This is a genomic window from Streptomyces sp. NBC_01775, from assembly GCF_035917675.1.
Taxonomy (GTDB): domain Bacteria; phylum Actinomycetota; class Actinomycetes; order Streptomycetales; family Streptomycetaceae; genus Streptomyces.
On the sequence record NZ_CP109104.1, the window covers coordinates 3752107 to 3809777 of the forward strand.

General features: G+C 72.6%; 43 protein-coding genes and 2 pseudogenes (2 of these 45 only partly in view). 23 read left to right on the forward strand and 22 right to left on the reverse strand.

The genetic code is table 11. The features are described 5' to 3' along the window. Positions 1 to 1372 carry the 3' portion of an SWIM zinc finger family protein gene (locus tag OHB04_RS16650; RefSeq protein ID WP_326807722.1) on the forward strand. 248 nt of this gene lie to the left of the window's left edge, so 1372 of the gene's 1620 nt are visible here — the last part of the coding sequence; the start codon falls outside the window, past its left edge; its stop codon occupies positions 1370 to 1372. 104 nt (positions 1373 to 1476) lie between these two features. Next, the gene (locus tag OHB04_RS16655; protein ID WP_326807723.1) at positions 1477 to 3123 is read left to right on the forward strand and encodes a DUF5691 domain-containing protein; all 1647 of its coding nucleotides are present in this window, start codon (positions 1477 to 1479) and stop codon (positions 3121 to 3123) included. A 144-nt stretch (positions 3124 to 3267) separates the two neighbouring features. Here OHB04_RS16655 and OHB04_RS16660 read toward each other — a convergent pair whose 3' ends face one another. Further along, positions 3268 to 3678, reverse strand: coding sequence for a cobalamin B12-binding domain-containing protein (locus OHB04_RS16660; RefSeq protein WP_326688484.1), 411 nt, complete (start codon positions 3676 to 3678; stop codon positions 3268 to 3270). Between the two features lie 499 nt (positions 3679 to 4177). On the opposite strand from OHB04_RS16660, the gene OHB04_RS16665 reads away from it, so the two are divergent. Together OHB04_RS16665 and OHB04_RS16670 are read left to right on the forward strand one after the other, a co-directional pair. Beyond that, on the forward strand, positions 4178 to 4978 hold the full coding sequence (locus OHB04_RS16665) for an alpha/beta fold hydrolase (protein ID WP_326809463.1): 801 nt from the start codon (positions 4178 to 4180) through the stop codon (positions 4976 to 4978). Positions 4979 to 5161: 183 nt separating this feature from the next. Beyond that, positions 5162 to 6925: a M23 family metallopeptidase gene (locus tag OHB04_RS16670; protein WP_326688485.1), complete on the forward strand. Its 1764-nt coding sequence runs from the start codon at positions 5162 to 5164 to the stop codon at positions 6923 to 6925. A gap of 194 nt (positions 6926 to 7119) precedes the next feature. Here the strand turns inward: OHB04_RS16670 and pcrA are convergent, their stop codons facing one another. Then, positions 7120 to 9609 carry a DNA helicase PcrA gene (gene pcrA / locus OHB04_RS16675; RefSeq protein ID WP_326688486.1) on the reverse strand — a complete coding sequence of 830 codons (2490 nt, stop codon included), beginning with the start codon at positions 9607 to 9609 and terminating at the stop codon, positions 7120 to 7122. Between the two features lie 386 nt (positions 9610 to 9995). Between pcrA and OHB04_RS16680 the strand changes: the two genes are divergently transcribed. Next, positions 9996 to 11186: a C40 family peptidase gene (locus OHB04_RS16680; protein ID WP_326688487.1), complete on the forward strand. Its 1191-nt coding sequence runs from the start codon at positions 9996 to 9998 to the stop codon at positions 11184 to 11186. 78 nt (positions 11187 to 11264) lie between these two features. Here the strand turns inward: OHB04_RS16680 and OHB04_RS16685 are convergent, their stop codons facing one another. Further along, the gene (locus OHB04_RS16685) at positions 11265 to 11618 is read right to left on the reverse strand and encodes a hypothetical protein (protein ID WP_326807724.1); all 354 of its coding nucleotides are present in this window, start codon (positions 11616 to 11618) and stop codon (positions 11265 to 11267) included. A 157-nt stretch (positions 11619 to 11775) separates the two neighbouring features. Between OHB04_RS16685 and OHB04_RS16690 the strand changes: the two genes are divergently transcribed. Both OHB04_RS16690 and OHB04_RS16695 read left to right on the forward strand, forming a co-directional pair. Beyond that, complete coding sequence (locus OHB04_RS16690; protein WP_326807725.1) at positions 11776 to 12567, forward strand: class II aldolase/adducin family protein; 792 nt, start codon at positions 11776 to 11778, stop codon at positions 12565 to 12567. A 399-nt stretch (positions 12568 to 12966) separates the two neighbouring features. Beyond that, positions 12967 to 14196: a hypothetical protein gene (locus tag OHB04_RS16695; RefSeq protein WP_326807726.1), complete on the forward strand. Its 1230-nt coding sequence runs from the start codon at positions 12967 to 12969 to the stop codon at positions 14194 to 14196. A gap of 274 nt (positions 14197 to 14470) precedes the next feature. Here the strand turns inward: OHB04_RS16695 and OHB04_RS16700 are convergent, their stop codons facing one another. After that, complete coding sequence (locus tag OHB04_RS16700) at positions 14471 to 14767, reverse strand: antibiotic biosynthesis monooxygenase (RefSeq protein ID WP_326807727.1); 297 nt, start codon at positions 14765 to 14767, stop codon at positions 14471 to 14473. A 242-nt stretch (positions 14768 to 15009) separates the two neighbouring features. On the opposite strand from OHB04_RS16700, the gene OHB04_RS16705 reads away from it, so the two are divergent. Both OHB04_RS16705 and OHB04_RS16710 read left to right on the forward strand, forming a co-directional pair. Then, complete coding sequence (locus tag OHB04_RS16705; protein WP_326688492.1) at positions 15010 to 15375, forward strand: hypothetical protein; 366 nt, start codon at positions 15010 to 15012, stop codon at positions 15373 to 15375. A 180-nt stretch (positions 15376 to 15555) separates the two neighbouring features. After that, positions 15556 to 16104, forward strand: a complete 549-nt coding sequence (locus OHB04_RS16710; RefSeq protein ID WP_405807480.1) for a DoxX family protein — start codon at positions 15556 to 15558, stop codon at positions 16102 to 16104. Between the two features lie 196 nt (positions 16105 to 16300). On the opposite strand, the gene OHB04_RS16715 is transcribed toward OHB04_RS16710, so the two are convergent. Together OHB04_RS16715 and OHB04_RS16720 are read right to left on the reverse strand one after the other, a co-directional pair. Further along, positions 16301 to 16516, reverse strand: a complete 216-nt coding sequence (locus tag OHB04_RS16715) for a hypothetical protein (RefSeq protein ID WP_326688494.1) — start codon at positions 16514 to 16516, stop codon at positions 16301 to 16303. After that, entirely contained in the window at positions 16513 to 18144 is a 1632-nt protein-coding gene (locus OHB04_RS16720; protein ID WP_326807728.1) for a PspC domain-containing protein, read from the reverse strand. The genes OHB04_RS16715 and OHB04_RS16720 overlap by 4 nt, the downstream gene beginning before the upstream one ends. A 150-nt stretch (positions 18145 to 18294) precedes the next feature. Between OHB04_RS16720 and OHB04_RS16725 the strand changes: the two genes are divergently transcribed. Together OHB04_RS16725 and OHB04_RS16730 are read left to right on the forward strand one after the other, a co-directional pair. Beyond that, the gene (locus OHB04_RS16725; protein WP_326688496.1) at positions 18295 to 19647 is read left to right on the forward strand and encodes a PspC domain-containing protein; all 1353 of its coding nucleotides are present in this window, start codon (positions 18295 to 18297) and stop codon (positions 19645 to 19647) included. Continuing rightward, the gene (locus OHB04_RS16730) at positions 19644 to 20432 is read left to right on the forward strand and encodes a response regulator transcription factor (RefSeq protein ID WP_326688497.1); all 789 of its coding nucleotides are present in this window, start codon (positions 19644 to 19646) and stop codon (positions 20430 to 20432) included. The genes OHB04_RS16725 and OHB04_RS16730 overlap by 4 nt, the downstream gene beginning before the upstream one ends. Positions 20433 to 20568: 136 nt before the next feature. Here OHB04_RS16730 and OHB04_RS16735 read toward each other — a convergent pair. Next, positions 20569 to 20805 (reverse strand): annotated as a pseudogene (locus OHB04_RS16735) (aldo/keto reductase); the annotation flags it as partial. Between the two features lie 160 nt (positions 20806 to 20965). Here OHB04_RS16735 and OHB04_RS16740 point away from each other — a divergent pair. The 3 genes from OHB04_RS16740 (at position 20966) to OHB04_RS16750 (ending at position 23599) form a co-directional block, all read left to right on the forward strand. Further along, positions 20966 to 21184, forward strand: a complete 219-nt coding sequence (locus OHB04_RS16740; protein ID WP_326688498.1) for a hypothetical protein — start codon at positions 20966 to 20968, stop codon at positions 21182 to 21184. Positions 21185 to 21405: 221 nt separating this feature from the next. Beyond that, positions 21406 to 23205 (forward strand): hydroxysqualene dehydroxylase, encoded by a 1800-nt coding sequence (locus OHB04_RS16745; protein ID WP_326807729.1) that lies wholly within the window; start codon positions 21406 to 21408, stop codon positions 23203 to 23205. A gap of 73 nt (positions 23206 to 23278) precedes the next feature. Further along, the gene (locus tag OHB04_RS16750) at positions 23279 to 23599 is read left to right on the forward strand and encodes a hypothetical protein (protein ID WP_326688500.1); all 321 of its coding nucleotides are present in this window, start codon (positions 23279 to 23281) and stop codon (positions 23597 to 23599) included. A 67-nt stretch (positions 23600 to 23666) separates the two neighbouring features. Here OHB04_RS16750 and OHB04_RS16755 read toward each other — a convergent pair whose 3' ends face one another. The 4 genes from OHB04_RS16755 to OHB04_RS16770 form a co-directional block, all read right to left on the reverse strand. Then, the gene (locus OHB04_RS16755) at positions 23667 to 25202 is read right to left on the reverse strand and encodes an MFS transporter (protein ID WP_326807730.1); all 1536 of its coding nucleotides are present in this window, start codon (positions 25200 to 25202) and stop codon (positions 23667 to 23669) included. A 202-nt stretch (positions 25203 to 25404) separates the two neighbouring features. Beyond that, positions 25405 to 25974 (reverse strand): hypothetical protein, encoded by a 570-nt coding sequence (locus tag OHB04_RS16760; protein WP_326807731.1) that lies wholly within the window; start codon positions 25972 to 25974, stop codon positions 25405 to 25407. Next, positions 25971 to 26231 (reverse strand): helix-turn-helix transcriptional regulator, encoded by a 261-nt coding sequence (locus OHB04_RS16765; RefSeq protein ID WP_326688503.1) that lies wholly within the window; start codon positions 26229 to 26231, stop codon positions 25971 to 25973. Before OHB04_RS16765 ends, OHB04_RS16760 begins: the two co-directional genes overlap by 4 nt. A 130-nt stretch (positions 26232 to 26361) precedes the next feature. After that, a complete protein-coding gene (locus OHB04_RS16770) occupies positions 26362 to 27315 on the reverse strand; it encodes an NADP-dependent oxidoreductase (protein ID WP_326807732.1) in 954 nt (317 codons plus the stop codon). A gap of 166 nt (positions 27316 to 27481) precedes the next feature. Between OHB04_RS16770 and OHB04_RS16775 the strand changes: the two genes are divergently transcribed. Beyond that, complete coding sequence (locus OHB04_RS16775) at positions 27482 to 28810, forward strand: helix-turn-helix transcriptional regulator (protein ID WP_326807733.1); 1329 nt, start codon at positions 27482 to 27484, stop codon at positions 28808 to 28810. 111 nt (positions 28811 to 28921) lie between these two features. Further along, on the forward strand, positions 28922 to 30091 hold the full coding sequence (locus OHB04_RS16780; RefSeq protein ID WP_326807734.1) for a hypothetical protein: 1170 nt from the start codon (positions 28922 to 28924) through the stop codon (positions 30089 to 30091). Between the two features lie 53 nt (positions 30092 to 30144). On the opposite strand, the gene OHB04_RS16785 is transcribed toward OHB04_RS16780, so the two are convergent. Next, positions 30145 to 30954 carry an SAM-dependent methyltransferase gene (locus OHB04_RS16785; RefSeq protein WP_326688507.1) on the reverse strand — a complete coding sequence of 270 codons (810 nt, stop codon included), beginning with the start codon at positions 30952 to 30954 and terminating at the stop codon, positions 30145 to 30147. 227 nt (positions 30955 to 31181) lie between these two features. Between OHB04_RS16785 and OHB04_RS16790 the strand changes: the two genes are divergently transcribed. Beyond that, the gene (locus OHB04_RS16790; RefSeq protein WP_326688508.1) at positions 31182 to 32024 is read left to right on the forward strand and encodes an SAM-dependent methyltransferase; all 843 of its coding nucleotides are present in this window, start codon (positions 31182 to 31184) and stop codon (positions 32022 to 32024) included. 218 nt (positions 32025 to 32242) lie between these two features. On the opposite strand, the gene OHB04_RS16795 is transcribed toward OHB04_RS16790, so the two are convergent. Both OHB04_RS16795 and guaA read right to left on the reverse strand, forming a co-directional pair. Then, on the reverse strand, positions 32243 to 33478 hold the full coding sequence (locus OHB04_RS16795) for a hypothetical protein (RefSeq protein ID WP_326688509.1): 1236 nt from the start codon (positions 33476 to 33478) through the stop codon (positions 32243 to 32245). 96 nt (positions 33479 to 33574) lie between these two features. After that, positions 33575 to 35158 (reverse strand): glutamine-hydrolyzing GMP synthase, encoded by a 1584-nt coding sequence (gene guaA, locus OHB04_RS16800; protein ID WP_326688510.1) that lies wholly within the window; start codon positions 35156 to 35158, stop codon positions 33575 to 33577. 491 nt (positions 35159 to 35649) lie between these two features. On the opposite strand from guaA, the gene OHB04_RS16805 reads away from it, so the two are divergent. Further along, positions 35650 to 35937, forward strand: a complete 288-nt coding sequence (locus OHB04_RS16805; protein WP_326688511.1) for a chorismate mutase — start codon at positions 35650 to 35652, stop codon at positions 35935 to 35937. 602 nt (positions 35938 to 36539) lie between these two features. On the opposite strand, the gene OHB04_RS16810 is transcribed toward OHB04_RS16805, so the two are convergent. The 6 genes and pseudogenes from OHB04_RS16810 to OHB04_RS16835 form a co-directional block, all read right to left on the reverse strand. Then, positions 36540 to 37253, reverse strand: coding sequence for an SMI1/KNR4 family protein (locus tag OHB04_RS16810; protein ID WP_326688512.1), 714 nt, complete (start codon positions 37251 to 37253; stop codon positions 36540 to 36542). 52 nt (positions 37254 to 37305) lie between these two features. Further along, on the reverse strand, positions 37306 to 39279 hold the full coding sequence (locus tag OHB04_RS16815) for a GMC family oxidoreductase (RefSeq protein ID WP_326688513.1): 1974 nt from the start codon (positions 39277 to 39279) through the stop codon (positions 37306 to 37308). 88 nt (positions 39280 to 39367) lie between these two features. Next, positions 39368 to 41065 carry a succinic semialdehyde dehydrogenase gene (locus OHB04_RS16820; protein WP_326807735.1) on the reverse strand — a complete coding sequence of 566 codons (1698 nt, stop codon included), beginning with the start codon at positions 41063 to 41065 and terminating at the stop codon, positions 39368 to 39370. Positions 41066 to 41232: 167 nt separating this feature from the next. Beyond that, positions 41233 to 41661: pseudogene (locus OHB04_RS16825) on the reverse strand (serine/threonine protein kinase); the annotation flags it as partial. Positions 41662 to 41815: 154 nt separating this feature from the next. After that, positions 41816 to 43660, reverse strand: a complete 1845-nt coding sequence (locus OHB04_RS16830) for a serine/threonine-protein kinase (RefSeq protein WP_326807736.1) — start codon at positions 43658 to 43660, stop codon at positions 41816 to 41818. 235 nt (positions 43661 to 43895) lie between these two features. Beyond that, entirely contained in the window at positions 43896 to 47243 is a 3348-nt protein-coding gene (locus OHB04_RS16835) for a serine/threonine protein kinase (protein WP_326807737.1), read from the reverse strand. 686 nt (positions 47244 to 47929) lie between these two features. Between OHB04_RS16835 and OHB04_RS16840 the strand changes: the two genes are divergently transcribed. The 5 genes from OHB04_RS16840 to OHB04_RS16860 all read left to right on the forward strand — a co-directional run bounded on the left by OHB04_RS16840 (position 47930) and on the right by OHB04_RS16860 (position 53525). Continuing rightward, entirely contained in the window at positions 47930 to 49243 is a 1314-nt protein-coding gene (locus OHB04_RS16840; protein WP_326688517.1) for an ABC transporter substrate-binding protein, read from the forward strand. An 11-nt stretch (positions 49244 to 49254) separates the two neighbouring features. After that, entirely contained in the window at positions 49255 to 50202 is a 948-nt protein-coding gene (locus OHB04_RS16845) for a carbohydrate ABC transporter permease (protein WP_326688518.1), read from the forward strand. Further along, complete coding sequence (locus OHB04_RS16850) at positions 50199 to 51101, forward strand: carbohydrate ABC transporter permease (RefSeq protein ID WP_326807738.1); 903 nt, start codon at positions 50199 to 50201, stop codon at positions 51099 to 51101. Before OHB04_RS16845 ends, OHB04_RS16850 begins: the two co-directional genes overlap by 4 nt. Positions 51102 to 51234: 133 nt before the next feature. Continuing rightward, positions 51235 to 52221 (forward strand): carbohydrate kinase family protein, encoded by a 987-nt coding sequence (locus OHB04_RS16855; protein WP_326688520.1) that lies wholly within the window; start codon positions 51235 to 51237, stop codon positions 52219 to 52221. Continuing rightward, on the forward strand, positions 52218 to 53525 hold the full coding sequence (locus OHB04_RS16860; RefSeq protein ID WP_326807739.1) for an alpha-glucosidase/alpha-galactosidase: 1308 nt from the start codon (positions 52218 to 52220) through the stop codon (positions 53523 to 53525). Before OHB04_RS16855 ends, OHB04_RS16860 begins: the two co-directional genes overlap by 4 nt. A 152-nt stretch (positions 53526 to 53677) precedes the next feature. Here OHB04_RS16860 and OHB04_RS16865 read toward each other — a convergent pair whose 3' ends face one another. Continuing rightward, positions 53678 to 55981, reverse strand: coding sequence for a serine/threonine-protein kinase (locus OHB04_RS16865; RefSeq protein WP_326807740.1), 2304 nt, complete (start codon positions 55979 to 55981; stop codon positions 53678 to 53680). Positions 55982 to 56166: 185 nt separating this feature from the next. Next, on the reverse strand, positions 56167 to 57671 hold the 3' portion of the coding sequence (locus OHB04_RS16870) for a glycerol-3-phosphate dehydrogenase/oxidase (RefSeq protein WP_326688523.1). The gene runs 202 nt beyond the window's last position; the window shows 1505 of its 1707 coding nt (coding positions 203-1707); its start codon lies off the right edge, out of view — the gene reads right to left on this strand; it ends in the stop codon at positions 56167 to 56169.

A 57671-nucleotide genomic window follows, 5' to 3' on the forward strand; every position in this document is an offset into this window, starting at 1 on the left:
GCACGCGGTGGGCCTGCTGCTCTTGTGGGCCGAGGACGAGACGGCGGTGACCGAGGCCCCACAGCCTCCGGAGTGGGCCGGCGCGTGGCTGGAGGGCCGCAGGAACCGCGCCGCGGGGAAGACACCGGGCAGACCGGCGGACGGAGCGACAAGGACGACGGGGGGTCCGGCGGGGACGGAGGACGGAGCCGGCGCGGCGAGGGACACGGAGGAAGCGAGAGACGACACGGCCGGGAACGGCCCAAGCGGAGCCGGCCCGGCGACGGACAACCCCACGGCGGGCAGCACGGCGACGGGCAGCACAGCAGCTGACGGCCCGGCAGCGGACAGCCCGGCGGAAGGCGGCTCTTCGGGGTCCGGCGCGCGGGCCGAGGGGACGCGCCGTCGTGCGGGGCAGCGCGCCGCACGGATAGCGGCGGGCGCCGAGGAGCTGGAGCAGCGGCTCGCCGACCTGCTGCGCGGCGGTCTCGCGGGCACCGACCAGGCGGGGTACGCGCCCTGGGAGGAAATGGCGGCCCGCATGGTCGACGCCCAGGCGCCCGGCCTCGCCGCCCGAATAAGGGAGTTGGGAACACTCCCCGGCTCCGGGGAGGGCTGGCCCGAGCGGCTGCTGTCGGAGTGCGCCCTGCTGCACCTGCTGGCCCGCGCATACCTGCGCCTCGACGCGCTGCCCGCGCCGCTCGCCGAGACGGTCAGGGCACGGGTGGGCCTGACGGTGGAGGCGGCGGAGCTGCTGGCGGACGAGGGGAGCCTGATACGCGACGAATGGCTGGTCCTGGCCCAGCGCGACACGGAGGAGGGGCGGTTGACGGCACGGCGCGTCTGGCTGCACGGCCGCGCCACGGGGCGCCGCGCGCTGCTCCTGTCCTACGGCGCCGGGGGCCGGGCACCCGAGCTGGCGCTGCCGGTGGGCACGGTGCTGGAAGCCGACCTGGCGTACTACCCGGGCGCCGGTCCGCTGCGGGCCGCGCTCGGCGAGCGGCACGGCGCACCGCTGCCCGGTTTCCCACCGCCGGGCGGCAGCGTGCCGGACGCGCTGAGCGCCTACGGGCAGGCGCTGTGTGCCGACCCGTGGCTGGACGGCTGGCCGTTCGTCCTGCGCGAGGTGGTGCCGGTGCCGCCTCCGGAGGCGGGGACGGGGGCAGAGGCGGGCCCAGGAGCGGGGGCGGCGAAGGCAGGCGAGCGCGGCTGGCAACTGGCCGACGCCGAGGCTGAGTTCGCACTGCCCATAGCGCCGGGCACAGCCGAGGGCGCGCTGTGGAAACTGCTGGCTCTCTCGGCGGAGGGGCCGGTCACGGTCTTCGGCGAGGTCGGCCACCGCGGCTTCGCGCCGCACACGGCCTGGAGCGAGGACAGAGCCGTCCCGCTGTGAGAGCCGATAAGGCCGCGAGAGCCGCGGAGCCGCGGGAGCAGTGGAGCCGGGCGAACAGAGCCGTGACGGAGGGGACCGCAGGAGTGGGAGGGGAGATGAGGGGCATGGCGGGGACAGCGCCGGATGAACAGCGCGCGTACGGAAGCGCGCTGGCAGCGGGCGACGCTGCGGGGACGGCGCGCCCGGATGGCGGGGCGCCCTGGGGCGAGCTGGTGGCCGCCGCGCTGCTGGGCGCCGAGCGGCGGCGGCCACCGGGAGGCAGTGTGACGGCACTGCTGGACGCCGCCGCCGCCGAGACCGTACGACGGCGCGCGGGAGCGCTGCCCGCCACGCCGCTCCGCCATGTGGAGCCCGCGCCCGAGGACCGCAGAGGCCCCCTGCCCACAGCGGCGGAGCGGCGCCTGGCCGCCCTGCTCGCGAACCGCGCGGCGCCGGGCGCCGGCCAGCCGGGCGGGGCCTCGGGGCGGCGCGGCCCCGGCCCCGACCTGGGCGAGCTGCTTCCGCAGTGGCTGGCCGAGGCCAACGCCCAGGGCTACCGCGCCCCGGCGGCGCTGCTGCCCGCGCTGCTGGACGCGGCACGGGCGCGTACCGATCTGCGGGGCGAGACGCTGGCGTTCGCCGGGCCGCGCGCGCTGTGGCTGGCACGCCAGAACCCCGACTGGAAGTTCGCGCTGCGTGACGGAGTACGTCGTCAGGCGCCGGACTCCACCGGTCCGGAGGAAGCGGAAAAGCTGTGGGAGGAGGGGCTGTTCGCGGAGCGGGTGGCACTGCTGGGCGCACTGCGGCGACGCGCCCCCGAGGCGGGGCTGGCGTTGCTGGCCGCCACCTGGCAGACCGAACGGGCAGAGGACAGACTGATGTTCCTCGACTCCCTGCGGCAGGGGCTGAACGGGACGGACGAGCCGTTCCTGGAACGGGCGCTGTCCGATCGCAGCCGCACCGTGCGGGCGACGGCGGCCGAACTGCTGGCCGCACTGCCCGATTCGGCGCTGGCGGCCCGGATGGCGACGCGGGCCCGCAGCTGTGTGACGCTCGATCGGCTGGACGGGCGCGGCATCGTGGTGGAAGCGCCGCACGAGTGCGACGCGGACATGCAGCGCGACGGCGTCATACCCAAGCCGCCCAGCGGACGGGGCGAACGGGCCTGGTGGCTGTGCCAGTTGGTGGAGGCCACGCCGCTGAGCGTCTGGACCGAGCGGCTGGGCGGGCTGCCGCCCTCCCGGATCGTGGCCCTGCCGGTGGCCGACGGCTGGCTCGACGACCTCCACGCGGCGTGGTGCGGGGCTGCCGTCCGGCAGCGGGACGCCGCGTGGGCGCGTGCGCTCATCGGGCAGCCCACCGCGCCCTTCACCGAGGGTCCCGGGGACCCCGCCAAGCTGCTGTCGGTGCTGCCCGCGCGGGAGCGCGGCGAGTGGGCCGCGCGCTTCATCTCCGCGCACGGGCTGTCGGAGGCTTTCCGCATTCTGGGGGTGTGCGGGGTGCCGTGGCCGCTGCCGTTGGGGCGCGCGGTGGTCGACGCGCTGGAGATCGCGCGCGACGCGGGCAGCTACCCGTGGAGCTTCAGCGGGGTGATGGGGCTCGCCGAGCGCTGTCTCGACCCGGCCGACGCGGAGCGGCTCGCGCCGCTTGCCGCTGTCCCCGACGAGACGGAGGGGGAGGCCCCTGGCGCCGGGGCCTACTGGGCGGAGTCCTTCCAGCGCCTGGTCGCCACGTTGCGCTTGCGCGCCGCCATGCTCGCCGAACTGCGTTGAGGGCCTCGTCGCCCGCCGACGCCCTGGCGGTATCCGATCCACCCCACCTGGCGCAGTTCGGCACCGCCGGACACCTCGACTCCCGCTGAGCGCCGTCGCGGCGGGAAGAGGGGGCCGAAAAGCGGGCGCCCAGCCGGGAGGCGGCTACGCGGGGACGGGGCGGATGTGGGTGTGGATCCAGGTGACCACCTCGTTCGTGGTGGCGCCCGGGGTGAAGATCTCCGCGACACCCTGCTCCTTGAGCGGGGCGATGTCGTCCTCGGGGATGATTCCGCCGCCGAACACCTTGATGTCGGCGGCGTCCCGCTCCCGCAGCAGTTCCAGCACGCGCGCGAACAGCGTGTTGTGCGCGCCGGAGAGGATCGAGAGGCCGATCGCGTCCGCGTCCTCCTGGATCGCGGTGTCCACGATCTGCTCGGGTGTCTGGTGCAGGCCGGTGTAGATGACCTCCATGCCCGCGTCCCGCAGAGCGCGGGCGATGACCTTGGCGCCGCGGTCGTGACCGTCCAGGCCAGGCTTGGCGACGACCACACGGATCGGACCCGACACACCCATCACTGCCTCCAACTGCGACGTTCCCGGCCGGTCTCGGCCTGCGCCGGCCGACGCCGGTGCCGGGGAGTGAACGAACGTTACCCCCAGCATCCCGCACCCGGCCGTTTCGCGCTCGGAAGGGAGGGGGAAATCACACGTGGGACAACACGTACGACTCGCGCCGTACCTCCGCGCCCGCCGGCACCGCCCCAGCCCCGCACGGCACCCGCACCGGCACCGGCACCGGCACGCACCCGCACCGCCTTCGGCGCGACAGGGGAGAGCCGCACGGTCAGCATCGAGGTCCGGACCCGTGTCCGTCCGTACCGCGCCATCCTCCCTCTCGTGTTCCTTCGGGTTCCTTCGGGAGGTGGCCGCAGTGCAACCAGCGCATCCCTTCACACATCCGCCGGACACGGCCGCCTCGCCACCGGCCCGCCCGTCCCCCGCGCGCCCCCTCCCCCAACTCCCGCAACCCGCTCAACTTCCGCAACTACCGCAATGCCTCTCACTCCTCCCAATCCCCTCAGTCCCGCCGCTCCTCCGCGCCGCCGCCGTCGAAGCGGCGGTCCTGAGCGGGCACCTGCTGCTCTACCCCACCGGCCTGCGCGCCGAGCGCCTGCCCGGGGCGGGAGAGCCGTCCCTCCGGCTGCCGACCGAGGGGCGTACCGCTCCCCCGGCCCTGCTCCTCCACGGGCTTTTCGACAACCGGTCGGTCTTCGTCCTGCTGCGGCGCGCACTGCGCAAGCACGGCTGGCGCCACGTCCACGCGCTCAACCACTCGCCGCTCACCGGTGACATCCGCGCCGCGGCCGAGCGGTTGGGCGAGCACGTCGAAAGGGTGCTGGAGCACACGGGGCACCGTCGGCTCGACCTGGTCGGACACAGCCTGGGCGGGCTGATCGGCCGCTATTACGTTCAACGCCTGGGGGGCGACGCGCGCGTCCGCACCGTGATCACCCTGGGGACTCCGCACTCCGGCACGCGCCTGGCGCCCGCGCTCCTCGTTCACCCCGTCGCGCGCCAGCTGTGCCCCGGATCTTCCGTGCTCAGGGAGTTGGCGGCGCCGGTTCCCGAGGGGTGCCGGTCGCGTTTCGTGTGTTTCTGGAGTTCTCTCGACGCTCTGATGATTCCGTCGGAAACCGCGCGGCTCGACCATTCCGACCTGCGCGTATCCAATGTCCATGTACACGGTGTCGGACATTTGACGCTGCCGGTGGACTCTGGCGTTTCGGCCCGCATACGGGAGGAGTTGGGCGGCGAAATCCACGATCGGCCGGCCGCCCCGGAGGTGGCGGACGTGGCGGGCGGCGTCGCCTGACCACGTTTCCTCTTCGAACTTATTTCGAACTCCGGCCCCGCCACCAGTCCGTAGTCCGCCGAAAGACGGCTGATTGCCCTTTTCCTCAGGGGCTAAAACCCCCCGAAGATTGTCGCCGTCGCATACCGCCGGGTACAGTCGCCGCACTGCTCCGCCCCTGTCGCCGAGGCGAAAGAGAAGTTGGTGGTGAACGACCGTCATCCGTCGGGAGTCCCGAGTCCCGACGACCCCGGTTCCGGCTTCTCGTACAGCGCGTATGACGCGGAGTACGGACAGGCGGCGTACGGCACATACGGCGCGGAGGTCTACGCGTCGGGTTCGTACGAGGGGTATCCCGCGGGCTCCACCGCCTCCTACGGCGACGAGGACCCGCTGTTCGGCACCCTCCCCGGAGCGGACACCGGCAGCTATGCCACCACCACCTGGGACGGTTCCCAGGACTTCTACGCACCGTACGAGTCCTATGACTCCTACGACGCGTACGCCACCGGAAGTTACGGCTACCAGCCCGCCACCCCGTACATCCCGGCACAGCAGGGGCCCGAGCAGGCGGACTACGCCTATCCCTCGGCCGACGACGGCACGGGCCAGTGGACGTTCGGCGTCCAGGACACCGGAACGGGAACCTGGAACACCGAGGGCTGGGGCGCCGCCTACGAGTACGACGAGCAGGCCGCCCACAACGCGGCGTACGGCGCCTACGACCAGACCGGCCTGGCCGGACAGACCGGGCAGCCGGACCCCTACGAACAAGCCGGGCAGTACGAACAGGCAAGCCACTACGAGCAGGCCGGCGCGTACGAGGCGCACGAGCAGTCCAGACCGTACGAGGCGTACGAGACGTACGAGCAGCCTGGGCAACCCGGGCACCCCGAGCAGCCGGGACAGTTCGAACAGCAGGGCCAGTACGAGCAGTTCGGTCCGGACGGCGCCGCCTACCACTACGGCCAGGACGCGACCGGCCAGTGGAGCTTCACCCAGCAGCACGAGTACGACACGGCCGATACCTGGGGCTTCCCGGATACCGGCGCGCACGACAGCCCCGGTACCCCGGAGCCCCACGACGCCACAACGGCCATGGAGGCCCTCCACGAGGACCCCGCCGCCCACCACGAGGGCTCCGGCTCCGACGACGAGTCGGAGCACTCGTACGAGTACGAGCCCGACGCGGCCCCCCTCGCCGCCGTCGCCCCGCACTCACGCGGGCGCCGCCGCTCCCCCAAGCCGCGCCGCCGTGCGCTGATGACGGTGGCCGTGCCGTCCGTCGCGGTCATGGGCGTCGCCGGTGCGGCGGCGGCCTCGGTGATGGGCGAGGACGACGGGGACAAGGGCTCCCCGGCGCCGGTCGCCGCCCCGGACACGGGCTCGGGCCCGGTGAAGCCCACGGCGGCCAACCGCAAGCTGGACACCCAGCTCGCCGGACTCTCCGCCGACGCCGACGACTTCGCCGACCGCGCAAGCCGCACCCAGGAGCGCCTCGACCTCAAGAAGCGCCAGGACGCCGAGCGGGAGCGCAAGGCCAAGGAGGCCGCCCGCAAGGAAGCGATGCGGCCCAAGTACGTGCTCCCGGTCAAGGACCACACTCTGAGCGCGCACTACGGCCAGGCGGGCGTCAACTGGATGTCCGTCCACACGGGCATCGACTTCCCCGTCAGCTACGGCACCCCCGTCATGGCCGCCACCGACGGCACCGTCTCCACGAAGCACGACATGTCGTACGGCAACATGGCCGTCGTGACGGCGAAGGACGGCACAGAGACCTGGTACTGCCATCTGAGCAGCAACAAGATCCGCTCCGGCCACGTCAAGGCCGGGGACACGATCGCCTACTCGGGCAACTCGGGTAACTCCACGGGCCCGCACCTGCACTTCGAGGTCCACCCGGGCGGCGGCTCGGCGGTCGACCCCATCCCATGGCTCCAGGGCAAGGGCCTCAAGATCAGCTGAGACCCCCAGCCCCGGGACCCCGGGGCTGAAGACCCCGGAGATCTACGGCTTCCCCGCCGCCCTTAAGCGGGTCCGGCGAAGTCGGGCAGCGCCCCGAAGGGGCGCGGTGCTGTGTCACATATGCGGCTCCGCCGCGTGGGCGTGACCAGCCACTACGGACCCGCAGATGACACACTCGGACCTCCAGCGAAGCGCTACAGCTTCTCCACCGGCGCGTACCGCAGCAGCAGCCGCTTGGGCTTCTCGCCGCCGAAGTCGATCGTCGCCTCGGCGTTGTCGCCGCTGCCATTGACGGCCTGCACCGTGCCCAGCCCGAAGCTGTCGTGGGTGACGCGGTCGCCCACCTGCAAGGAGACCACCGGCCGGTCGCTCGTACGCCGCGTCGCGAAGCCGGAGGGGCCGCCGCGCCGGGCCGCGGCGCCGGCCGACGACGACAGCGAGGCCGCCACCCCGCCAACGGCGCCCGCGCCCGCACCGGCGCTGGTCCCGCCGCCGGTCCGCTTCCAGTCGAGGAAGTCGGCGGGGATCTCCTCCAGGAAGCGCGACGGCGGGTTGTAGGAGGGCTGGCCCCAGGCGCTGCGCATGGCGGCGCGGGTCAGATACAGCCGCTCCTGGGCCCGCGTGATGCCCACGTAGGCGAGCCGCCGCTCCTCCTCCAGCTCCTTGACCTGGCCGAGGGCACGCATGTGCGGGAAGACGCCGTCCTCCATGCCGGTCAGGAAGACGACGGGGAACTCCAGGCCCTTGGCGGTGTGCAGCGTCATGAGCGTGACGACGCCGTTGTCCTCGCCCTCCTCCGGGATCTGGTCGGAGTCGGCGACGAGGGCGACCTGCTCCAGGAAGTCGGAGAGCGTGCCGGGCGTCTCCTCGTCGCTCCGGTCCTGCTCGAACTCCAGGGCGACGGCGGCCAGTTCCTGAAGGTTCTCGATGCGGGTCTCGTCCTGCGGATCGGTGGACGCCTGGAGTTCGGCGAGGTATCCCGTCTGCTCCAGCACCGCCTCCAGCACCGTCGCGGGTCCGGCGCCGGACTCCACGACGGTCCGCAGCTCTTCCATCAGCACGTTGAACCGCTTCACGGCGTTCGCCGAGCGGGCCGCCATGCCGTACGCCTCGTCCACGCGGGCCAGGGCCTGCGGGAAGGTGATCTTCTCGCGGAGCGCCAGCGCCTCGATCATCGACTCGGCGCGGTCTCCGATGCCGCGCTTGGGGACGTTGAGGATCCGGCGCAGCGGGACCGCGTCCTCCGGATTGGCCAGCACCCGCAGATACGCCAGGATGTCGCGGACCTCGCGGCGCTCGTAGAAGCGCACGCCGCCGACGACCTTGTAGGGCAGGCCGACGCGGATGAAGACCTCTTCGAAGACCCGGGACTGGGCGTTGGTGCGGTAGAAGACGGCGATGTCGCCGGGCTTGGCTCCCTCCCCGTCGGCCTCGTCGCTGAGGCGGTCGATCTCCTCGGCGACGAACTGCGCCTCGTCGTGCTCGGTGTCGGCGACATAGCCGGTGATGCGGGGGCCGGAACCGGCGTTGGTCCACAGGTTTTTCGGGCGGCGGTTCTCGTTGCGCTCGATGACGGCGTTGGCGGCGCTGAGGATGGTCTGCGTCGAGCGGTAGTTCTGCTCCAGCAGGATCGTCGTCGCGTCCGGGTAGTCCTCCTCGAATTGGAGGATGTTGCGGATCGTGGCGCCGCGGAAGGCGTAGATCGACTGGTCGGCGTCGCCCACCACGCACAGCTCGGCCTGCTCCTCCGGGGGCCCGACCAGCTCGCGCACCAGCTGGTACTGCGCGTGGTTGGTGTCCTGGTACTCGTCGACCAGGACGTGGCGGAAGCGGCGGCGGTAGTGCTCGGCGACGTCGGGGAACGCCTGGAGCAGGTGGACCGTCGTCATGATCAGGTCGTCGAAGTCCAGCGCGTTGGCCTCGCGCAGCCGCGCCTGGTACATCGTGTACGCCTCGGCGAGGGTCTTCTCAAAGCCGTCAGCCGCTTGCCCGGAGAAGTCCTCCTCGTCCACCAGCTCGTTCTTCAGGTTGGAGACCTTGGCGCTGAACGCCTTGGGCGGGAAGCGCTTGGGGTCGAGATCGAGATCGCGGCAGACCAGGGCCATCAGGCGCTTGGAGTCGGCCGCGTCGTAGATCGAGAACGACGAGGTGAAGCCCAGCTTCTTGCTCTCGCGGCGCAGGATGCGCACGCACGCGCTGTGGAAGGTGGACACCCACATCGACTGCGCACGGGGGCCCACCAGCTCGGCGACGCGCTCCTTCATCTCGCCGGCGGCCTTGTTGGTGAAGGTGATGGCGAGGATCTGGCCCGGGTGCACGCTGCGGGCGCCCAGCAGATACGCGATGCGGTGGGTGAGCACCCGCGTCTTGCCCGAGCCCGCGCCCGCGACGATGAGCAGCGGGGAGCCGGAGTGGGCCACGGCCTGGCGCTGCTGCTCGTTCATCCCCTCCAGCAGCGCTTCGGGGTCGATGACGGAACGCGGCGCGCCGTCGCGGTGATACGCGTCACGTCCGGCGCCCGGACCGGCCGCGCCGCCCGCGAAGGTGCCCTGGAAGAGGTCGTCGGGGATCTCCTCGCCGGGGCCGTGGTGCTCGGTGTCCTCGGGAGGCGGCGGGGGCGCGTCGTCCTGCGGGCCGCTGGCGTCGAGGGCCGCGAGGAAGCTGTCGTCGAAGAGGCTGCTCATCGTCGTCCGAGTCTAGGCCGCCCCACCGACAGCCCTCACGCGACCGTGGAAACCCATACCGTGCACCGCCGCACACCGGGGTTCGCACACCGGGGCCCGCACACCGGCTTTTCACATCCGGACCGGCCCGCGGACAAGCACGCGAAGATAACGGAAAGATAGCGGCGAATCGAACATCGGCCTTCACAAGAGCACCACACCCCCGCTACGGTCCCCTGTCAGGCAGCCCGGCCCCCCAGTCGGCGAAAGCGTCGGCACGGGCAGCCTCCGCCGAGTCCGGCCCAGGCCGGAGCCGGGAGCCCGGACGCATCCGAGGTGAATCGGAGCGGACCGAGTCCCCCACTCACAGACGCCCGGCTGGCGGTCCACGGAAGGAGTCGCCGGCCTTGGCGTCGCATCGCAAGCCGCGCACCCGTATACCGCAATCCGTCGCGACCTCTCGCGGCGTCCTCGGCGTCACGACGGCGGCACTGGCCTCCGTCACGCTGCTCTCCCAGAGCGCGAACGCCACCCCCGCCGACCCGGCCGACGGCCCCGGCGCCGGATCGGGCAAGCAGTCGCTCTCGGACGTGAAGGACAAGGTCGACGCCCTCTACCGGCAGGCGGGCACGGCCACCCAGAAGTACAACTCGGCCAGGGAGAAGACCGACCGGCAGCGTCAGAAGGCCGACGGCATGCTCGACCAGGTCGCCGGCCGCACTGCCAAGGTCAACGACGCGCGCCGCGTCCTGGGCACCTACGCCGCCGCGCAGTACCGCACCGGCGGGATATCCCCGACCGCGACGCTGCTGCTCACGAAGGACCCCCAGGGCTTCTTCAAGCAGACGCACCTGATGGACCGGATGACCGGGCGCCAGAAGGAGGCCGTCACCGAGTACCAGAAGCGGCAGAAGGCGGCCGGCAAGAAGCGCGCCGAGGCGTCCAGGGAGCTGTCCTCGCTCGCGTCGTCGCAGAAGAAGCTCAGATCGAGCAAGCGCGAGATCCAGTCGAAGCTGTCCGAGGCACGCGAGATGCTCTCGAAGCTGACCGCCCAGGAGAAGGCGCGGCTGGCCGAGATCGAGCGCCAGAAGCGGGCCGAGGCGCGCCAGAAGGCCAAGGAGCGGGCCGAGCAGGCGCGCAGGGAGGCCGCGCGCAAGGAGCGCGAGCGGCGGCAGGGCGGCGGCTCCGACGGCGGGGAGCAGGGCGGCGGCTCGGACCCGGGCACCGGCACGCCCGACAGCTCGTACTCGGCCAAGGCGCAGAAGGTGATCGCCTTCGCCAAGAAGCAGCTGGGCAAGCCCTATGTGTGGGGCGCCACTGGCCCCAACTCCTACGACTGCTCGGGCCTCACCCAGGACGCGTGGAAGGCGGGCGGCGTCTCGCTGCCGCGCACCACCTGGGACCAGGTGAAGGTCGGCACGAAGGTCGCCAAGTCGGCGATGAAGCCGGGCGATCTGATCTTCTTCTACGACGACATCAGCCACGTCGGTATCTACGTGGGCAACGGCCAGATGATCCACGCGCCCAAGCCCGGTGCCAACGTGCGCTACGAGTCGATCGAGTACATGCCCTTCCACTCGGCGGTGCGCCCCGCCTGAGCGCGCTTCGGGGACCGTCCGGCCAGGTTCAGGCGGTCCCCGTCCGGCTCACACCCGCGGCGCGGTTCTCCGGGCGGCTCACACCCACAGCACCGCGATGAAGATGTTGACCATGGTCAGCAGGCCCACGGCGCCGAACAGGGGCGCGCTGACCTTTTCGTCGTCCCGCTTGACGTAGGTGATCCCGAGGATCACCACGAGCAGTGCGAGCTTGATCCCGATCTTGACGTTGTTCACCGGGCTGTCGTCGGCCTGGTTGAGGCCGACGAGGGCCACGCCGGTGACCAGCATGGTCAAGGCGCCGTGGAGCATTCCCGGCACGATCCGGGCTTCGCCCTTGCCCATCGCCTTCATCTGCGTGAAGAAGCCGCCGAGGAGCGCGGCGATGCCGATGATGTGCAGGCCGACGAACACGTTGATGAGAACGTCCATGGTCGTGAGCGTATCGAGGGGTTTTCGTGACCCTCGCCGAGGGGGGCCCGCACCTCTGGTCACCTGCGATACCCGGAGGTAGCTTCCGTCCCGTACGTACGCGCGTACGGACCGGCCCGTACGGACCGCGGGTACGGATGCGGAACGGAGGATCTTCATGCCCCAGGCAGCACCCACGCCTGTGCCCACCGAGCGGCTGCACCTGGCGATGCCGCCCCAGCACAGCTCACCGGAGGAGGCGCGCAGACACCGCAAGGAGCGGCTGGCGGCGGCGCTGCGGCTGTTCGGCAGGATGGGGTTCGAGGAGGGAGTGGCGGGCCATATCACCGCCAGGGACCCGGAGTTCACGGACTGCTGCTGGGTGAACCCCTTCGGGATGCCGTTCGGGCACGTCGCGGTCAGCGACCTGATCCTGGTGAACCAGGACGGCCAGGTGCTGGAGGGCCGCCGCCATGTCAACCAGGCGGCGTTCGTCGTTCACTCCCGGGTGCACGCCGCGCGGCCCGACGTCGTCGCCGTCGTCCACAGCCATACGACGCACGGCAGGGCCCTCTCGGCGCTGGGCGAACTGCTCGACCCGATCACCCAGGACGCGTGCGCCTTCTACGAGGACCACGCGCTGCTGGACCGGTACACGGGCGTGACGGTGGACGAGGAGGAGGGCACGCGCATCGCCTCGGCGCTGGGCCCGCACAAGGGCGTCATCCTGCGCAATCACGGGCTGCTGACGGTCGGCGACTCGGTCGACTCGGCAGCCTGGTGGTTTCTTCAGATGGAAAAGGCATGCGAGATCCAGCTGGCCGCCAAGGCGGCGGGCAAGCCGGTGCTCATCGACCACAAGAGCGCCGTGGCGACCCGCGAGCAACTGGGCAGTGACCTTGTCGCGTGGATCAACTATCAACCTCTTTACACGAGTATCACCCGCGACGAACCGGGCCTGCTGACCTGATCACGACTCAGGTAAGGCACAATCCCCTTTCATCGCAGGGAAGTTGAGAGGCGGGGTTGCGCAGTGGCCGTGGACACGGCTCGGGACGGCTCGATGGGCACGGGCGATGAGGAGGGCTCCGGCGCCGCCGGAGGGTCCTCAGGAGCACGCGGGGAAGCCACCGGGACCCCGGCCTCCGGCACGCGCCCCTCTCCGTCCGCCTCCCCTTCGGCCCCATCAAGTCCATCAGCCCCATCAGTCCCTCCAGCGCGTTCATCCGGGCAGGCGGGGCGCTCGGGACACTCCGGGCACTCGGAATCCGGTGCACCATCCGGTGCGGCGGGAGCGTCCGCATCCTCCGGTGCGAAGGGAACTTCCGCATCCTCCGGTGCGGCGGACTCGTCGCACGACTCGTCGCACATGCCGTGCCCGTGCGAGGAGTGCCCGCACAGCGCCCGTGAGGGGCACCGGCGGGCCCTGGCCGCCTTCGTGCGACGCCGGGACGAACTCGCCTCCGGCCAGGGCGTGCCCGCAGGACTCGCGCACTCCTCCGTGGCCTCGCGCCAGTGGGTCTCCGACGAGCTGACGGAGTCGGCCCGGGAGGTCGCCGACCGGGGGCGCGAGGAGGGCGAGGCGTGGGTGGCACGGCTGTGGCGGCGCACCCTGATGGCCGTTTGGTCCGCCGTCGGCGTGCTGCTGCTGGTCGAGCTGCTGACGGCGCTCGGCGCCGGGTGGACGGTGCCACGCACGGCCGGGCTGGTGGCCGCGCTGGTCGTGGCGGGCGGGCTGTCGCTCGCGGCCTGGCTGCACCGGGCGCGCGGCGGGGTGCTGGCGCCGGTCATCGGCGAGGACAACCGGCTCTCCACCTCGCGCACGGTCGCCGCCGCCTGGGTGCTGCTGGCGGTCTTCGCCGTGCTGGTACTGGCCGTCGAACTGGCGGCTTCCTCCGACACGGACAGGCATACGGCGCTGCTGGAAGGGCTCGGGCTGCGGCGCGGCGCCGGTGTGCTGACGGTGCTCGCGCTGACGTGCGCCGTGGCCGTGGTGGTGCGCCGCGTGGTGACCGTACGGGTGCAGGGCAGGCGGCTCCAGAAGGTGCGCGCCGACCGCCCGCACGCCGCCGATCTGCTGACGGACGACGCGGGCCGGGGCTCGTTCTCGGACGTGCAGTACGTGCTGATCAGCTCGGTGGCCATGGTCTTCGCCGGGGTGCGCCTGGCCCGGCAGCCCGAGCGGCTGCCGGATCTGCCCTGGGGGCTGGCGCTGCTGGTGGTCGTCTCGGCCGCCACGTATCTGGCGGGGAAGTACGCGGAGGGCGGGCGGCCCGTCGTGCTCTCCGTGGTACGGGCCCGCGAGATCGGGGACCTGCACGCGCCGATCCGCACCGGCGACGACATCGAGATCCGTGGCGCCGGCTTCATGCCGCCCGGCGCGGGGGCACCCGACCGGCTGGCCCGGATGGTGGTGCGGATCGGGGCGGTACACGTCCATGTGCCGCTGATCCCCGTCACGGGCGGCTTCGCCAGCCCGGCCGACGCGGCGCTGACCGTGCCCGTACCGGTGGAGGTGGAGCCGGGCCGGGTCGACGTACAGGTCGTGACGGCGGCGGGCGTGGAAACCAACCGGTATCCGATCGACGTGGTCGAGTAGGCGGCACCCGCTCCCTCGCCGCCCGTGGTGGAGCCGGCGCCCCTCCGGTCAAGCGTTGCCCGGTCGCGCGGTCAAGCGTTGCCCGGTCGCGGCACTACGGCCTGTCCGGCGGATCTTTCTGTTGCCCTCTCTCTTGGTGCTGAGCAGGGGGTGCCCCTGCCTGTGCTGTGCTGTGCTGTGCAGGGTGCGGGTGTGTTGTGGGCCGGTCGCGCAGTTCCCCGCGCCCCTTCGGGGCTCGCCCCCGCGCCGGGCACACATGATCCGCCGGACACGCCTAGTCGGTCACCACGTTGAAGGCCTGGTACACCTTCGGCTCCAGGTCGGGCATTCCGGCTTCCTCCAGGAACGGCGCGAGCTTCTGGCCGAACCGCTGGAACGCCTGCTCCGATTCCCAGACCTCCACCACGAGCCACCCCGTAGGGGTAGGTCCGGCGATGTGTGAGAGCAGGCCGGGCTCCGGGGCGTCGGAGAGCGACGTGAGCACGCCGTTCCCCCCGCTCAGCCTGTCGCACACCTGCTCGTACTGAGCCTGCGTGCCACCAGGGACGTCGAACACCGCGATGATCGCCACAGCCTGCTCGCTTTCTGTCCGGGACCGGAGCCGGGACCGCGACCGGAACCGGACGGAACGGAACCGATCACCCCTCTCCCCCCAGCCGACCAGCACGGCCGGCGTGGCGCGCGCGGAGCGCCGCCATGCGGGGGGCGCCATACGGAGGGCGCCGTCCGGACGAGCACGTCGGGGCGATCCGGGAGAAACTGCCATAAGCGCATCTCATGGATGTCTCAGGCGAAACGGATCGTGGAGGACTCATGACAGCGATCACATCGAACGACACACCCGTCGCGGTCGAAGGCGAGGGGGTGGAACTGCGCCTGGGGGAGATCGGGGGAGACATGTCCGTCGCCTTCATCCGACTCCGCGAGGGGATGGACATGACCCCGGCGCTGCGGGGGCTGCCCGGTGACATGTGCCAGGCTCGCCACTGGGGCTACGTGTTCAAAGGGCGGGTGAAGATCCACACGGAGCACGGGGCGGAGATCTACGAGGCGGGGCAAGCCTTCTACTGGCCGCCCGGCCACGTGCCCGAAGCGCTTGAGGACTGCGAGTTCATGGACTTCTCGCCGACGGCGGAGTTCGACAAGGTGATCGAGCACATCAGGTCACAGGCCGCCTGACTCCGCCCGCCGCCCGCCGCCGGCTGCTCTCCGCTCCCCACGGCTGCCGTCCGCCGGCCGCCGCCCGCCGCATTCCGTTGACGGCCGCACTTGCCTTCAGGGGAGGCGGTACAGGAAGAATCGCCTCCGCACACCGAACGCGTATGCGGAAGGCGGTACGGCATGGCTCTGACCGGACCTATGGGCGGACACGACGACGGCCCGAGAGCAGCCAGTTCCTTCCAGGGCCCGGTCGCCGGAGGGCCACTCGGGCTGCGCGCGACCGCCGCGCGCTACGCGCTGCTCCCCTTGCGGCTCTTCCTCGGCATCACCTTCGTCTACGCCGGTCTCGACAAACTGACGGACCGGAACTTCCTCACCGGCACGGGCCCCGGCTCCCTGGCCGGGATACTCGAGGGGGCCCACGACACGGCGGCGGCGGCCTGGATGGTCGAGCTGGCGCAGCACTCCCCGGAGGGCTTCGGTCTGGCCATCGCCATCGGCGAACTGGCGGTCGGGGCGGGGACGCTGCTCGGGCTGTGGGGGCGGCTGGCGGCGCTCGGCGGCGCGCTGATCTCCTTCAGCCTGTGGATGACGGTCAGTTGGTCGAGCGACCCGTACTACTACGGCAACGACCTGGCGTACCTCATGGCGTGGCTGCCGCTGGTGATGGCGGGGGCGCCGATGTTCTCGCTGGACGCGCTGCTGGCGGTGCGCAGGCGCCGCCGGGGCCAGCAGATCTTCGGCTGAGCCCAGGGGACCCTGCGGCCCGCGTCCCCCGTACGACGGCCACCATCCGGTCCGTCACGGACGACCGCCACCATCCGGTCCGTCACGGACGACCGCCACCATCCGGTCCGTCACGTACGACGGCCACCATCCGGTGCGTCAGTCCGGCCCTCCACCATCCGGTGCGTCGCCGTCCGGCCCGCCGTCCGGTCCGCCGTCAGCCGCGCTGTTCCCTCCGGTGGGCGCGGCGGCGGGCCGTGAACGTCACCAACGCCGTACAGCCCGCCAGCAGCAGCGCCGCCGGAAGCACGGCCAGCGGCACCCAGAAGGGGACCTCCCACACGCCCGCCGCGTCCATCAGGTAGACGGCGGCGACCGCCAGCATGGCCAGGCCGAGTAGCAGCCGCGAGGGCTCGAAGGGGTGCTTGATCATCGGTTGTCGCCCTCCTCTAGAGGCTCCGGAGGCTCGGGAGGCGCCACCGGTTCCGGCGCCTGTGTGTTGCCGGAGCGATCGCCCGCCGGCTGATCCCTGACGATCTCGGCACGTCCGATACCGACGCTCAGCTTCAGCTCGACGGTGCCCTTGGGCGTCGCCCCGTCGAAGGGCCGCAGCGTCATCCGCCGGTCCTGTCCGAAGCCGCCGGAGGAGTCGAACGTGACGTCGCCGTCGCCGTTCAGACCCCTGGGGAAGCTCGTGTCCCCCAGGTCGACGTCCGCGCTGACCTTGACGATCGCGTCGGCCGGGACGACGACCTTGAGCCGTCCGGCGCCGACCCGTACCGCGCTGCGCAGCGTCTGGCCCTTCTTCAGCCCCGTCTCGCGCAGGTCGAGTTCGCCCGAGCCCGAGCCCAGGCGGTAGTGCGGCTTGACCTCCTTGGCGGAGACGGGCACCCAGCGGCTCTCGCGGACCTGCCCGGAGATGTCCTCGGGCAGCGCGGCGGCCCCCGCCAGCAGTCCCCCGGTGAGGACGACGCAGATGACGGTGCCCGGACCGACCCGTCCCACGAACGCGCTGACCGCGAGGCCGAGACCGAAGACGGCCAGGGCGCAGCTCAGTCCGGTGGTGAGAGTGGTGCCCAGGGGCTGGGCGTTCCAGGAGACAGTGGCGGAGATTCCGCCGGCGAGGAGGGCGACCAGGAAGACCAGCCCGCCGAGCGAGCCCCCGGCGGAACCGCTGGGTCCGCCGCTCTGCCGGGGCGGGCGCACGCCGCCCGGAGTGCCCGGTGGCCGCCACGCCCCGGCCCCGGACCCCGCCGCGGCCCCCACACGTCCCCCGGCGCCCCGGGGGACGGCCGCGTACGGCGGGGTGTCCTCGGGGCCCCACAGATAGCCGGTGACGGCGCCCGCGCCGCCCCACGGCGGCACCGGCGCCCGGCCTTTGGCGGCGCCCGCCTCCTTCGTGAGGGGCTCGCGCCACCACGAGGGGGACGCCGGGACCGGGGGCGCCTGGGTCTCGGGCGGCGCGTCGGCCACAGCGTGCGCCGTCGTCGGGTCGACCTCCGCGCCCTCGGCGCCCGCCGCCTCGGCCTGTCTGCGGTGCTGCGACCAGTACGCGGCGCCCGCCACGGCGCCGATCAGCAGGACCGAGTAGGGCACGCTGCGGCTGCCGAGCGAGGCGAGGAAGAGGCCGCAGCCGACGAGCGCGACGAGGATCGCCGACAGCGCCGGCCCCTCGACTCGCCCCGAGAGCAGCCGCCGCCCCTCGTTCTCCTTCTCGCCCTCGGCGGGGATGAGCAGCCAGGCGAAGCCGTAGAAGACCAGCCCCAGTCCGCCGACGACCGACAGCACGACCAGCGGCACCCGGAAGATCACCGGGTCCAGGTCGAAGTACCGTCCCAGTCCCCCGCACACGCCCCCGGCGACCTTGTGCGAACGGCTCCTGCTGAGCTTGCGCCGCGCGGCGGGTGCCTCCGCCCCTTCCGGCCCGTCCGCCCCTTCCGGCCCGTCCGCCGCCTCCGTCCCTTCCGACCCCACGTCGCCGGCGTGCGCCCCGGCGTCCGCTGGGGCGGTGGTGCCCTCCGGACGGCCGCCAGGCGCGTCGCGCTGCTCCTCCTCGGTCATACGCCTATGTTCGCGCCCCGGGCACGCGGGAGCATCGGGGCCTACCCGGAACGATCCCTGAGATCGCCGGGGCGGTCCCCGGCGGGCCTCGGGGACGGATCAGGGCTCAACCCTGATGTCGGGCGGGGCAGGGCATGTGACGATCGGAGCATGACAGCGCCCGCTCCCTCGACCGCGCGTGCGACCTCGACCCCGCGTGCGACCTCGGCGCCGGCCACGGAGCCGTCCACCGAGGAGCCGCCCCCGCGCAAGCTGTACCGCAGCGCGGAGGGCCGGATGCTGGGCGGTGTGGCGCGCGGTCTGGCCGGGCATCTGGGGCTGCCGGTCTCCTGGGTGCGCATCGTCTTCATCGCGCTCACGGTCGCCAACGGGCTGGGGGTGCTGCTGTACGCGGCCTTCTGGTGCGTCGTCCCCCTGGGCACGGGCGGGGTCGGCAACGGGCACGGGCACCGGCTCGCGAGCGGCCTGACCGAGGCCGTCACGAGCCCGGACGGGCGCCGCAAGCGGATCCGCAAGCCCGACAAGGGCCAGCTGTTCGCCCTCCTCGCGCTGATCGCGGCGACGGTGATCATGGCGGAGAACCTCCAGTTCGGCCGCGCCAACACCTACTTGTGGCCGGTGGTGCTGATCGGCATCGGCGTCGCGCTGGTGTGGCGCCAGGCCGACAACTCCCGCCGCGCCCACTGGGCGGAGGTCAGCCGCCGCACCCGGCTGCTGCCGATCGCCCGCAGCGCCGCGGGCGTCGTGCTGGTCGCCGCAGGCGTCACCGGAATCGTCGTCGTCCAGGGCTCGGTCAGCCACCTCGGTGCCGTCCTCCAGGCGGCTCTCGCGGTCCTGGTCGGCATCGCGCTGATGGCGGGCCCGTATCTCGTACGGATGATGCAGGACCTCTCCGAAGAACGGACGATGCGCATCCGGGCTCAGGAGCGGGCCGAAGTCGCCGCGCACGTCCACGACTCGGTCCTGCACACGCTCACCCTGATCCAGCGCAACGCGGAGCAGCCCCGCGAGGTCGCCCGCCTCGCCCGCGCCCAGGAGCGCGAGCTGCGCGCCTGGCTCTACAAGCCGGACGGCAAGGGCACGGCGGCCGAGGAGGAGGAAGGGCCGAAGACGCTGGCGGAGGGCGTACGCGCGACGGCGGCAGAGGTCGAGGACTACCACGGCGTCCCCGTCGAGGTGGTGTGCGTCGGCGACTGCCCGCTCGACGACGGGCTCGGCGCCCAGCTTCAATCCGCGCGCGAGGCGATGGTCAACGCCGCCAAGTACGGTGGCGAGGGCGGCGCCGTGCAGGTCTTCGCCGAGGTGGAGGGGCGTACGGTCTTCATCTCCGTACGGGACCGTGGACCCGGCTTCGATCCGGATGCCGTTCCGGAGGACAGGATGGGCGTGCGCGAGTCCATCATCGGCCGGATGCGGCGCAACGGCGGCACGGCCCGGCTGCGCACCGCACCGGGTGAGGGCACAGAGGTCGAGCTGGAGATGGAGAGGGCGGCGGAGTCGTGAGCGAGGCAACAGGCGAGCAGGCAGGCGGCGGGGGCGGCACGGCGGGCGCGGCCGGTGGCGCGGCGGGTGCCGGTGTCGGCGCCGGTGTCGGACCCGGTGGCGGTGGCGGGACCGGTGGCGAGGGCCGCCAGGTGCGGGTCGTACTGGTGGACGACCACAGGATGTTCCGCGCCGGCGTCCAGGCGGAGATCGGCCGCACCGACGAGACGGGCGTCGAGGTCGTCGGCGAGGCGGGCGACGTCGACCAGGCGATGACGGTCATCCAGGCGACGCGCCCCGAGGTCGTCCTGCTCGACGTCCATCTCCCGGGCGGCGGCGGCGTGGAGGTGCTGCGCCGCAGCGCCCCGATGATGGCCGACGCGGAGCGGCCGGTGCGCTTCCTCGCCCTGTCGGTCTCCGACGCCGCCGAGGACGTCATCGGCGTCATCCGGGGCGGCGCGCGCGGCTACGTCACCAAGACGATCACCGGCACCGACCTGGTCGGCGCGATCTTCCGCGTCTCGGACGGCGACGCGGTCTTCTCCCCCCGCCTGGCGGGCTTCGTCCTGGACGCCTTCGCCTCCACCGACGCCCCGCCGGTCGACGAGGACCTCGACCGCCTGACCCAGCGCGAACGCGAGGTCCTGCGCCTGATCGCGCGCGGCTACGCGTACAAGGAAGTGGCCAAGCAGCTGTTCATCTCCGTCAAGACGGTCGAGTCCCACGTCTCGGCGGTGCTGCGCAAGCTCCAGCTCTCCAACCGCCACGAGCTGACGCGCTGGGCGACGGCGCGGCGGCTGGTGTAGCGGCTTCGCCCTCCAGGGGGCCATCGCGGGGCCGCTGGACGGGGACCGCGTCGGCTTCGCGAGGCCGGCCGATACGCGAGCCGATACGTGAGCTGGTACGCGAATGTGGCGTCACCGCGCTGGCCGGTGACGCTATTTATCGGGGGTCCTGGTGGTGGGACCGGAGGTGTTCCCTTTCGTCGTCCGAGAGCCGTATCGCGCCGGCGGCGACGTTCTCGACGAGATGCTCCGGATCGCTCGTTCCTGGGATCGCCAGCACGTGCGGCCCCTGTTGCAGGGACCATGCAAGGCGAACCTGCGCGGCGGACGCCCCATGCGCGCGTGCGACGGCGAGGACCGCGTCGCTGTCGACGGTGCTCGCGCCCGCCTCTCCGGCGTAGCGCCACGCCATGGGGCGCTCGTCGCCGTTCTTTCCGTTGGGCATCGCGGCCCACCTCCTGGGACCCCGCGCACTGGGACACCCGGGGCACAACCACCGTCCGTACCCACGCCGTTACTCCGAACCGTACGCGCTGGCCAGCAGGCTTTTCGCCATGAACAGCGAGATTCCACCGGTTGGCGCGTACGCCGTAGACGTTCGGACGGGGCGGGTCGGCCAGGTGATGGATGGGGACGGTCCATACGTCCAGCAGAGGCCACCGAGGGGCGGGTGCGGGTGGGACGTTCCGCCGGAGGCGATCCGGGCTGCTCGCGTCAGCGAGGAACTGAGCGCGCGCGTCACCGACCTCAACTGGCAGAGCAGGCTGCCGTGAGCGGCAACCGGCCCCGCGGCCTTCCGCGCCGACTGCCCGACCGCCCCTGACCCGTTCACGGGTTTCCCACGGCCCAACTCCCCTCCCCCACAGGCACTTTCAGCCAACATGACCCCAGCGACACACGTGTCTTCCGGGGTTCGGGTGGTCGCCATATGCTCCTGCGACTGCACGGCTTACCGCCGGTAGGCCAACAGCCGGAGGCGAGGGGGACGCACACGATGCGTACCGAAGCGACGCATGCGACGTCGACCAGACGCACCTTCGTGGCGGGGGCCGGGGCGGGGATGGCCGGGGCCGCGCTCGCCGTGGGCACCGGTACCTCCGCGAGCGCCGCCGCCCGCCAGGGCGACAAGGCGGAGGCCAAACCCTCCGTCGCGGTGCTGGGCGGCGGCGTCGCGGGGCTCACGGCCGCGCACGAGCTGGCCGAACGCGGCTTCGACGTCACCGTCTACGAGCGGCGCGCGCTGGGCGGCAAGGCCCGCAGCATGGACGTGCCCGACAGCGCGAAGGGGGGCCGCAAGCCGCTGCCCGGCGAGCACGGCTTCCGCTTCATCCCGGGCATCTACCACAACCTGCCGGACACGATGCGGCGCATCCCCTTCCCCGGGAACGAGAAGGGGGTGTTCGGGAATCTGGTCTTCCCGCGGGAGATGTCGTTCGCGCGCACCGGCAGGGAGGACCTGCGCTTCCCGATCCCCTGGGCGGGCAACGAGCCGCCCGAGCTGACCTTGGACGACATCTCCCGGATGCTCCGGGCGCTCCTCGACACCGCGCTGCGGCTGCCCGCACACGAGGCGGCGTACTTCGTCAACCGGGCGCTGGTCTTCCTCACGAGCTGCGACGAGCGGCGGAACGAGAAGTGGGAGTCCACGCCCTGGTGGGAGTTCGTGCGTGCGGCACAGATGTCGGAGGACTATCAGCGGATCCTCGCGATCGGCATCACCCGCAACATCGTCGCCACCAAGGCCGAGGAGGCCAGCACCCGCACGGTGGGCTCGGTCGGTGAGGCGTTCGTCTTCAACGCGCTCGGGCAGGGCGCCGACGGACCGCCCGACCGGATACTCAACGCTCCCACCAACGAGGCGTGGATCGACCCCTGGGTGAAGCATCTGACCTCGCTCGGCGTGACGTTCAAGGTCGGCTGGAGCGTGCTGGGCGTCCCGTACGCGGACGGGAAGGTGCCGTCCGTCTCTGTCGAGGACCCGGACGGCAAGCGGCACGACGTCACCGCCGACCACTACGTGTGCGCGCTGCCGGTGGAGCGGGCGCGGCGGCTGTGGAGCGAGGAGCTGCGCGCCGCCGACCCGCGGCTGGCGCGCTGCGACGAGCTGCGCACGGACTGGATGACGGGCATCCAGTTCTATCTGACCGAGCGCACGCCCATCCTGGACGGCCACCTCAACTGCATCGACTCCCCCTGGTCGCTGACCGGCATCGCACAGGCCACGCACTGGCCGGACCGCGACTTCCCCGCCGACTACGGCGACGGCGTGGCGGCGGACTGTCTGTCCGTGGACATCTCCGAGTGGGACAAGCCCGGCATCCTGTACGGCAAAACGGCCAAGCAGTGCACGCGCGAAGAGGTCGCCAAGGAGGTGTGGGCCCAGCTGAAGGCCGCCCTCAACGACACCGGGAAGACCGTCCTCAAGGGCAGCGCGCTGCACTCGTGGTTCCTGGACCCGGGCGTGGACGGCATCGGCGGCCCGCACCCCACCAACGAGGACGAACTTCTCATTCATCCGGTGGGCACCTTTCACAACCGTCCGGATGCCGCCACTCGCGTCCCCAACTTCTTCCTCGCCGGGGACTACGTCTCCGTCGACATCGACCTGGCGACCATGGAGGGTGCCAACGCCTCGGCACGGCAGGCCGTCAACGCCCTTCTGGAGCGGACCGGTTCGGATGCCGAGCGCTGCACGGTGACGCCGATGTTCCGCGCCCCCGCCATCGAGGCCCTGAAGCGCCACGACCGCACCCGCTACCGGCTGGGCCTGCCGAACGCCTTTGACCTGGGGTGAAACGGGGGCCGGCGTCAGCGCCAACTGGCAGTCTGTACCCGCACGTTCGTTCCCGTCACAAGGAGGAGTACTCATGACCCGACTCGCGCCCGCCGCAGGTGTGCTGGCGGCTGCCGCCGCTCTGGTCGTCCTGCCCGTCAACGCCGCGAGCGCGGCCGGTCCCCAGACGTCCGCACCCCGTACGCTCGGCGCCTGCGCCGAGCTGACCGAGCAGGGCGCGGGCTGGGCCTCGCTGCGCAACGACTGTGGGGTGGAGATAGACGGCTCCGTGCAGCTCAGCGCCGGTACGAACCCGGCGTGCGTCACGATCGCCGCGGGCGACACCGTCGAGGTCACCTGGAAGGGCAGCGGGGTCGCCGAGTACGCGTACGACTGCGTAGAGCGGTCCGTATGACGAGGGGGGCCGCGCCCGGTTCTGGCGCAGCCCCCCTCCGTCTTCCGCCTCCGTCCCGCTCGCCGTATCAGCCAGCTGTATTGATCACCGCGTCCGCGGCGGCAGAGGGCGCCTCCGCGGGCACTTCCGGGGGCGCCTCCGGGGGCACTTCCGGGGGCACTTCCGGGGGCGCCCCGGTGCGCGCCTGCCGCGTTCCGCCGGTCCGGGGCAGCAGGCCGACGAGCAGCACGGAGGCGGCGGTGAGCGCGGCAGCCACCAGGTAGGCGGCGGCGTAACCGTCCGCGAGCTGCTCCTCGGTGGGCTCGGCGCCCTGCGCAGCGGTCGCCCCGACGGCGACGGCGCCCAGGACGGCCAGGCCCAGCGCGCCGCCGATCTGCCGCGAGGTGTTGACCAGCCCGGCCACCACTCCGGCCTCCCGCGCCGCCGCGCCGGTCGTCGCCGCGTCCGTCAGCGGCGTCATCAACAGGCCGATCCCGCCGGCCATCAGGATGCCGGGGCCCAGGATCGTGCCGAGGAAGGTGCCGTCGGCGTTCAGCACCAGCCCCTGCCAGCCGAACCCGGCTGTCGCCACCACTCCGCCCACGGCCACCATCGCGCGGATGCCGAACCGCGCCATCAGCCGGGGCGCCGCCTTGGAGCCGACGATGACCCCCGCCGTGTGCGGCAGGAAGGAGACGCCCGCGCGGACGGCGGAGTAGCCGAGCACGTTCTGCATGTAGAGCGACAGGAAGTACCACATCGCGAAGGCACCGGTCATGGCGACGAACGTCACCACGTTCCCCGCGGCGACGGCGCGCAGCCGGAACAGCCGCAGCGGTACGAGGGGTTCAGCCGTGCGCGCCTCGACCGCGACGAAGGCCGCCAGCGCCAGCAGCCCGCCCACGAGCGGGACCAGGACCTGTGCCGAGCCCCAGGAGTGCGACTCGGTGCGGCCGATGCCGTACGCGAGCGCCGCGACCCCGGAGGTCACCAGCGCGGCGCCCGGCAGGTCAAGACCCCGGCGGCCCGTCTTCTCGTGCCGCTCCCGCAGCCCGAGCACGACGACGGCGACGACGAGCACCCCGACCGGCACGTTGATCAGCAGCACCCAGCGCCACGACAGCAGATCCGTCAGCAGCCCGCCGACCAGGCCACCGGCCGCACCGCCCGCCGTCCCCACGGCGGCCCAGGTCGCGATCGCCCGGGTCCGCGCGGGTCCTTCCGGGAAGGTGGAGGTCAGCAACGAAAGAGTGACGGGCGCGAGCACGGCGGCGCCGATGCCCTGTACGGCGCGCGCGACGATGAGCATCTCCGCGTCCTGCGCGAGCCCGCCCGCCAGGCTCGCGGCGGTGAACAGGCCCAGGCCCGCCAGGTAGACGGGTTTGCGCCCGAAGAGGTCGGCGGCGCGCCCGCCCAGCAGCAGGAAGCCCGCGAAGGTCAGCGCGTAGGCGTTCACGACCCATTGCAGCGCCGAGCCGCTCAGCGACAGCCCGTCGCGCATGCTGGGCAGCGCGACGTTGACGACGGACACGTCGAGGACGACGAGGAACTGGCCGATGCTGGAGGCCAGCACGACCGCCCAGGCGCCGGACCCGCGCCCGGACGAGGGAGGGGAGGATGACATGCCCGCCATCCTGCGCGCGTGGGTGCGCGCGGGCATCGGAACAAGGTCGCAACCCCGCCCGCACCTTCGCCCTAGAACCTTTGGAACCGTCCGCGCCGTCTCCGCCGGGACCGGGCCGACGCGGGGTCTTCCGTACCGGCGACGGCACCCGGGCCGTCCAGCGGCCCGACCGATGCGGCACCGGCGGAGCGGGGCAGATGCCTCACTTGTCGCCCAACGGCTCGCCCAACGGCTCGTCCAGGGGGTCGTCCAGCGGCTCGTCCTGGACGCGCAGGGCCGCGATCCACAGCGGCAGCATGTGGTGCACGCCCACGAGGAACACGCCCGTGACGGCCAGCGGGGTGGCCATGTCCCTCAGGGAGTCACCTGCCAGAGAGGTGACGAAGAAGACCAGCAGCGCGGCGGTCATCAGCCCCGAAGTGACCCGGTGGGCCAGCGTGTGGACGGTGCCGCGGTCGGCGAGCTGGCGCTCGTCCAGGACGTGGGCGCGCAGCTCCATCAGGCCCCGCGTCATGGAGTTGAGGAGACCGGTGGCCGGAATCCAGGCCAGCAGCGCGACCAGCGGTAGGGCCAGCAGCCACGCGCGGCCGGTCACGAAGCAGGCCGACATGCCCGCCAGCCCGACGAGCGTGAGGGCGATGTGGGCCGTCACGATGCCGCGCCGGGCCGCGCGGGTGGCGTGATAGCGCTTGACGCGCGGGTCGTTCATCGTCCTGAACGACCACCTGTCGTGGCGGGTCATGTTGTCGTAACGGCTCGTGGTGGTGTTCATCGGGCCTTCCCCCTGCCTGTGGTGCCGTACAGCTCGTCCGTGAGCGGGCGGAACGGCTCCAGGGAGAACAGCGCCTCCACCGGCAGCTCGAAGTAGCCGGCGATGCGCAGCGCCAGATCGAGGCTCGGGTTGTACTGCCCGCGCTCGATGTAGCCGACCGTCTGATAGTGCGCCCCGACCGCCTCGGCAAGCTGCTGCCGGGAGACACCACGCTCGGCCCGCACCACTGCCAGCCTGTTGTGTACGTGCTCGCTCATGTATAAGAAGTACTACATCTGGGAGCAGGTACACAACACCGCCGCACACACTTCCCGTTACGGCTTCCCGTTACGGCTTCCCGTTACGGCACTTCCCGTTACGGCACAGCGCGGCACGGCACGGCGCCGCTCACCTCGCGAACAGCACCAGCTTTCCCCGCAGATGTCCCCGCTCGCTCTCCCGCTGCGCCTCCGCCGCGTCCGCGAGCGGGTAGCAGCGGTGAACGGGCAGGCGCAGGGTCCCGGCCCGGTGCAGGGTGAGGGTCTCGGCCATCGCGGCGGCGAAGTCGGAGTCCTCGTACCCGGAGAAGTACACCCCGTGCCGGGCCGCGTCCCCCTGGTCCGCGATGGCCACAACGCGTTCGGTGCCGCCCGTCAGCTCTATCGACACCTGGGCCGAGCCGTCGCGTTGCGCTCCGTCCAGCGCGGCGTCCACCCCCTGCGGCGCGACGGCCCGCACCCGCTCGGCCAGGTCCTCGCCGTACGTCACCGGGACGGCGCCGAGGGCGCGCAGGTAGGCGTGGTTGCTCTCGCTCGCCGTACCGATCACGCGGATGCCGCGCGCCACCGCGAGCTGGACGGCGAGGGTACCGACGCCGCCCGCCGCAGCGTGCAACAGCAGCGTCTCGCCCGCCTTGAGACCCAGATAGGTGAAACACCGCACCGCCGTCTCCGCGGCCGACGGAACCGCAGCGGCCTCCAGCCAGCCGAGCGTCGGGGGGCGGCGGGCGAGCCGGTGGACCTCGGCGAGCGCGTACTCGGCGTAGGAGCCGGTGAGCGTGCAGCCGAAGACCTCGTCCCCGACCGCCAGTTCGTTCACATCAGGGCCGACGGCCTCGACGACGCCCGCGCCCTCGATGCCGGGCACGTGGGGCAGGGCGAGGTGGAAGAGGTCGGAGAGGCTCCCGTGGCGGAGCTTGTGGTCGAGCGGGTTGACCCCGGCCGTACGGACGGCGATCCGGACCTGTCCGGGGCCGGGAGCGGGCAGCTCGACGGTCCTCGGGGCGAGTACGTCGGCGGAGCCGTAGCGGTCGAAGGCGACGGACTTGGTGGCGAGCGTTCTCGGGGTCGTTTCCTGCGGCATGAAGGAGTCCTCCGGCGTCGTTCGTGGCTTCTTGCGCGGTTCGCGGTTACGCGGCGCAGCACCACTCTCGTCAGCCCGCCCCGCCCGCAGGACCGGCCGACCGGCCGGTTCCCAGCCCGTCGAACGGACAGGCGACCAGGCGCAACCCCGTCGTACGGTGAGCCGTGTGGAGCGACGCTGGACGACCCCCGAAGAGACGCTGGCCCACGCCGCGGAAGTGGTCGGAACGCCGCTGCCGCGCCTGCTGGAGCGCACCTCGCGCGCGCTGCGCGGACTCGTGCCGCACACCGTCGCCGCGCAGCTCAGCGAGACGTCCGCGTACGCACCCCGGCAGGCCGTCGGCAGCGACGGCGAGCTGGCCGGACGCATCACCGGCCGCGAACTCGGCGAGCTCTCCGTCCACGTACGGGTCGGCATCCCGTGGCAGGGCGAAGCGGTGCTCGGCGGGGCGGCACGGCCCGTCCTCGGCGTCGCCTCGGCACCCCGGGGCGCGGGCGGTGCGCTGCTGGCACTGACCGGTATCGGCGAGGCACCGGTGCCGGACGGCGTACGGGAGACGGTGCAGGGGGTCTGGGATCTGGTGACGGCGCACGCCTACCAGTTGAGCGCCGAGGCGTACTCCGAGTACGCCGCCGTCTCCCGCGCCGCCGCCGCTGCCCGCGCCCACAGCATCGACGAGATGACGGACGCGGTCACCACCTCGCTGTCCGGACTGCTGCGCGTCCTGCGGTCCGGCGCGCTCGACGACACCGCCGCACGCGGGGCCGCCACCGAACTGGCCGTCGAAGCGCTGAGCAGCCTGCGGACGATGCCGTACTGGAACCGGGAGCTGAGCGAGGAGAGCGCGGACGACGCGTTCCACCGGCTGACGCGGGAGCTGCGGCCTCTGCTACGGGACGGGAGACGCGGACGGAACGGGCCCGCCGGGCAGGCCGGGCGCGCCGCTCCGGTACGGCTCGGGCTGCGTCCGCCCGGCACCTCGCGCCATGTGCCGTCCGACACCGCGCACACCGCGCGCGCCGCCGTACGCGGTGCCGTGCTGGCCATGCTGGAGCAGGACGGTCTCGAACGGCTGCACATCGGCTGGTGGCTGGAAGACCACACGCTGCGCGCCGCCGTACGGGACGACGGTCCCGGGCACCTCGGCGCCGAGTCCGTCGCCGGACATCTGTCCGAGCGGGTCGCCGGTCTGGGCGGCACGCTGGAGCTGGACGCCGTGCCCGGCTGGGGGACGACGTTCACCGTCGTCCTGCCGTTGTGCGCCCCGGGCCGTCAGGGGGCGACGGGGCCCGCGTCGGAGGGGCTGAACGAACTGCATCCGCGTGAGCTGCACGTCCTCGAACAGCTCGCGCTCGGGCGCCGCAACCGGGAGATCGCGAGCGCGCTCGGGATCAGCGAGTCGACGGTGAAGTTCCACGTCTCCAACATCCTGAGCAAGCTGGGCGTGTCCACACGCGGGGAGGCGGCGGCGCTCACCCGCGCCTGGGCGCGGTAGGTCAGCGGCGGGCCCGTCGCACCGCTGTCGGCTTACCCGCCGTCGCGACTGCCCGTGGATTCGCCCACCCGCCCACCCGTTACCGCTCCCCGGGCGAGCTACCCTCGCTCGGTGCCTCTTCTCGGTCGGATACGCGGCGCCTCGCGGCGCACCCTGCTCGTGGTGGGCGGCGGCGTCCTTGTACTGGCGCTCGGCGCGGGGCTCGTTCCGCTGCTGGTCCAGGGCGACGCCGAGGCGTCGGCCTGCCGGGCGGCGCCCGCCTCCGCGCGGGCGCTGGCGCGCGACCCGCAGCGCGCTGCCGCGGCGCTCGATCCGGGCGCGGACGCCCGCACCACGGGGCCGCTCGAACGGCTCCTGCGTACCAAGGGTGCGCCGCTGTGCGGGAGCGCGGCGGGTACCGCGCTGGCCGGGCGCGCCGTCGTCGCCGCGACGACGGGCCGCACCTGGGAGCAGCGGGACGCGCCCGCGCGGGCGCACACGGAACGGGAGGCGCGGATCGCCCACGCCCTCATCGAGCTTCTGGGGCACGGCCGGACCTACGAGCCGGACTTCCCGCTCGCGCTGAGTCCCTACGTCGCCCGGACGCTCGCCGCCTACATCGAGGACACCGGCGGGCTCGCCCACGTGCCGGACTCCGACTGGTACCGCCCGACCGTGCGCGACGACCAGGCCGAGTACGAGGACCACAGCGGCAACTGGGCCACGCCCTACCCGCACGGCCGCGACATGCACGCCGTCTTCCCCGACACACTGCGGATGGAGAAGGTGGTGCGCAGGCTGGCCGCCTCCCCCCGGGCCTTCGCCACGCTCTACGACGCCGAGCGGGCCCGCTTCGCCTACTACCTGGAGCGGCTGACCGGCGACGCCCAGGAGCCCGGCGAGAAGGCCAAGAACGGTCTGATGTCCACCGAGATCGAGTTGGAGCGCTCCGCCAACTTCATCGCGACCCTCATGGTCGGCCGCAACGTCGGTCTGAAGGAGGGCTGGATCTCCTCACGCGCCGCGTTCGAGCGCGCCGTGCTGCGGCACACCCGGGGCACCTACGCGGCGGCCGGCCACCAGGTGCGTACCCGCCCCGCCTCGGCCACGCTCGCCGACCGGCGGCCGGACGCCTCGGCGGGCAGCGGAAAGCGGGCCGCCGCACGGCTGATGGACGGCAGGGTGCAGCTGTTCGCCACCTTCGACCGCTGGGCCCGCGAGCGGCACATCCCCGAGGGCAGCGCCGAACGGCTCCGCGTGGAGATCGACTCCCGCTACGTCCTGGCGCTGACCCAGTTCTAGGGCCACGGCTCGTCCAGGGCCACGGCTCGTCCAGGGCCACGGCTCGTCCAGGACTACGGCTTGCGGCCGACGCCCCCGTACAGCGGCACCTCCTGGCGGGTCTCCAGCGAGGGCGCCTCGGGGCGCCACTGGGGGCAGGAGACGACGCCGGGCTCGATCACGTCCAGGCCGTCGAGGAAGGCGGCCACCTGCTCCGGGCTGCGGGGCTGGTACGGGACGGAGCCGCCGCGGTTGTAGCCCTCCAGGGCCTTCACGTACAGGGGGTCGGTGTTCGTGCCGTCCCGCACCGCCAGATAGCTGCCCGAGGGCAGGTCGCTCATCAGGCGCCGCACGATCGCGCGGGCCTCCTCGTAGTCGGGGACATGCGCCAGGATCCCCATCAGCATGACCGCGACCGGCCGGTCCAGGTCCAGGGTCGCGGCTGCGGCCTGAAGGATCTTCTCCGGCTGCCGCACATCGGCGTCGACGTACCGGGTGGCGCCCTCCGGAGTGCTGGTGAGCAGGGCGTTCGCATGCGCGAGCACCAGGGGATCGTTGTCGACGTAGACGATGTGCGCCTCGGGGGCGACCCGCTGGGCGACCTCGTGGGTGTTGTCCACGGTCGGCAGGCCCGTACCGATGTCCAGGAACTGGCGGATGCCGGCCTCCCCGGCCAGATACCGCACGGTGCGCCCGATGAAGTGCCGTCCCACCCGCGCGAGGGTGGTCATGTCCGGGAAGACCTCCCGGACCCTCTCGCCCGCCTGCCGGTCGGCCGCGTAGTGGTCCTTGCCGCCGGTCCAGTAGTCCCAGATCCGTGCAGAATGCGCCACCGTGGTGTCGATCCCGTCCACGGGCTCCGGCCTGTCGGGCCCATCGGTCATCGTGCTCTCCCCTGACTCGCTCAGCTACCGCTCCCCACAACCTAGGCTCTTTCTCCATCTGGCGGGCCACGGACCCGGATTGAGCGTCGCCGGCGACGAGTCGCCGTGGCCGTACGGGAGTTCACCCTCCCGCCGTTCCGGGAGGGAGTCCGGTTAGGCTTCATCTCGTGCAGATACGTTCATCTGCCTTGATATATCGATGAATTGTGGCCAGAAGCGGAGGAAGTGTGACGCACAGCAATGAGGAGGTGGCCCGCCTCTACGAGTCCAGCGGATCCGGGCTGTCCGGGCTGCGGACCGACGAGGCCCACTCGGCGCGTATGTACGACTTCCTCCTCGGCGGCAAGGACAACTACCCCCCGGACCAGGAGGCGGCCGACGCGGCGATGACCGCGTTCCCGACGCTGCGCATCGCGGCCCGCGAGAACCGTGCCTTCCTCGGCCGCGCCGTGCGCCACGTGGTCGAGGAGACCGGCATCCGCCAGTTCCTCGACATCGGATCCGGCCTGCCGACCGCCCAGAACGTTCACCAGGTCGCCCAGCACCACGACCCCCAGTCGCGCGTCGTGTACGTCGACAACGACCCCATCGTCCTGGCCCACGGGCACGCGCTGCTGTCCGCCGACGAGCGGACGACCGTCATCCAGGCCGACATCCGCGACCCCCGCTCGATCATCGAGCGCAAGGAGACGCGGGCGCTGATCGACTTCACCGAGCCGGTGGCCGTGCTCGCGGTGGCGATCCTGCACTTCATCTCGGACGAGGAAGAGCCGGGCGCGATCGTCGCGCGGATACGCGAGGCCCTGGCACCCGGCAGCGTGATCATCCTCTCGCACGCGACGGCCGAGATCTCCCCCGAGACCGCACTCGGCGTCCAGACCGCCTACCGGGCGCAGGGCGTACCGCTCACCCTGCGCGACCGCGCGGCCTTCGCGGAGCTGTTCGCGGGCTTCGAGCTCGTCGAGCCGGGCATCCAGGTCGTCTCCGACTGGCGCGCGACCGACCCGGAATCCGACCGCCCGTCGCACGCGGAGGTCTCCTGGTACGGCGGCGTGGGCCGCCTGCGATAGGGCGTGTCCGGCGGATCAGGCATGCCCGCCACCGGGGCACCCCAAGGGGCGCGGGGAACTGCGCGCCCCAGCCCGGAAGGCACCCGCACCCTGCAAAACGCAGCCAAAGGGCAGCCCCCGCTCAGCCACCAGGCAAGAGGGCAGCGCGAAGACCCGCCGGAAAGGCCGTAGCTCCCGCCAGGGACCCAGCGCACAGTCAGGGCACGCCCCGGCATCCGTCAGCGCGGCGCCGGCGGCAGCCGCAGGCCGTGGCAGCCGCGTTCGCGGGCCTGGGACTTGGCGAACGAGGCGAGCATCGCGCGCATCTCGCCCTTGCCGAGCCGGCCGCGGCTCACCGACGCCTCGCCGGTGTCCTCGGCGGCCCCCTCGTCCTCGTCGGGGCGCCGGACCGCGAGCTGGAAGCCGGCGGCCTGCCCGTCGCACTCGGCCGTCGCCCAGCCGCCTTCGCCGGTGAGCCACGGCCGGACCTTCTCCTTCTCACGGTCGCCACCGGCCCCGCCCTGCCGGGCCTGGTACAGCATCATCCGGCGCGACCAGTCGCCGTACCACACGTCCAGCTCCAGCACCGCGCCATGCGGCTCGCCGTTCCTGTCGAGCCCCTTGGGCCGCACGGTGCAGCTCGCCATCGGGCCACGGCCGTCCGGCGTACGGATGTCGGCGACCCAGCCGCTGCCCCGCAGCGGGCTCTTGGCCAGCGCCGCGCACGAGGTGCCCCCGGCCCTCGCCGGATCCACGGTCTTCGCCGCGACGCCCTCCGCCGGAACGCGCAGCGGCTTCGCGTGGCAACCCAGCTTCTGCGACGCCTTGTTGGCGAGCGCGGCGCCCACGCGCAGCACCTGCCGCGGCTTCGACAGGTGGCCCGCGTAGACGTCCACCAGGAGCTGGGCGCGGTGCCCGGCCGCGTCCTTACCCCGCCCGGGGCAGTCGGGCATGAGGATGATCCCGGACAGCTTGCCCTCGAAGCCCGGCAGCCCGCCGGGCAGCGCGGCGCGCGGACGTCCGCCGTCGTCGGTGAACTGCCGCGCCAGCTCACGGTCGATGTCGTCGCGGCTGCTGTAGACCTCCGCCTCGACGACCCGTTCGCCCTCCTCGTTCTCCACCTCGCAGGTGTAGCGCCCCAGTTGGGTGTCCAGCTCGGCGCTCTCCTCGGCGAGGTGCGCGCCGGACTCTCCGGTGGTGGCGCGGAGGGTGTCCATCGAGCCGTCGGGTATCGCCCCGTCGCAGGCGCCGGACTCGATGTACATGTCCTTCAGCGAGGGCTTGGCGATCACCCCCGCGACGCCGAGAACGAGCACGCCGACGAGGCTCCACACGACGGTCTTCCTGCGGCGCCGCCGCCGTTCGTCCTGCTGCCGGAGGGCGGCCCAGCGCTCCTGGTCCTCCTTCGAGTGCTCAAGGAGGCCCCGCTTCTTCGGCTCTCCCCCTCCGTCCGGCACTTCAGACTCATCCGACACCCCGGCACCGTATCCCAGCTCGCACACACGTGTGCCGCCGCTCCCGAAGGGGGGAACGACGGCACAGGCGGGGGTACCGCGCTCAGGATGCGGGAGTCACTCCCACTCGATGGTCCCCGGGGGCTTGCTGGTGACGTCGAGCGTGACGCGGTTGATCTCGGAGACCTCGTTGGTGATCCGCGTCGAGATGCGGGCCAGCACGTCGTACGGCAGCCGCGACCAGTCGGCGGTCATCGCGTCCTCGGAGGAGACCGGACGCAGCACCACCGGATGCCCGTAGGTGCGCGCGTCGCCCTGGACGCCCACGCTGCGCACGTCCGCGAGCAGCACCACGGGGCACTGCCAGATGTCCCGGTCGAGCCCGGCCGCCGTCAGCTCCTCGCGGGCGATGGCGTCCGCCTCGCGCAGCAGGTCGAGCCGCTCGCGGGTGACCTCGCCGACGATGCGGATGCCCAGGCCAGGGCCTGGGAAGGGCTGGCGCTGGACGATCTCGTCCGGCAGGCCCAGCTCCTGGCCGACCATCCGGACCTCGTCCTTGAACAGCTTGCGCAGCGGCTCGATCAGCTCGAACTCGATGTCCTCGGGCAGGCCGCCCACGTTGTGGTGCGACTTGATGTTGGCGGCGCCCGTGCCGCCCCCGGACTCGACCACGTCCGGGTAGAGCGTGCCCTGCACCAGGAAGGCGACCGGCTCGTCGCTGGGCGCCTCGGCGATGATCTCGGCCTGGGCCGCCTCGAAGACCCGGATGAACTCCCGGCCGATGATCTTCCGCTTCTCCTCCGGGTCGGAGACCCCGGCCAGCGCGCTCAAGAAGCGCCCGGAGGCGTCGACGACCTTGAGCTTGGCGCCCGTGGCCGCGACGAAGTCCTTCTCGACCTGCTCGGTCTCGCCCTGGCGCATCAGCCCGTGGTCGACGTACACGCAGGTCAGCTGCGGCCCGATCGCCCGCTGCACCAGCGCACCGGCGACGGCCGAGTCCACCCCGCCGGACAGCGCGCAGATGGCGCGCCTGCTGCCGACCTGTGCGCGGACGGCCTCGACCTGCTCGTCGACGATGCTCGCCGTCGTCCACGACGGGGTCAGCCCGGCGCCCCGGTAGAGGAAGTGCTCAAGCTCCTGCTGCCCGAATGTGGAGTGCATCACCTCGGGGTGGTGCTGGACCCCGTACAGCTTGCGCTCGTCGTTCTCGAACGCGGCCACCGGCACCATGGAGCTGGACGCGGTGACGGTGAAGCCCTCCGGCGCCGCCGAGCAGGCGTCGCCGTGCGACATCCACACCTGCTGCTCGGTGGGCGTCCCCTCGAAGAGGGTGGAGGACGGCTTGGAGACCGTCAGATCCGTGCGGCCGTACTCCCGGCTGCCGGTGTTGTCGACGGTGCCGCCGAGCGTGGTCGCCATCAGCTGGAAGCCGTAGCAGATGCCCAGGACCGGGACCCCGGCCTCGAAGATCGCGCGGTCGATGGAGGGCGCCCCTTCCGCGTACACGGAGGAGGGGCCGCCGGACAGGATGATCGCCTTGGGGTCCTTGGCGAGCATCTCGGAGGCCGGCATGGTCGAGGGCACGATCTCGCTGTAAACCCGCGCCTCACGCACCCGGCGCGCGATGAGCTGGGCATACTGCGCGCCGAAGTCGACGACGAGGACGGTGTCCGGAGCGGAGTCGGACGGGGAGGAAGCCACGGAGCTGCCTTTCGGCGGTGAAGCGGGGATCTGGCACCGATGATAACGGTGCCAGACCTGGTCCCCGTCCCCTTCCGTCCCGCCGCGACGGCGAGACGCCCCACGCACGTCACCGGCGGTGCCGAACCGGTGCCACACCGGAGCGGCACCGCCGGACACCGGCATCGTGGCCGAGCGCCGTCGCGGCGGAAGGGGGAGCCCCATCGCGGCCGAGCGCCGTCGCGGCGGGACCAAGGGGAGGAGCCCCCATCGTGGGTGAAAGAGGGGCGGAAAGGTGGGTGGGTGCCATGGGGCATACTGGGGGGCATGTTCGCGCAGACTCGATTCTGGTTTACCTATGGCACCGGCCCGGCCGGCAGCCATGGTCGTTCTGTGTGAACCGCTGACACACGACTTACCAGGCGCCCCGGGCCGATCAAGGCCCGGGGCGCCGGTATGTTCGCTCCTGGGCCGCAGCGGCACGTGGGCTCCCGATCCCAAGGAGCAGCCCGATGACCAGCACCGCACCCCTCAGCGAGCACCCCACGGCTCAGGTCGACGCCGAAGGCGTCATCGCCGCCGAACGTGCCCGGATCGACGCGCTCGATACCCGCATCATCGCGCTCGTCCGGGACCGGATGGAGGTCTCCGAACACATCCAGCGGGTGCGCCTCGCGTCCGGCGGCAGGCGGGTCCATCTGGCCCGCGAGATGGAGATCCTCGACCACTACAGCACCGAGCTGGGCCGCCCCGGCCGCGATCTGGCGATGACACTGCTCGGGCTGTGCCGGGGCAGGTAAGGGCAAGGACGCGGGGGGGCGCTCCTCACCCGTACGGCGCGTGACCGCCCCGGAGGGGCTTCGTTGGACGGGGTGTCCCTGATGTCCGCCGGGCGCTCGGCGGGGAATGGGGCGGCGTCACCGGAGCGATGAGACGCCCGGCCTCCCCGGGAGGGGAGCCGGAAGCGTCGTGGGACCTCGCTCCGGTGCTGTGACCGGACAGCAGGGGACAGCAGCCCGGTCACGACAGCGGCCGGTCCCGGGGACGCTCTGGGCCGGCCGCTCCGCGGACTCCCGGCGAACTCCCCTGCGTAGCGGGAAGACCGCAGGCTGGCGACCGTCCAACCGAAGAGTGAGACGGTCCGGCCGACTCCGTCGAAACGGTTGCGCGGCACGAGCCGCATCCACCACGATGCTGAGAGCAAACCCCCCGCCGTGCACCAAAGTTGGTAGGGCAGGGCAGGGGGCTGCCATTGGTCGAACCCCCCGGCGGCGCTACCCCCCGGCGCCGCCCTCCTCAGCACCGGCGCTGCCCTGACGCCGGTGCTGACCGCCAAGGGCCCCGAGGCTGCCGCCACCCACCCGGCCGGCGCCCCGGGGCCCTTCGCCGTGTACAGCCTCGATCAGGACTCGCCGGACGGGCCCTGCCTGGAGGTGTACTGGAGGCGCGGCGGGGGCTCGGTCGTCTCGTCCCAGGCGCGGCGCTCGGCGTGGTGGAGCCAGTTCAGATACCACTCCGCGAACGTCACGGGCCCCGTGCTGCCGATCAGTTCGACCGGCACCACCCCTTCGCCGACGGCCCGTACGTCGTCCCACACGGTGCCGCGGTGGGGGCCCGTGATCACGAGGAGGTAGTAGTAGGCGCAGCCGCGGTCGCTGATGCAGAGGGTGCCCTCGTCCATCGCCTCCTCCAGCTCATCGCGGCGTTGGTCCCAGGCGGTGTACGCGGCGATGGCGGCGTCGTCGTACGGGTTCTCGGGCCGCCGGGGCTCCGCGCACTCGTGCGCCTCGGATTCGGCCAGGAGCTCGGGGCGGAAGGGCAGCGCGCAGTGGCCGGTGCCGGGCGGGTCGTCGGGCCCCGGCGGCTTCATCGGGAACAGGCCGTAGCCGGGACCCGCGCCGCCCGCGCCCACTTCCATGAGGAACGTGCGGTATTCCTCGGGGAGTTCGGTTCCGAGCCGCCGCTCCACCGCCCGCACCTGCTCCTCGGTGAGGGCGGGCCGCAGCTCGAAGTTGTGGCCGCTGACGGGAGAGTCGGACCCGAACACCACCCACCCGCGCGGCGCCTCCCGCAACGCGAGCACCCGCTCCCGTATCCCCGTCCAGGCTCCATCCACCACCGGCTCCTCCCCGAAGGTCCGTACGGCGATCACCGTACGCAGCCGCCAACTACTCCTGTGGGGCGGGGACCTCGGGCACGGGGAGGAGGGGGAGGCGGAGGGCGCCGAAGGCCTCTTCCGGGACGGCGGGGCGCTCGGGGGGCACCGGGGTCAGGCGCGCGTAGGGGGCTTTCTGGGTGGGGCGGGGGTCCTGGTCGCCCCTGTTGGGCCAGAAGGACATGGCGCGTTCGGCCTGGGCCGTGATGGTGAGGGAGGGGTTCACGCCGAGGTTGGCGGAGACGGCCGAGCCGTCGACGACGGAGATGCCGGGGTGGCCCCAGAGCCGGTGGTAGGGGTCGATGACGCCGCTTTCGGCGCTGTCGCCGATGGGGCAGCCGCCCAGGAAGTGCGCCGTGAGGGGGGTGCCCATCAGCTCGCCCACGTTGGTGCCGGGGAAGCCGTTGATCTCTTCGGCCAGCACCCTGGCGGCCTCGGCGCCCTCGGGGATGTGCACGGGGTTGGGTGCACCATGTCCCTGACGCGCCGTCAGGAGACCTTTGCCCAGGCCCTTGTCCTTGCGGTAGGTGGTGAGCGAGTTGTCGTGTGTCTGCATGACCAGGCCGATGATGACCCGCTCCGACCACTTGCGGGCCGAGAGGGAGCGCGCGAAGAGCGCGGGGTGGCGCAGGCACGTCACGAGGTAGGCCAGCACGCCGGGGAGCTTCGTCTGGATGCCGCGCGGGACCTGGAGCGTGGTGAGCGCGCTCATCGAGTTGGAGCCCTTGCCGTAGCGGACGGGCTCGATGTGCGTGGTGGCGTCGGGGTGGACGGACGAGGTGATGGCCACGCCCTTGGTGAAGTCCAGGTCCGCCTGCTTGCCCCACTTCTTGCGGTAGCGGCCCGGCACGGTCTGCGCGCCCACCAGGGCCTCGGAGTTGGTGCGGGTGAGCTCGCCGAGGCGCCGCGAGAGACGGGGCAGCGTGCCCTCGTCCCGTACGCGGTGCAGCAGGGTCTGGGTGCCGTACGTGCCCGCCGCCAGGACGACATGGCGGGCGCGCAGGATCTTCGGGCGGGCGCCGCGCCGCTTGTCGGTGCGAACGACCGCGACCTCGTATCCCCCGGCATCCGGTGCGCCGGCGAAACTCGCGGCATCCGGTGCGTTCGCGGAATTCGCAGCATCCGGAGCGTCGGCCGCGCTCCCAGCATCCGGAGCGTCGGCCGCCTGCGTGGCATCCGGTGCGGTCGGCGCGCCGTGCGTACCCGCCGCGCGCTCGCGGATGCCGACGACCGTGGTCAGGGCGCGTATCTCGGCTCCGGCCCGTTCCGCGAGGTAGAGGTAGTTCTCGTTGAGGGTGTTCTTCGCGCCCCGGCGGCAGCCGGTCATGCACTCCCCGCACTCCACACACGCCCGCCGCTGCGGCCCCGCACCGCCGAAGTACGGATCCGGCACCGTCTCCCCGGCGCCCGCCCGCGCGCCGCCCCCGTCCGCGTCCTGGCCGTCGCCGAAGAAGACCCCCACCGGCGCCGGATGGAAACTGTCCCCGTACCCCATCCGTTCGGCCGCCGCCTTCAGATGCACGTCCGAAGGCGTCATCGTCGGGTTCAGCCGCACCCCCAGCATCCGCCGCGCCTGGTCGTAGAAGGGCGCCAGCTCCGACTGCCAGTCGGTGATGTGCCCCCACTGCCGGTCCTCGAAGAACGGACGCGGCGGCACATACAGCGTGTTCGCGTAGTTCAGCGAACCCCCGCCCACCCCCGCGCCCGCCAGGATCATGACATTCGCCAGCAGGTGGATCCGCTGAATCCCGTACAGACCCAGCGACGGCGCCCACAGGAAGTTCTTCAGGTCCCAGGAGTTCTTCGGCAGCTCCTCACGCGTGAAGCGCCGCCCCGCCTCCAGCACACAGACCCGATAGCCCTTCTCCGACAGCCGCAGCGCCGAGACCGCGCCGCCGAAGCCCGACCCCACCACCAGCACGTCATAGTCGAAAGGGTCGTCGGAACCTGAATCCGCCTGCTTCCGGGCAGGGTTGGGCAGGGACATGGCGACCTCCGGTTCGGCGTTGAACAGTGCGGAAGTTGAACAGTGCGGAAGAAGTGCGGTGTCGGGGCAGCGCGCCGGGCCCGCGCGCTCAGCGCAGACGCAGCGTCTTGAGTGCCTTGAGGGAGCGGGACATGAAGGCGGCGTACTTCTCGTCGTCCATCCCCAGCGACGGCGCCATGGGCAGCACCCGCTGGTGGGCGACGGTCTGCGGCTCGGTGTACTTCAAGATGCCCTCGGAGCCGTGCCGACGGCCCAGGCCCGAGTCCCCCATGCCGCCCATCGGGGCCTGCGCGCTGCCGTAGGCGGAGGCGTAGCCCTCGTTGATGTTGACCGTGCCGGTGCGCAGCCGGGCCGCGACCTCCCGCGCCTGCCTGCCGTTGGTGCCCCACACGCTGGAGTTGAGGCCGTAGGGCGAGGCGTTGGCCAGCTCGACCGCCTCGTCCACGTCCGAGAAGCGGTAGACGGACACGACCGGCCCGAAGGTCTCCTCGCCGCAGACGGCCATCGGCGTCTCTACGCCCTCCAGCACGGTGGGCTCGTAGAAGAGCGGCCCGATGTCCGGGCGCGGACAGCCGCCGGTGAGCACCGTGGCGCCCTTGGCGACGGCGTCCTCGACATGCCGGGTGACGGTGTCCAGCTGGCGCTGGGAGACCAGCGAGCCCATGTCGGCGCCGTAGGCGAGCGAGGCGCCCAGCCGCATGGCGCGGGTACGGGCCACGAAGCGCTCCAGGAAGGCGTCGGCCACCGACTCGTGAACGTAGAGCCGCTCGATGGAGATGCACAGCTGCCCGGCGGAGGAGAAGGCCCCGCGTACGGCGCCCGCCGCCGCCTTGTCGAGGTCGGCGTCCGGGAGGACGAGCATCGCGTTCTTGCCGCCCAGCTCCAGCGAGCACCCCACCAGCCGGGCGGCGGCACGCTGGGCGACCTCGCGGCCGGTGCGGGTGGAGCCGGTGAAGGAGACGTAGTCGCCCCGGTCGGCCACCTCGGGGCCGACCACGGGACCGTCGCCGAGGACGACCTGCCACACGTTCTCGGGCAGCCCCGCCTCGACCATCAGCCGCCGGGCCCACAGCGCGGTCAGCGCCGTCTCGGTGTCCGGCTTCATCACCACCGCGTTGCCGGCGACGAAGGCGGGCAGCGCGTCTCCCACCGACAGCTCGAACGGGTAGTTCCAGGGCGCGATCTGCCCGACGACGCCGCGCGGGTGGCGCAGCTCGATGACCTTGGTCAGCACCGGGATGGCGCCCGTGTGGCGCTTGGGGCGCAGATACGAGGCGGCCTTGCGGCCGTAGTGGCGGGCGGCGACGGCGACCGCCTGCACCTCCTCGTGGGCGTGGAGGCGGGCCTTGCCGGTCTCCAGCTGGATGAGGTCGAGGACCTCCGACTGGCGGCTGAGCACCAGGTCGTGGAAGCGCAGCAGCACGGCAGCCCGCTGACGGACGGGGGTGGCGGCCCAGGCACGCTGGGCGGCGCGCGCCGTCTCGAAGGCCGACGCGACATCCTCCGGTGCGGACTCGGGCAGCTCGGCCAGCACCTCCCCGGTGAAGGGGGTGTGGCTGCTGGTCTTGCCGCTTCCCGTGACGCCCCGGGAGAGCGAGGCGACGAGGGACGGGGTGACCACGTCCGCCGCCGTGCGTACCCCCGAGGGCGCGGGGGCGACGGGGTTGCCGGAGGGGCGGCGGGTGCGGCCCGTCTCGTGCGTGGTGGCGGAGTCCGCCTCCTGCCCGGTGGCAGGGCCCGTCTCCGGGGCGGTGGCGGGGCCGGTGCTGTCCTGCGAGTCCGTCATGCGACCGAGAGTACGACTCCGGGCGCGGGCCCGCATACCCAGCGGTAACCCCTTTTCACGGAATCTGCCAGCAATCACTGGCAGAGCCGCGCCGCCCCCCTCCGGGACCCCCGACGCCCGTCAGAGGTCGTTGATCTTGAGGGACTTCGCCGCTTCATGACGATTCACGGCTGGCCGTCCTCCACGACGACATCGTGGATCGTGACGACCGAGGGGTGGTCGATCCGCGCCGCCGTACGTGCCTCGCGGCGCATCCGCGCGTACACCGTCTGGCGCTCGCGGTCCGACAGCGTGTCCGGCAGCCGGGGCTCCTTGACGGCGACATCGCGGTCGACGACCTCGTCGTGCGCCCGCCAGACCGTGCCCATTCCCCCGTGCCCCAGCCGGGAGGTGAGGCGGTACCGGCCGCCGATCAGGCGCCCGCTGCCGGGCTCGGCACCGGGTCGGGCGGGGGGCGCGGGCGGAGGCTGAGCCGATTCCCGCGTGGGCTCGTAGGCGCGGGGAGCGGGCTGGGGCGGAACTCCTTCGCGCGCTTCCCCGGGCGGCTGGAGCCCGTAGCTCGTCTGCTCGTCCAAGCTGTCCCCCTCGTTCGTCATGAACACAGCATTACCCCGCGGTGGTGCCGGAGCCACCGCGTTCACTGACCTGTGACGCGGTCGCGACGGCCTCAACAAGCGGGCTTCAGCGGGGCGTCAGCGGGACTGAACGCGCCTCGGCGGGCAGGCGTCAACGGTCCTCGACGGGCAGGCGTCAGCGGGTCGGGGCACGCTCGAAAGTCTTCAGCGCCTTGTCGAAATAGCGCTTGCCCGCTGCCGTTTCCGGCAGCGGCGAGGAGACCCACACGTCGTACAGCTTCCCGGCCTCGTCCCAGCTCTGGTCGTAGGTGTGCCGGGAGCCGCCGTCCGAAGCCGCGCCGTTCCAGGTGAACTCCCAGCGCGCGCCCGGGAATCGTCCGTGCGCGCGTGCGCCGACCGCCGCGTCCCGGTAGCCGGGATAGCGCGCGGGCGCCTCCTGGTGCGCCTCGCGCATCACGCCGAGCGCGCCGCCCGCCTCCTGGTCCTGGATGTGCACGCCGATACGGAACCGTTTGCCGGGCGAGTAGTAGAAGACGCGCGGCGGCTCCAGGGAGCGGGTGAACCCCTTCGGCACGGTCATCCGGAAGCCCAGTGGATCCTCCACCGTCCGGTAGCCCGCCGGGGCACCCGGAACGGTGCGCTCCGCGTCGCCCGCGCCCTCGGGCAGCCCGGACGGGGCGGGCTTCTTCGAGCCCTCCTCGTCGTTGTCCGCCTCGGGCCCGGGGCCCGGCTTCCGGGATCCGGGGCCGCTCCGCTCCCCGCCTTGCTGCCGGGGCCCGCCGCGCTTCTCGCCGGCGTCGGCCGCGGCGCCGCTGTCGCGCGAGGAGAGCACCACTCCGCCCGCCACTCCCCCGCCCGCGAGAGCCGCGACGAGCAGGGCCGCGACGAGCACCGACCGGCTGCCGCCGCGCGGAGTCCCCGGCGGGAGTGAGGCGGCCTCCGCCGGGGCGTCGTCGGCCGGGAAGTCCCCGGCGGACGGTGCGGCGTGGGGGACCGAGGGGGCGGTCGGCGGGTGCGGGACCGACGGACCCGCAGCGGCTGCCCCGGACTTCCGGGCCGACGACGGCCCGGCCCCGCCCGCACGGCCGACCGGCCCCTTCGGCTCCCCGCCGACCGGCTCCCGCCACTCCTCGCCGGCCGGCTCCTGCCGCTCGCCATCGGCCGGCTCCTTCGGCTCAGCGCTGCCCGGGGGCGCCTGCGGCATCACCCCGTCCTCGGCGTAGGCCCGCAGCAGCGCCTCCGCGTCGTCGGCGTCCATCCGGCGCTCCGGGCTGCGCTCCAACAGCCCGAGGATCACCGGGCGCAGCCCGTCCGCGCTCGGCGGGAGCCGGATCTCGCCCAGCGCGACCGCGTGCACCACGCTGGTCGCCGACTCGCGGTGGAAGGGCGTCTTCCCCTCGACCGCCGCGCACAGCAGCACCCCCAGCGACCACAGGTCGCAGGCGGGTCCGGTGCGCTCCTCGGCCAGCCGCTCCGGGGCCATGTACTCGGGCGAGCCGAACAGGCTGCCCGTATCGCTGATCGTCGTCAGGCCCGCGACCCGCGCGATGCCGAAGTCGGTCAGCACGACCCGTCCGGAGCCGTCCTCCAGCAGGACGTTGGCCGGTTTGATGTCGCGGTGCAGGATGCCCACGCGGTGCGCGGCCCGCAGCGCGCCGAGCAGCGCCAGCCCGATACGCGCCGCCTCCTGCGGCGTCACCGGGCCCTCGGCGGCGATCAGCTCGGCGAGGGAGCGCCCTTCGACCAGCTCCATCACTATCCACGGGCGCTCGTCCTGCTCCACCACGTCGTGCAGCACCAGGATGTTGGGGTGTCCGACCTGCGCCACGGTGCGGGCCTCGCGGAGCGTGCGCTCGCGCAGCCTGCGGGTCTCCTCGGGAGAGTGCCCGTCCTCAAGATGGAGCTCCTTGACGGCCACGTGCCGCCCCAACAGCTCGTCGTGGGCCCGCCATACGGTGCCCATGCCGCCCCGGCCCAGCCGTTCCCCGATCCGGTAGCGCCCCGCGATCACCCCGTCCATCCCCACATGATGCCCCGCCTCCGCGCCGCCCGGGCGCCGCAGCCCTGAATCCGCGCACGGGGTGGTGTGCCGCCCTGGGGTGGTGCGCCGCCCTGCGGCGTCGGGAGCGGACGACCACGTCCGGTCCGGCCCGGTGCGCTTCGGGTGCGCCCCGAAGGGGCGCGGGGAACTGCGCGACCGGCCACGACCCACCCGCAGCCGCTGCGCGTCCACAGCGGCACTTCCTGCGGAGCGCTCAGCGCCGGGTGACGCGGTAGGTGTCGGCGACCGCCTCGAAGTGACGGTCGATCTCCTTCTTGTGGCTCTCGGAGCCGATGACGAGCAGTACGTGATAGCGCCCGTCGAGGATCATCGCGCGGTTGCGTGCGTACACCTTCCGGCCGCCTTGCTCACGCCACTTGAAGGTGCCCTCGGCCATCGCCGTGCTGCCCACGTCGATGCGCCGCAGGCCGCCCGTGCTCGCCCAGTCCGCGGCGCGGTAGGCGGCCAGCTCGGGCTCGTGCTCGCTCTGGTACGCCATGGGGTCCTTGCCGTACTTCTTCGTGGTGTCGCGGCCGTGCGCGAGGACCATCTCGACCTCGCCGCCGTTGTAGCGCACCTGGCCGCGCGCGTTGGCCGAGCGCCGGTCCCACTTCTGCGGCACGGCGATCTCGAACCCGGCGGGGTCGCGGCTCGTCTTGTACCCCTTGGGGGCCTTCGATGGCGTCGTCCCCGGGGACTTCTCCGCGCCCTTGGAGCCGCCGGATCCCTTGGGGTCCTTCCCGTCCTTCGACTCCGGGTCCTTGGCGTCCTTGGCGTCCTTGCCGTCCTTGCCGTCCTTGGACTCCTCGGACTTCCCGCCGGGCGAGGTGCCACCCTCCTCGGGCACGACGACGGAGCCCTTCTGCTCGCCGCCGCCCTTCTCCTGCCCGGGCATGAACAGCATTACGAACAGCACGGCCGCCGTCAGCCCCAGCAGCACCAGTCCGAGGATCAGCCGTCCCAGCCGCTGTGGGCCGGCGCTCTCGTTCTCCGCCGAACGGGCCCTCTTGTGCCGCTGCTTGCGCCCCCGCTCCGGCCGGGAGCCCGACTCCAGCATCTCCGGCTCGCCGCGTGAGCGGGAACCGCGCTCGGGCGCGGGGGGCTCTTCCCGCTCGCGCCCGTGCCCGCGTTGCCGCTCGCGCCGGGGCGGGGCCCCATCGGCGAACCGCCTGTCGCGGCGGCGTCTGCGCACCAGCTCGCCGCGCCGCCGCACGATCGGCAGCCGTCTGGGGTCGGACGGCTCACCGGGCTCCAGCGACGGGGGCGCCGTCACGGTGCGCAGGCCCACCTCCGGCTCGGGCGCCGAGCGGATCAGCGACCGCAGCCAGCCCCGCAGCTCCTCGAAGTCCGGCCGCTCGGTGGGGTCCTGACGCATCAGCGACTCGACCACCGGACGCAGCGGACCGCAGTCCTCCGCGAACGCGGGCGGCTCCGCGCACACCATCTGCACCAGCTCCGCCGCGCTGTCCTCCGGGTAGGGCGCGTGGCCCTGTACGCAGCGGAAGAGCAGGGCGCCCAGCGCCCACAGGTCGGCGGCGGGGCCGACGGGCGGCGCCAGCCGCCAGTTCTCGTAGACGGGCCCGGCCTGCTCGGGCGCCCAGCGCTCGGTGACGGGACCGACGACGGTCATACGCGCGTGCCGGGCACGCTCGGCCGCCAGTGCGGTCGCCGGCCCCCGATAGCGCCCCTCGCCCGCCTCCTCAAGACCCCAGGGCCGCTCCCCGTCACCGGGCTCCACGAAGGGGCCGGACTCCACGAAGGCACCGGGCTCCGCGAAGGCACCCGGCTCCGCGAAGGCGTGGGGGCTCGCCGGGCCCTCGTCCTCGGCGCCGCCCTCGTACGGGGCGCCGCTCTCGTACGCGCCCCCGGGAGGCGGCTCGAAGATGCGCAGCCCCTCGTTCCCGCCAGTGTCCGGCTCCCCGCTCTGCTCCCCGCCCTGCTCCTGGCTCCGATCCGCCCCCTGCTCCCCGCCGGCCTCGACCGCGCGGGTGTGCCAGGACGCCGGAACGCTGCGGCTGCCGCCGGGGCGCACGCCGGGGAGCGAGGTCGGGCCGCTCTCCGGACCGGTCTGGCGCTGCCCGTACGGGCCCGTGGCGCGGGGGCCGTAGATCTCCTCCCGCGCGCTCCGGCGGGTGCCGCCCGTGCCCTCGCTCCCCAGCGTGCCGGGCCGCACCTCGTCCTCGTCGGAGGGCAGCCAGCGCACGTCGTCATCGAGCGCCCCGCCCTGCCGCGCGCCCTGCTCCGGGACAGGGCCGTCGCTTCCGTCTCCGCTTCGGCTCCCGCTTCCCGAGGAGGTGGACCACCAGTCGGTGACGGGCTCCTGGCCGCCTTCGGCGCCGGGGCGCCGCCCGCTCTCCCGCGCCCCGCTCTCCCGGAACTCCGCTGCCGCGCGCTGCGCCCCGGCGCGGTACGCCGCGATGGCGCCGCGCCGCGCGGCTCGCGCGGAGACCTCGTCGGGAGCGCCCGGAGCGGTGCCCTCGACGGCGGTCCCGTAGCCGTGGGCGACCGGCGGCCGTGACCCCTGCGGGGCGGAACCGGCGGAACCGCCGGGCCCCTGGGGCCCGTTCGGCTCCCGGCCTCGCTCGTCGGCCTGCGACGCCTCCCCCCGCGGCTCGACGCCCTCGAAGCCGAAGATGCCCCTGCTGCGCGCGTCGCCGCGCGCGGACCCGTACCCGCGCCCTGGACCGGCGCCGGAACCGCCGCCGCCCGGCCCGCCCTCGCGTGCGAGGAAGCCGTCGGGCAGCGCCTGTCCCGTCCACGTCGCGGGCCCGGCACGCCCCGTGGGTCCCGTCCCTCGCGCGGCGGGGCCGCCGCCCCTCGCGGGCGGGACGCCGTCACCCGTACGAGGAGCGCCGGCGTCCTGGCCGCGGGACGGGTCGAGCGCGGTCCGGCCGCCGGGCGCGGGCACAACGGGCCCTGGACGGTCGCGCGTTCCACCGCCGGGCGGCAGCGGGTCGTAGCCGCACAGTGCCTCCTCGGCCGCGCCCACCGACAGGCCCGTGAGCAGGGCGCGCCCGTCCTCGCAGATGAGGACCGTACGGATGGTGATGTTGCGGTGGGCCCAGCCGTGCGCGTGCACGATCCCCAGCGCCGCCAGCAGGTCGGCGGCGATCTCCGCGGCGCGGTGCGCGCCCAGCGGGCGTTCGGCCAGCAGCGCGGCGAGGGGCCGCGCGGGCACCAACTCGCTCACTATCCACAGTCCGTCCGCCTCGACGAACACGTCGAAGACCTGGTCGAGCCGGGGGTGGTCGGGCACCCGGGAGGCGGCGACGGCGGCTTCGACGGCCCGGCGCACCACGGGGTCGGCGGGCCTGCGGGTGGCGCGGCCCGGGGAGCCGTGCGGCCCGCCGCCCGCGCCCCGGCCATAGCCGTCCGCCGAGCCGTCGTCCATGACCTCGGCGTCCACGACCTCGGGCAGCGGCACCTGGCGCACGAGGACTTCCTGCCCGCTGGCGGTGTCCCAGGCCAGCGACTCGGCGAGCTCGTACTCGTCGGCGGGAGGGAGGGGCAGACGGTAGCGGTCGGCCAGCAGCCGTCCCGCGTAACCCTCGTATTCCTCCACGACGCCTCCCCACCGTGCGCGAGAGCGTCAATTCCGTTCGCTTCCCGCATCATTGCGGATGTTTTACGGTCCGCGCCTTTCACGATACGTGCCGGGACCTCCCGGCGCGCGCGTACAGCCCACTCCGTCGCGGGGCCCGCCGCACGGCTCCGCGCCGTCGCCGGGCGCCCCCCGGCTCCGGGGCCTTCGCCGGGTGCCGGGCCGGGCCCCGAAGCCCGATTCCTAGGCCCTTCCCCGGAAGCGGCGGTCCGGAACCGCCCGCACGTCACCAGCGCGTGCAAAACAGCCGCACCCCGCACTCTGAGCCCTCACGCCCCCCTCACACACCCCGCACCTCCCCCGTTCGGAGCTCCGTTCCGACCGCTCCCGAACTGCGCCCGCACTCCCGGTGACAAGGCACGAGAGACCTCGAAAGCGCAGCTATACGAGGGGAATTGCCCTGATTCTCTGCGTAATTCTGCGTGAAACAAGCGGGTTTCGAGCAAGAGCGAACTCTTGACAGCGGTCGAGGGTGTCGGTTTACTCCGGGACACGTCGCAGTCGAGCACTCGACGCCAGAGGTACGCCTAGCCGGTAGGTGGACGCGCTGCCCCGCAGCCTAGATGAGCCACGAGCCCGGACTGAGTCGCCAGGACCCATCGGTGTCCGAGGCGGGGACGTGCCCCCCATCTCTCTGGAGCTCGACGATGAAGCTCTTGCCCTCGCGCCGTGGTGTCCTGCGTGGTGGTGGAGCGCTGGCGCTGGGTGCGGGTCCGGGCTCGGCGCTGACCAGCTGCTCCACCGCGGCGGACGACGGGGTCGGCCCGGACGGGCGCGTGACCATCGAGCTGTGGCACGGCCAGACCGACACCGCACGCGCCGCCATGAAACGCCTGGTGGACGACTTCCAGCGCACCCATCCCCGCATCCGTGTCGACATGGGCGGCGGTGTTCTCGCCGACGCCATGCTTCAGAAGATCACCGCCGCGCTCGCCGCCGGCTCCTACCCGGACATCGCCTACGTCTTCGGCTCCGACCTGGCCAACGTCGCCCGCAGCCCGCAGACCGTCGACCTGACCGGGACCGTCGGCTCGCCCCGCGTCCCGTGGAAGAACTACTGGCCATCCGCCCGCGAGGCCGTCACCATCAACGACCGGGTGCGCGCCTCGCCCGCGGTGCTGGACACGCTGGCCGTGGTCTGCAACAAGAAGCTCTTCAAGAAGGCCAAGATCCCACTGCCCGAAGCGGGCTGGACCTGGCACGACTTCATCGAGACGGCCAAGAAGCTCACCGACAAGGCGGACGGCGGATTCGGCACCGGCTGGCCCGGCGTCGGCGACGAGGACACCGTCTGGCGGATCTGGCCCCTGCTGTGGGACCTGGGCGGCGACTTCATGGGCGACGACGGGCGCAGCATCGGCTTCGCCGACCAGGGTGCCCGCGCCCTGGGGGTCGTCCGGGACCTCGCCCGCGACAAGAGCGTCTACATCGACCCCAAGCCCGGCAGCGAGCAGATGTACCAGGTCTTCGTGTCCGGCCGGATGGGCATGGTGGTCACCGGCCCCTGGCAGCTCCCGGACGTCCGGCAGGCCAAGATCGACTACCAGGTGGTCCCGCTGCCCAGCTTCTCCGGCAAGCCCGTCACCATCTCAGGGCCTGACACCTGGACGGTCTTCGACAACGGGCCGGCGCGCGCCAAGGCAGCCCGCACCTTCGTCGACTGGCTCGCCCAACCCGCCCAGGACGTGCGCTGGGGCACCGATACCGGCAGCCTGCCGCTCAGCCGCGCCACCGAGGCCATGCCCGCCTGGCGCGAGCACTCCAAGGGCGTCGAGGGGCTGGCGGTGTTCACCAAGGCCCTGGAGACCGCGCGGGTCCGCCCGGCCCACCCCGCCTATCCCCAGGTCTCGCAGGCCCTGGGACAGGCCATCACCTCCGTGCTGCTGGGCAGGAGCACGCCCGCAGCCGCGATGCGCTCCTGCGCGGAGGAGGCCAACGCCGCCCTGCTCATTCCCCGCTGAGGAGCCCTCCGATGCCGCCAACTCCTGCCCCGATCACGGTGTCGCCCACACCCGCACAGCGGTCCCCGCGCCGGGCCCGCCGCCGCGAGTCGATGACCGCCTGGGCGTGGATATCGCCCGCCGTACTGATCATCCTCGGCCTCAGCGTCGTCCCGGTTATCTGGTCGCTGCTGCTGTCCTTCCAGGCCAACGACCTGGTCACCCCCAGCCGCTGGGTCGGCCTGGACAACTACCGCGCGCTGGCCGCCGACCCGCACTTCAGCGAGGCCGTACGCAACACCCTGCTGTACACGGTGCTGTATGTGCCGCTCAGCCTCGCCGGCGGGCTGACGCTCGCGCTGGCGCTGAACCGGCGCATCCGGCTGGTCGGGATCTACCGCACGCTGATCTTCGTCCCGTTCGTGATCTCCGCCACCGCCCAGGGCGTCCTCTTCTCCTTCATCCTCGACCCCGAGTTCGGCGCCGCCAACTCGGTGCTCTCCCGCCTCGGGGTCTCCTCCCAGGGCTTCTTGACCGACCCCAAACAGGCGCTGCTGGTGCTGGTCGCCATCACGCTGTGGAGCGGCACCGGCTTCTGCGTCGTCGTCTACCTCGCCGCGCTCCAGGACGTACCGCAGTCGCTGATCGAGGCCGCGCGGCTGGACGGCGCCGGGCGTCTGCACCTGCTGCGCCATGTCACCCTGCCGACGCTCACGCCGGTGACGGTGTTCCTGGTGCTGTGGCAGATCATCCAGTCCCTCCAGGTGTTCGACCTGGTCTACGTCACCACCAAGGGCGGGCCGCTCGGCTCGACCACGGTGATCGTCTACTTCATCTGGGAACAGGCGTTCAAGAGCTTCACCGCCGGGTACGGGGCCGCCGCCGCATATGTGCTGGCCGTCGCGCTGTGCCTGGCCGGCGGCGTGATGCGGCTCGTCTCGGGCCGCGCGGCACGGCGCGAGGAAGGAGCCGCACGATGACCGCCACCACGGTCGGACCGACCACCACGAGCAAGGACACCGGCCCCGGCGCCGCCGAGAGTCCCACGCCCGAACGCCGCCGCCGACGGCTGCCGTTCAGCGCCTGGCATCTGCTGCTGGCCCCGCTCGCGCTGGTGTTCGCGGTGCCGCTGATCTGGCTGCTGCTCAGCTCCGTGATGACCAACGCCGAGATCAACCGCTTCCCGCCCGCGCTGTGGCCCTCCGGGATCGACCTGGGCGGCTACCGCTATGTGCTGGGCAACGCGATGTTCCCGCGCTGGTTCCTCAACTCGCTGATCGTCTCGGCCGTCTCGGTCGCGGCCAACCTGCTGTTCGGCTCGCTGGGCGGATACGCCTTCGCCCGGATGCGGTTCGGCGGGTCGAAGGTGCTGCTGATGCTGATGCTGGCCACGATGGCCATCCCCTTCCAGCTCACGATGATCCCGACGTTCCTGGTCATGAAGCGGCTCGGGCTCATCGACACCCTCGGCGCACTGATCGTGCCCACGCTGGTGACGCCCTTCGCGGTGTTCCTGCTGCGGCAGTTCTTCCTCTCGCTGCCCCGGGAGCTGGAGGAGGCCGCCTGGATCGACGGCTGCTCGCGGCTGCGGGTGCTGTTCACCATCGTGCTGCCGCTGTCCCGCCCCGCGCTGAGCACCGTCGCCGTACTCACCTTCCTGACCACCTGGAACGACCTGACCTGGCCGCTGATCGCCATCAACCACGACACGCAATACACCCTCCAACTGGGCCTGACCACCTTCCAGGGCCAGCACCACACCAAGTGGTCGGCCGTCATGGCCGGGAACGTGATCACCGTGCTGCCCGTCCTGCTGGCCTTCCTCGGTGCGCAGAAGTCGTTCATCCGCTCCATCACTTCCACGGGGCTCAAGGGCTGAACGGGGAGCGAGGGCCGACCCCCTCGCTCCCCGCGCGGCCCTTCCGTACTGCGCGTCCCGCGCATCCGCGGCCACCACCACGACCAGTTCCAGGACCCCGACCACAACCACCCTCACCCTCAGGGGGACCCTCATGTCGCACACCTTTGACCTGCTCGTCATCGGAGACGCCAACCCCGACGTCATCGTCGGCCCGCTGACCGAGCCACTCGCCTTCGGACAGCGCGAACAGCTCGTCGGCTCCGGTGCGCTCACCCTCGGCGGCTCCGCCGCCATCACCGCCTGCGGCGCGGCCCGCCTCGGGCTCTCCGTCCGCTTCGCCGGACGGGTCGGCAACGACCCCGCCGGGCACTTCGTGCGCGACGCGCTGGGCAGCGCCGGCGTCGACACCGAAGCCCTGCGCCTCGACCCGGGGCTGTCCACCCCGCTCACCGTCGCCGTGACCGGCACGGGCGACGACCGCGCGATCCTCACCAGCCCCGGCACGCTGGCCGCCACCACCGGTGACGACGTGCCGCCGGACCTGCTGGCCACGGCCCGGCACGTGCACGCCGGCTCCTACTTCCTGATGCCCCGGCTGGCCGCCGCCTTGCCCGCGCTGTTCAAGACGGCGCGCTCGCACGGCGCCACGACCTCCCTGGACACCGGTGACGACCCCTCGGGGCGCTGGGAGCCGGAGGGCCCTGCCGCCGTCTTCGCCGAGACCGACTACCTGCTGCCCAACGCACGGGAGGCCGTCCGGCTCGCGGGCCCCGGCACCGGCTCGCAGGGCCAGGCCGCGGCACTGCTGGCGTCGCGCGGCCCGGTGGCCGTCGTCAAGAACGGCGCGGACGGTGCCCTGGCCCACGACGGCCGCGGCATGGTCACCACCCGCGGCATCCCCGTCACCTTCCGCGACGCGGTCGGCGCCGGCGACAGCTTCGACGCCGGGTTCCTCGCCGCCACCTTGTACGGAATGCCGCTGCGCGAGGCGCTGGAGGTGGCCGCCGTCTGCGGTGCGCTGTCCACCCGCGCCACCGGCGGCACCCCGGCGCAGGCCACCTGGGACGAGGCCATCTGCCACGTTCCGTCGGCCACTCAGGCCTCCTTCGTCACCGTCAACGGAAAGAACGTCTCATGAGTACCAAGATCGCCTTCATCGGCGCCGGCAGCGTCGTCTTCACCCAGGGCCTGCTGGCGGACCTCTTCGCCTTCCCCGAGCTGAAGAACGCCCACATCGCGCTGCACGACATCGACGCCGAACGCCTGGAGACGGCCGAGGCCGCGGCCCGGCAGATCGCGTCGGTGCGCGGCGCCGATCCGCTGGTGACCGCGCACGCCGAGCGCCGCCCCGCGCTGGAGGACGCCGACTTCGTCATCAACATCGTCCAGATCGGCATGGGCGAGGCCACCCGCACCGACTTCGACATCCCCGCGCGCTACGGGGTGCGCCAGACCATCGGCGACACCCTCGGCGTCGGCGGCATCTTCCGCGCGCTGCGCACCTTCCCGCACCTGCGGGAGCTCGGCCAGGACATCGCCGAGGTGTGCCCGCGCGCCTGGCTGCTCAACTACACCAACCCGATGGCCATGAACGTCCAGTACCTCACCCAGGCCACCGGCCTGACCCGGGTGGTGGGCCTGTGCCACTCGGTGTACTGGACGATGCGCGACCTCGCCGACCTGGTGAGCGTGCCCTTCGAGGAGATCACCTACCGCGCCGCTGGCGTCAACCACCAGGCGTGGGTGCTCCAGTTCGAGCGCGACGGCGTCGACCTCTACCCCCGGCTGGACGCGCGGATCGCCGAGGACGAGCAGCTGCGCAGGCGGGTGCGCGTCGACATGTACCGGCGCCTGGGCTTCTACCCGACCGAGACCAGCGAGCACTCCAGCGAGTACGTGCCCTGGTACCTGCACCACGACAGCGAGGTCGAACGGCTGCGGCTGCCGGTGGGCGACTACCTCGGCATCGTCGAGGAGAACGTCGCCGCCTACGAGCAGACCCGCGCGGCCCTCGCTGCCGGGAAGCCGCTGGAGGTCGAGGGCAGCATGGAGTACGCCCCGCAGATCATCCACAGCATCGTCACCGGCACCCCACGCACCGTCTACGGCAACGTGCCCAACAACGGCCTCGTCGAGAACCTCCCCGCCCACGGCGTCGTCGAGGTGCCCTGCCTGGTGGACGGCTCGGGGGTGCAGCCCACCCGCGCCGGCGCCCTGCCCCCGCAGCTGGCCGCGCTGAACCGCACCTATCTGAGCGCGAACGACCTGGTCGTACGCGCCGCCCTGGAGGACTCCCCCATCCGCGTCCGCCAGGCCGCCATGGCCGACCCGGCCACCGCGGCGGCCCTCCCGGTCGAGCGGATATGGGCCCTGTGCGACGACATGACCGAAGCCCACGCCGAGCGCCTCCAGCCCGCCCTGCGCGCCCAGCTGGGCAGCTGAGACCCCTGCCCGATCGATCCGTAACGGGACCTCCGGACCCGTACCCGGGCCCGTACCCGGATCCATGACCTGGATCCGTACCTGGTCCATGCCGGTGAACCTCGCTGCCCTGCGGGGTTCACCGGCTTGCGCCCGGTATCTCTGCGGGAGCCTCAGCCCTGGGGCTTGAAGGTCTTGAAGGCTGTCTCGCGCAGGGTCTTGCAGGACTTGTCCTGCCAGCCGTCGGCCTTGCAGGTGATCATGATGGCGTAGCCGCTGTTCTCGTCGGCCTTGAAGCCCCGGTTGAGGACGCGGACCTTCTTGCCGTTCTCCTGGCGGGTGAACTGCCAGTCGGCCACGGTCGGGTAGCCGCGCCAGCCGACCTCCTTGATGCCCAGCGACCGGAATCCGGGGCTGGACTTCTTGACGGCAGGCTCCAGGCTGCGCCAGGCGCCGGCGGCGTCGGACGAGGGGCTGCCGTTGTAGTCCACCTGGATCTTGGGCAGGCTGCCGCTCGAAGCTCCGTACTTCCCGCCCGAGTTCTGGCCGGCGATACCGGTGCGCTTCCAGCCCTCGGGCAGCGCCATGGCGAAGTGGAACCTGCCGTCCGTGACCTTCGCGTACCCGGCGGGGAAAGCGGGCTTGGCGGGCTTGGCGGGCTTTTTCTCCTCGGGCTTGTCGTCGGCCTTCTCCTCGCCGCCCTGGTCCTTGGCGCCGTCCGAGGTGTCGCTCTCCTTCTGGGCGCCCTTGGCGCCCGCGCCGCCCTTGCCGTCGTCGGCGCTGGAGGAGCCCTTGTCCTTGCCCGGGTCCTCGTCGTCGCCGCTGGCGGCCGTGGCGATCAGCACGATGATGACGATGACCGCGACGACGGCGGCCACACCGATGGCCACCATCCGGGCGGGCACGCCCTTGCGCAGCTCGGGCAGCTCCCGCAGGTCGCGCAGCGAGTTGATCGCCCCGCTGCCGCCGCTCTCGGGCGGCAGCGCCCTGCCCCCGCTGCCGGTGGCCGACGTCGGCAGCGCGCCCTGCTCCTGCCCGGAAGACGCGCCGGGGCCCTGCGCGCCGACGGCTCCCGATCCCCGCCGGCCGCCGGCCGACGACGCGGACGGCGCCGCGCCGGGCTGCTGCCCGGCGGCCCTGCGCCCGCTCTGGCCGCCCGCGTGCTTGGGCGCGCTGTCACCGGCCTTGCGGAACGAGGGGGTCGACGGCGGCTTCGTGGGCGGCGCGGGGTGGCCGGAGGCCCGGCCGGGCGGTGACGAGGGCACCGGTGGCGCCGACGGGGGCGGCCCGGCGGAGGCGGGCGTGGACGGACCCGCGCCGCTCCCGGTCCGGGCGCCGCCAGGCCGTGTGCCGGGGCCGGAGACACCGCCGGAGCCGGAGCCGGCGTCAGAACCAGTGCCAGTGCCTGTGCCGGAAGCCGCGGTGCCCGCGCCCGCCGCCGAGGCCGCGTTCCGTACGGACTTCAGCGCCCCGCGCAGCCGCTCTCCCGAACTCGCGCCCTCCGAACGCCGCTTACGGCGCCCATGCCCGGAACCGGAGCCCTGGGCGCCGCCACGGCCCGTCCCGGAGGACGACGCGGGCACGGCGGGCAGCACGGAGGTGCGGGTGTTGGGCGAGCCGCCGTCCGCGCCGGCGCCCTTGGGCGCGCTCGTCATGCCGAAGGCGACGGGCTCCAGCAGCACCCGGGCCCCGTCCACATCGAGCCGCTTCTCGGGATCCTTCACGAGCAGCCCGGCGATGACCTCGCTCAGCTCGCCCGCGTTCCGCGAGACGGGCACCGGCTCCGTCATGACGGCCGTCAGGGTCGAGATCGCCGAGCCCTTGTCGTAGGGCGGGCGGCCCTCGACGGCGGCGAACAGCAGCCCGCCCAGCGACCACAGGTCGGCCGGGGGGCCAGGGGGCTTGCCGCGGGCCCGCTCGGGCGAGATGTAGGAGGGGGCGCCGACAAGCATGCCGGTGGAGGTGACGGACGGGTCGCCCTCGACCTTCGCGATGCCGAAGTCGGTGAGGACCACCCGGCCCGTCACATCCTCCAGGAGCACGTTGGAGGGCTTCACATCGCGGTGGAGGATCCCCTCGCGGTGCGCGGCGCGCAGCACGTCGAGGATGGCGAGGCCGACCTCGGCGGTCCGCTGCGGATCCAGCGGACCGTCCTCCTTGATCTTGTCAGCCAGCGAGCGGCCCTCGACCAGCTCCATGACGATCCAGGGCCGGCTGTCCTCGTTCACGACGTCGAAGACGGTGATGGCGCTGCCGCTGCGGATGCGGGCGATCGCCTTGGCCTCACGCAGGGTGCGGGTGATGAGCCGCTGCTTCTCCTCCTCGTCGACGCTGGAGGGGAACCGAAGCTCTTTCACCGCGACCCGGCGGCCCAGGATTTCGTCCTCGCCGCGCCAGACGGTGCCCATCCCGCCGCGCCCGAGGACCTCCCCGAGCCGATAGCGCCCGCCTACCAGCCGTCCCGCGTCCTCGCTCATGAATCCCCTTGTGTCCCCTCTGCGTGAGAGCCCGCCCCCGGCAGAGCCTCATTGTGAACCATCGCTCTGACAAGACGTGTACGGGGGCGGCACAGTTACACCACAGCCCCACCACTTCTCACCCGGCTTCACACGGCCAACAGCCCTTACCGGAACGACCAGTCCAACGAGGGACCGCCCAGCCGCTACAGCGGCACGATGTCGGGTGCTCCGAGCCGTGCCGCGTCCGCCGTCTGGTCGTCCGGCTGCAACTGCGACTCACGTTCGGCCTCGACCCGCTTCTCGTAGTGTGCGACCTCGCGGTCGATCTGGTCCATGTCCCAGCCCAGGACGGGTGCCATCAGCTCGGCGGACTCGCGTGCGCTCAGCGCACCCCGGTCGAACGTCTCGATGGAGATGCGGGTGCGCCGCGTCAGCACGTCGTCCAGGTGACGTGCGCCTTCATGGGTGCAGGCGTAGACGATCTCGGCCTTCAGATAGTCGTCGGCCGCCGGCAGCGGCTCGCCCAGCTTGGAGTCGGCGACGATCAGGTCGAGGACCTCCTCGGCCATCGAGCCGTAGCGGTTGAGCAGATGCTCGACGCGGGCCACGTGCAAGCCGGTGCGCTCGGCGATGCGGGCCCGCCCGTTCCACAGCGCGGAATAGCCCTCCGCGCCCGCCAGCCGCACCTCCTCGGTGACGCACTCGGCGACCCGGTGGTCGAGCCCGTGCACGGCCTCGTCCACGGCGTCCTTGGCCATCACCCGGTACGTCGTGTACTTGCCGCCCGCGATCACCACGAGCCCCGGCACCGGATGGGCGACGGTGTGCTCGCGCGACAGCTTGCTCGTCGCGTCCGACTCGCCCGCCAGCAGGGGCCGCAGCCCGGCGTAGACGCCCTGGACGTCGTCGCGGGTCAGCGGCACGGACAGCACGGAGTTGAGGTGGTCGAGCAGATAGTCGATGTCGGCGCTGGAGGCGGCCGGGTGCGCCTTGTCGAGGTCCCAGCCGGTGTCGGTCGTCCCGATGATCCAGTGGCGGCCCCACGGGATGACGAACAGCACGCTCTTCTCCGTACGGAGAATGAGCCCGGTCGTGGAGTTGATGCGGTCCTTCGGTACGACCAGGTGAATGCCCTTGGAGGCGCGCACGTGGAACTGGCCGCGCTCGGCGATCAGCCCCTGCGTGTCGTCCGTCCACACGCCCGTCGCGTTGACCACCTGACGGGCCCGCACCTCGAACTCGCCGCCCTGCTCCAGATCCTGGACGCGCGCGCCCACGACCCGCTCGCCCTCGCGCAGGAAGCCGACCACCCGGGCGCGGTTGGCCGCCAGAGTGCCGTACTCGGCGGCCGTGCGCACCAGCGTGGCGACGAAACGCGCGTCGTCCACCTGCGCGTCGTAGTACTGGAGCGCACCCACCAGCGCGCTCCTCTTCAACGCGGGTGCCACGCGCAGAGCGTGACGACGGCTGAGGTGACGATGCGTGGGCAGCCCCCGCCCGTGCCCGGAAGAGACCGACATGGCGTCATACATCGCCACACCCGCGCCCGCGTACAGCCGCTCCCAGCCTTTGTGCTGGAGTGGATAGAGAAAGGGCACCGGCTTGACCAGATGCGGAGCGATGCGCTCCAGCAGCAGGCCGCGCTCCTTGAGTGCTTCCCTGACGAGTGCGAAGTCCAGCATCTCCAGATAGCGCAGCCCGCCGTGAA

Bases quoted from the DNA above. Each gene is read 5' to 3' on its own strand.
- OHB04_RS16655 (WP_326807723.1), top strand. From the start codon at position 1,477: ATGGCGGGGACAGCGCCGGATGAACAGCGCGCGTACGGAAGCGCGCTG.
- OHB04_RS16660 (WP_326688484.1), bottom strand. From the start codon at position 3,678: ATGGGTGTGTCGGGTCCGATCCGTGTGGTCGTCGCCAAGCCTGGCCTG.
- pcrA (WP_326688486.1), bottom strand. From the start codon at position 9,609: ATGAGCAGCCTCTTCGACGACAGCTTCCTCGCGGCCCTCGACGCCAGC.
- OHB04_RS16685 (WP_326807724.1), bottom strand. From the start codon at position 11,618: ATGGACGTTCTCATCAACGTGTTCGTCGGCCTGCACATCATCGGCATC.
- OHB04_RS16690 (WP_326807725.1), top strand. From the start codon at position 11,776: ATGCCCCAGGCAGCACCCACGCCTGTGCCCACCGAGCGGCTGCACCTG.
- OHB04_RS16695 (WP_326807726.1), top strand. From the start codon at position 12,967: ATGCCGTGCCCGTGCGAGGAGTGCCCGCACAGCGCCCGTGAGGGGCAC.
- OHB04_RS16705 (WP_326688492.1), top strand. From the start codon at position 15,010: ATGACAGCGATCACATCGAACGACACACCCGTCGCGGTCGAAGGCGAG.
- OHB04_RS16710 (WP_405807480.1), top strand. From the start codon at position 15,556: ATGGGCGGACACGACGACGGCCCGAGAGCAGCCAGTTCCTTCCAGGGC.
- OHB04_RS16715 (WP_326688494.1), bottom strand. From the start codon at position 16,516: ATGATCAAGCACCCCTTCGAGCCCTCGCGGCTGCTACTCGGCCTGGCC.
- OHB04_RS16720 (WP_326807728.1), bottom strand. From the start codon at position 18,144: ATGACCGAGGAGGAGCAGCGCGACGCGCCTGGCGGCCGTCCGGAGGGC.
- OHB04_RS16725 (WP_326688496.1), top strand. From the start codon at position 18,295: ATGACAGCGCCCGCTCCCTCGACCGCGCGTGCGACCTCGACCCCGCGT.
- OHB04_RS16740 (WP_326688498.1), top strand. From the start codon at position 20,966: ATGAACAGCGAGATTCCACCGGTTGGCGCGTACGCCGTAGACGTTCGG.
- OHB04_RS16745 (WP_326807729.1), top strand. From the start codon at position 21,406: ATGCGTACCGAAGCGACGCATGCGACGTCGACCAGACGCACCTTCGTG.
- OHB04_RS16750 (WP_326688500.1), top strand. From the start codon at position 23,279: ATGACCCGACTCGCGCCCGCCGCAGGTGTGCTGGCGGCTGCCGCCGCT.
- OHB04_RS16755 (WP_326807730.1), bottom strand. From the start codon at position 25,202: ATGTCATCCTCCCCTCCCTCGTCCGGGCGCGGGTCCGGCGCCTGGGCG.
- OHB04_RS16760 (WP_326807731.1), bottom strand. From the start codon at position 25,974: ATGAACACCACCACGAGCCGTTACGACAACATGACCCGCCACGACAGG.
- OHB04_RS16765 (WP_326688503.1), bottom strand. From the start codon at position 26,231: ATGAGCGAGCACGTACACAACAGGCTGGCAGTGGTGCGGGCCGAGCGT.
- OHB04_RS16770 (WP_326807732.1), bottom strand. From the start codon at position 27,315: ATGCCGCAGGAAACGACCCCGAGAACGCTCGCCACCAAGTCCGTCGCC.
- OHB04_RS16785 (WP_326688507.1), bottom strand. From the start codon at position 30,954: ATGACCGATGGGCCCGACAGGCCGGAGCCCGTGGACGGGATCGACACC.
- OHB04_RS16805 (WP_326688511.1), top strand. From the start codon at position 35,650: ATGACCAGCACCGCACCCCTCAGCGAGCACCCCACGGCTCAGGTCGAC.
- OHB04_RS16815 (WP_326688513.1), bottom strand. From the start codon at position 39,279: ATGTCCCTGCCCAACCCTGCCCGGAAGCAGGCGGATTCAGGTTCCGAC.
- OHB04_RS16820 (WP_326807735.1), bottom strand. From the start codon at position 41,065: ATGACGGACTCGCAGGACAGCACCGGCCCCGCCACCGCCCCGGAGACG.
- OHB04_RS16830 (WP_326807736.1), bottom strand. From the start codon at position 43,660: ATGGACGGGGTGATCGCGGGGCGCTACCGGATCGGGGAACGGCTGGGC.
- OHB04_RS16840 (WP_326688517.1), top strand. From the start codon at position 47,930: ATGAAGCTCTTGCCCTCGCGCCGTGGTGTCCTGCGTGGTGGTGGAGCG.
- OHB04_RS16845 (WP_326688518.1), top strand. From the start codon at position 49,255: ATGCCGCCAACTCCTGCCCCGATCACGGTGTCGCCCACACCCGCACAG.
- OHB04_RS16850 (WP_326807738.1), top strand. From the start codon at position 50,199: ATGACCGCCACCACGGTCGGACCGACCACCACGAGCAAGGACACCGGC.
- OHB04_RS16855 (WP_326688520.1), top strand. From the start codon at position 51,235: ATGTCGCACACCTTTGACCTGCTCGTCATCGGAGACGCCAACCCCGAC.
- OHB04_RS16860 (WP_326807739.1), top strand. From the start codon at position 52,218: ATGAGTACCAAGATCGCCTTCATCGGCGCCGGCAGCGTCGTCTTCACC.
- OHB04_RS16865 (WP_326807740.1), bottom strand. From the start codon at position 55,981: ATGAGCGAGGACGCGGGACGGCTGGTAGGCGGGCGCTATCGGCTCGGG.